This window comes from Pseudomonas sp. zbq_18, assembly GCF_043102245.1.
GTDB lineage: Bacteria > Pseudomonadota > Gammaproteobacteria > Pseudomonadales > Pseudomonadaceae > Aquipseudomonas.
The window spans coordinates 166,429-221,817 of record NZ_JBICIT010000013.1 but is presented as its reverse complement, the minus strand read 5'-3'; the positions used below and the strand labels follow the sequence as shown (position 1 = coordinate 221,817).

52 protein-coding genes, 3 tRNA genes and 3 pseudogenes (2 of these 58 cut by a window edge) are annotated in these 55,389 nt (G+C 63.6%); 32 read left to right on the top strand and 26 right to left on the bottom strand.

Features of this window, described 5'->3' with window-relative positions; genetic code table 11:
• The 4 genes from fdhD to ACF8C6_RS10625 form a co-directional block, all read left to right on the top strand.
• Nucleotides 1-395: the 3' portion of a formate dehydrogenase accessory sulfurtransferase FdhD gene (gene fdhD, locus ACF8C6_RS10640; protein ID WP_392499241.1), read on the top strand. It extends 412 nt beyond the left edge of the window; only the last 395 of its 807 coding nucleotides appear in the window; its start codon lies off the left edge, out of view; the stop codon is at nucleotides 393-395.
• Complete coding sequence (locus ACF8C6_RS10635) at nucleotides 392-2,683, top strand: FdhF/YdeP family oxidoreductase (protein WP_392499240.1); 2,292 nt, start codon at nucleotides 392-394, stop codon at nucleotides 2,681-2,683. The genes fdhD and ACF8C6_RS10635 overlap by 4 nt, the downstream gene beginning before the upstream one ends.
• Nucleotides 2,684-2,822: 139 nt before the next feature.
• Nucleotides 2,823-3,755 carry a YbhN family protein gene (locus ACF8C6_RS10630; RefSeq protein WP_392499417.1) on the top strand — a complete coding sequence of 311 codons (933 nt, stop codon included), beginning with the start codon at nucleotides 2,823-2,825 and terminating at the stop codon, nucleotides 3,753-3,755.
• Between the two features lie 156 nt (nucleotides 3,756-3,911).
• Nucleotides 3,912-4,280 (top strand): hypothetical protein, encoded by a 369-nt coding sequence (locus ACF8C6_RS10625; RefSeq protein ID WP_392499239.1) that lies wholly within the window; start codon nucleotides 3,912-3,914, stop codon nucleotides 4,278-4,280.
• A gap of 131 nt (nucleotides 4,281-4,411) precedes the next feature.
• Here the strand turns inward: ACF8C6_RS10625 and ACF8C6_RS10620 are convergent, their stop codons facing one another.
• Nucleotides 4,412-5,491, bottom strand: a complete 1,080-nt coding sequence (locus ACF8C6_RS10620; RefSeq protein WP_392499237.1) for a fatty acid desaturase family protein — start codon at nucleotides 5,489-5,491, stop codon at nucleotides 4,412-4,414.
• 9 nt (nucleotides 5,492-5,500) lie between these two features.
• Entirely contained in the window at nucleotides 5,501-6,571 is a 1,071-nt protein-coding gene (locus ACF8C6_RS10615; protein ID WP_392499236.1) for a flavin reductase family protein, read from the bottom strand.
• A gap of 141 nt (nucleotides 6,572-6,712) precedes the next feature.
• On the opposite strand from ACF8C6_RS10615, the gene fabR reads away from it, so the two are divergent.
• The 6 genes from fabR to ACF8C6_RS10585 all read left to right on the top strand — a co-directional run bounded on the left by fabR (nucleotide 6,713) and on the right by ACF8C6_RS10585 (nucleotide 10,735).
• Nucleotides 6,713-7,348 (top strand): HTH-type transcriptional repressor FabR, encoded by a 636-nt coding sequence (gene fabR / locus ACF8C6_RS10610; RefSeq protein WP_392499235.1) that lies wholly within the window; start codon nucleotides 6,713-6,715, stop codon nucleotides 7,346-7,348.
• A gap of 151 nt (nucleotides 7,349-7,499) precedes the next feature.
• The gene (gene ureE, locus ACF8C6_RS10605; RefSeq protein WP_392499234.1) at nucleotides 7,500-8,000 is read left to right on the top strand and encodes an urease accessory protein UreE; all 501 of its coding nucleotides are present in this window, start codon (nucleotides 7,500-7,502) and stop codon (nucleotides 7,998-8,000) included.
• Nucleotides 7,997-8,671: an urease accessory protein UreF gene (locus tag ACF8C6_RS10600; RefSeq protein ID WP_392499233.1), complete on the top strand. Its 675-nt coding sequence runs from the start codon at nucleotides 7,997-7,999 to the stop codon at nucleotides 8,669-8,671. Before ureE ends, ACF8C6_RS10600 begins: the two co-directional genes overlap by 4 nt.
• A 16-nt stretch (nucleotides 8,672-8,687) precedes the next feature.
• Nucleotides 8,688-9,302 (top strand): urease accessory protein UreG, encoded by a 615-nt coding sequence (gene ureG / locus ACF8C6_RS10595; RefSeq protein WP_392499232.1) that lies wholly within the window; start codon nucleotides 8,688-8,690, stop codon nucleotides 9,300-9,302.
• A gap of 29 nt (nucleotides 9,303-9,331) precedes the next feature.
• The gene (locus tag ACF8C6_RS10590) at nucleotides 9,332-9,904 is read left to right on the top strand and encodes a HupE/UreJ family protein (RefSeq protein ID WP_392499231.1); all 573 of its coding nucleotides are present in this window, start codon (nucleotides 9,332-9,334) and stop codon (nucleotides 9,902-9,904) included.
• 243 nt (nucleotides 9,905-10,147) lie between these two features.
• Complete coding sequence (locus tag ACF8C6_RS10585) at nucleotides 10,148-10,735, top strand: TIGR00730 family Rossman fold protein (RefSeq protein WP_392499230.1); 588 nt, start codon at nucleotides 10,148-10,150, stop codon at nucleotides 10,733-10,735.
• Nucleotides 10,736-10,742: 7 nt separating this feature from the next.
• Here ACF8C6_RS10585 and ACF8C6_RS10580 read toward each other — a convergent pair whose 3' ends face one another.
• The gene (locus tag ACF8C6_RS10580; RefSeq protein WP_277690068.1) at nucleotides 10,743-11,600 is read right to left on the bottom strand and encodes a mechanosensitive ion channel family protein; all 858 of its coding nucleotides are present in this window, start codon (nucleotides 11,598-11,600) and stop codon (nucleotides 10,743-10,745) included.
• Between the two features lie 134 nt (nucleotides 11,601-11,734).
• Here ACF8C6_RS10580 and ACF8C6_RS10575 point away from each other — a divergent pair, with 134 nt between their 5' ends.
• The 4 genes from ACF8C6_RS10575 to ACF8C6_RS10560 are packed head-to-tail and all read left to right on the top strand — an operon-like array spanning nucleotide 11,735 to nucleotide 16,001.
• A complete protein-coding gene (locus ACF8C6_RS10575; RefSeq protein WP_392499229.1) occupies nucleotides 11,735-12,781 on the top strand; it encodes an extracellular solute-binding protein in 1,047 nt (348 codons plus the stop codon).
• Nucleotides 12,778-14,499, top strand: coding sequence for a diguanylate cyclase domain-containing protein (locus tag ACF8C6_RS10570; protein WP_392499228.1), 1,722 nt, complete (start codon nucleotides 12,778-12,780; stop codon nucleotides 14,497-14,499). The genes ACF8C6_RS10575 and ACF8C6_RS10570 overlap by 4 nt, the downstream gene beginning before the upstream one ends.
• Nucleotides 14,500-14,552: 53 nt before the next feature.
• Complete coding sequence (locus ACF8C6_RS10565) at nucleotides 14,553-15,554, top strand: response regulator (RefSeq protein ID WP_392499227.1); 1,002 nt, start codon at nucleotides 14,553-14,555, stop codon at nucleotides 15,552-15,554.
• Nucleotides 15,555-15,557: 3 nt separating this feature from the next.
• Nucleotides 15,558-16,001, top strand: a complete 444-nt coding sequence (locus tag ACF8C6_RS10560) for a PAS domain-containing protein (protein ID WP_392499226.1) — start codon at nucleotides 15,558-15,560, stop codon at nucleotides 15,999-16,001.
• Nucleotides 16,002-16,025: 24 nt separating this feature from the next.
• Here the strand turns inward: ACF8C6_RS10560 and ACF8C6_RS10555 are convergent, their stop codons facing one another.
• The 7 genes from ACF8C6_RS10555 to ACF8C6_RS10525 all read right to left on the bottom strand — a co-directional run bounded on the left by ACF8C6_RS10555 (nucleotide 16,026) and on the right by ACF8C6_RS10525 (nucleotide 24,202).
• Nucleotides 16,026-17,495, bottom strand: a complete 1,470-nt coding sequence (locus tag ACF8C6_RS10555) for an aldehyde dehydrogenase family protein (RefSeq protein ID WP_392499225.1) — start codon at nucleotides 17,493-17,495, stop codon at nucleotides 16,026-16,028.
• Between the two features lie 19 nt (nucleotides 17,496-17,514).
• Nucleotides 17,515-18,327, bottom strand: a complete 813-nt coding sequence (locus ACF8C6_RS10550) for an ABC transporter permease (protein WP_392499224.1) — start codon at nucleotides 18,325-18,327, stop codon at nucleotides 17,515-17,517.
• Complete coding sequence (locus tag ACF8C6_RS10545) at nucleotides 18,327-19,238, bottom strand: ABC transporter permease (RefSeq protein ID WP_392499223.1); 912 nt, start codon at nucleotides 19,236-19,238, stop codon at nucleotides 18,327-18,329. Before ACF8C6_RS10545 ends, ACF8C6_RS10550 begins: the two co-directional genes overlap by 1 nt.
• A gap of 72 nt (nucleotides 19,239-19,310) precedes the next feature.
• The gene (locus ACF8C6_RS10540) at nucleotides 19,311-20,456 is read right to left on the bottom strand and encodes a PotD/PotF family extracellular solute-binding protein (RefSeq protein WP_392499222.1); all 1,146 of its coding nucleotides are present in this window, start codon (nucleotides 20,454-20,456) and stop codon (nucleotides 19,311-19,313) included.
• A 51-nt stretch (nucleotides 20,457-20,507) separates the two neighbouring features.
• On the bottom strand, nucleotides 20,508-21,626 hold the full coding sequence (locus tag ACF8C6_RS10535; RefSeq protein ID WP_392499221.1) for an ABC transporter ATP-binding protein: 1,119 nt from the start codon (nucleotides 21,624-21,626) through the stop codon (nucleotides 20,508-20,510).
• 200 nt (nucleotides 21,627-21,826) lie between these two features.
• Nucleotides 21,827-22,651 (bottom strand): response regulator transcription factor, encoded by an 825-nt coding sequence (locus ACF8C6_RS10530; protein ID WP_392499220.1) that lies wholly within the window; start codon nucleotides 22,649-22,651, stop codon nucleotides 21,827-21,829.
• A gap of 213 nt (nucleotides 22,652-22,864) precedes the next feature.
• Nucleotides 22,865-24,202, bottom strand: a complete 1,338-nt coding sequence (locus tag ACF8C6_RS10525) for a DEAD/DEAH box helicase (protein WP_392499218.1) — start codon at nucleotides 24,200-24,202, stop codon at nucleotides 22,865-22,867.
• A gap of 61 nt (nucleotides 24,203-24,263) precedes the next feature.
• Here ACF8C6_RS10525 and ACF8C6_RS10520 point away from each other — a divergent pair, with 61 nt between their 5' ends.
• Nucleotides 24,264-25,046, top strand: coding sequence for a TatD family hydrolase (locus ACF8C6_RS10520; protein WP_392499217.1), 783 nt, complete (start codon nucleotides 24,264-24,266; stop codon nucleotides 25,044-25,046).
• 59 nt (nucleotides 25,047-25,105) lie between these two features.
• Here ACF8C6_RS10520 and ACF8C6_RS10515 read toward each other — a convergent pair whose 3' ends face one another.
• Together ACF8C6_RS10515 and ACF8C6_RS10510 are read right to left on the bottom strand one after the other, a co-directional pair.
• Complete coding sequence (locus tag ACF8C6_RS10515; protein WP_392499416.1) at nucleotides 25,106-25,810, bottom strand: methyl-accepting chemotaxis protein; 705 nt, start codon at nucleotides 25,808-25,810, stop codon at nucleotides 25,106-25,108.
• Nucleotides 25,811-25,960: 150 nt separating this feature from the next.
• A pseudogene (locus tag ACF8C6_RS10510) lies at nucleotides 25,961-26,167 on the bottom strand (HAMP domain-containing protein); the annotation flags it as partial.
• Between the two features lie 1,144 nt (nucleotides 26,168-27,311).
• Between ACF8C6_RS10510 and ACF8C6_RS10505 the strand changes: the two are divergent.
• Nucleotides 27,312-28,217, top strand: a complete 906-nt coding sequence (locus ACF8C6_RS10505; RefSeq protein ID WP_392499216.1) for an ROK family protein — start codon at nucleotides 27,312-27,314, stop codon at nucleotides 28,215-28,217.
• Nucleotides 28,218-28,226: 9 nt separating this feature from the next.
• Here the strand turns inward: ACF8C6_RS10505 and ampE are convergent, their stop codons facing one another.
• The 3 genes from ampE to ACF8C6_RS10490 form a co-directional block, all read right to left on the bottom strand.
• Nucleotides 28,227-29,048, bottom strand: a complete 822-nt coding sequence (gene ampE, locus ACF8C6_RS10500; protein WP_392499215.1) for a regulatory signaling modulator protein AmpE — start codon at nucleotides 29,046-29,048, stop codon at nucleotides 28,227-28,229.
• A complete protein-coding gene (gene ampD / locus ACF8C6_RS10495) occupies nucleotides 29,045-29,608 on the bottom strand; it encodes a 1,6-anhydro-N-acetylmuramyl-L-alanine amidase AmpD (protein WP_392499214.1) in 564 nt (187 codons plus the stop codon). Before ampD ends, ampE begins: the two co-directional genes overlap by 4 nt.
• A 92-nt stretch (nucleotides 29,609-29,700) precedes the next feature.
• Entirely contained in the window at nucleotides 29,701-32,016 is a 2,316-nt protein-coding gene (locus ACF8C6_RS10490; protein ID WP_392499213.1) for a DUF1631 domain-containing protein, read from the bottom strand.
• Nucleotides 32,017-32,320: 304 nt separating this feature from the next.
• Between ACF8C6_RS10490 and nadC the strand changes: the two genes are divergently transcribed.
• Complete coding sequence (gene nadC / locus ACF8C6_RS10485; RefSeq protein ID WP_392499212.1) at nucleotides 32,321-33,169, top strand: carboxylating nicotinate-nucleotide diphosphorylase; 849 nt, start codon at nucleotides 32,321-32,323, stop codon at nucleotides 33,167-33,169.
• Between the two features lie 368 nt (nucleotides 33,170-33,537).
• Here nadC and ACF8C6_RS10480 read toward each other — a convergent pair.
• Both ACF8C6_RS10480 and ACF8C6_RS10475 read right to left on the bottom strand, forming a co-directional pair.
• Nucleotides 33,538-33,646, bottom strand: a pseudogene (locus ACF8C6_RS10480) (prepilin-type N-terminal cleavage/methylation domain-containing protein); the annotation flags it as partial.
• 331 nt (nucleotides 33,647-33,977) lie between these two features.
• Nucleotides 33,978-34,086: pseudogene (locus ACF8C6_RS10475) on the bottom strand (prepilin-type N-terminal cleavage/methylation domain-containing protein); the annotation flags it as partial.
• A gap of 227 nt (nucleotides 34,087-34,313) precedes the next feature.
• On the opposite strand from ACF8C6_RS10475, the gene pilB reads away from it, so the two are divergent.
• From pilB to yacG, 5 genes are read left to right on the top strand one after another with little or no spacing between them, the layout of a single operon-like run.
• On the top strand, nucleotides 34,314-36,017 hold the full coding sequence (pilB, locus tag ACF8C6_RS10470) for a type IV-A pilus assembly ATPase PilB (protein WP_392499211.1): 1,704 nt from the start codon (nucleotides 34,314-34,316) through the stop codon (nucleotides 36,015-36,017).
• Between the two features lie 3 nt (nucleotides 36,018-36,020).
• Entirely contained in the window at nucleotides 36,021-37,244 is a 1,224-nt protein-coding gene (locus tag ACF8C6_RS10465; protein ID WP_392499210.1) for a type II secretion system F family protein, read from the top strand.
• 3 nt (nucleotides 37,245-37,247) lie between these two features.
• Complete coding sequence (locus tag ACF8C6_RS10460; RefSeq protein ID WP_392499209.1) at nucleotides 37,248-38,117, top strand: prepilin peptidase; 870 nt, start codon at nucleotides 37,248-37,250, stop codon at nucleotides 38,115-38,117.
• On the top strand, nucleotides 38,114-38,725 hold the full coding sequence (gene coaE, locus ACF8C6_RS10455; protein WP_392499208.1) for a dephospho-CoA kinase: 612 nt from the start codon (nucleotides 38,114-38,116) through the stop codon (nucleotides 38,723-38,725). Before ACF8C6_RS10460 ends, coaE begins: the two co-directional genes overlap by 4 nt.
• Nucleotides 38,722-38,916: a DNA gyrase inhibitor YacG gene (gene yacG, locus ACF8C6_RS10450; RefSeq protein WP_392499207.1), complete on the top strand. Its 195-nt coding sequence runs from the start codon at nucleotides 38,722-38,724 to the stop codon at nucleotides 38,914-38,916. Before coaE ends, yacG begins: the two co-directional genes overlap by 4 nt.
• 196 nt (nucleotides 38,917-39,112) lie before the next feature.
• Here yacG and ACF8C6_RS10445 read toward each other — a convergent pair whose 3' ends face one another.
• The 3 genes from ACF8C6_RS10445 to ACF8C6_RS10435 form a co-directional block, all read right to left on the bottom strand.
• Nucleotides 39,113-39,328, bottom strand: a complete 216-nt coding sequence (locus ACF8C6_RS10445) for a hypothetical protein (protein ID WP_392499415.1) — start codon at nucleotides 39,326-39,328, stop codon at nucleotides 39,113-39,115.
• A 90-nt stretch (nucleotides 39,329-39,418) separates the two neighbouring features.
• Complete coding sequence (locus ACF8C6_RS10440; RefSeq protein ID WP_277690087.1) at nucleotides 39,419-40,114, bottom strand: energy-coupling factor ABC transporter permease; 696 nt, start codon at nucleotides 40,112-40,114, stop codon at nucleotides 39,419-39,421.
• Complete coding sequence (locus tag ACF8C6_RS10435) at nucleotides 40,111-40,536, bottom strand: GNAT family N-acetyltransferase (protein WP_392499206.1); 426 nt, start codon at nucleotides 40,534-40,536, stop codon at nucleotides 40,111-40,113. Before ACF8C6_RS10435 ends, ACF8C6_RS10440 begins: the two co-directional genes overlap by 4 nt.
• A gap of 70 nt (nucleotides 40,537-40,606) precedes the next feature.
• Between ACF8C6_RS10435 and ACF8C6_RS10430 the strand changes: the two genes are divergently transcribed.
• From ACF8C6_RS10430 to ACF8C6_RS10415, 4 genes are read left to right on the top strand one after another with little or no spacing between them, the layout of a single operon-like run.
• Nucleotides 40,607-41,233, top strand: coding sequence for a DUF1780 domain-containing protein (locus ACF8C6_RS10430; RefSeq protein WP_392499205.1), 627 nt, complete (start codon nucleotides 40,607-40,609; stop codon nucleotides 41,231-41,233).
• Complete coding sequence (locus ACF8C6_RS10425; RefSeq protein WP_392499204.1) at nucleotides 41,230-41,712, top strand: MOSC domain-containing protein; 483 nt, start codon at nucleotides 41,230-41,232, stop codon at nucleotides 41,710-41,712. Before ACF8C6_RS10430 ends, ACF8C6_RS10425 begins: the two co-directional genes overlap by 4 nt.
• Before the next feature lie 40 nt (nucleotides 41,713-41,752).
• The gene (locus tag ACF8C6_RS10420) at nucleotides 41,753-41,926 is read left to right on the top strand and encodes a DUF3094 domain-containing protein (RefSeq protein WP_392499203.1); all 174 of its coding nucleotides are present in this window, start codon (nucleotides 41,753-41,755) and stop codon (nucleotides 41,924-41,926) included.
• Between the two features lie 60 nt (nucleotides 41,927-41,986).
• Nucleotides 41,987-43,285 carry an NAD(P)/FAD-dependent oxidoreductase gene (locus tag ACF8C6_RS10415; protein ID WP_392499202.1) on the top strand — a complete coding sequence of 433 codons (1,299 nt, stop codon included), beginning with the start codon at nucleotides 41,987-41,989 and terminating at the stop codon, nucleotides 43,283-43,285.
• Between the two features lie 98 nt (nucleotides 43,286-43,383).
• Here ACF8C6_RS10415 and ACF8C6_RS10410 read toward each other — a convergent pair.
• The 3 genes from ACF8C6_RS10410 to ACF8C6_RS10400 form a co-directional block, all read right to left on the bottom strand.
• Nucleotides 43,384-43,459: transfer RNA gene (locus ACF8C6_RS10410), tRNA-Lys, on the bottom strand.
• 5 nt (nucleotides 43,460-43,464) lie between these two features.
• Nucleotides 43,465-43,541, bottom strand: a tRNA-Pro gene (locus ACF8C6_RS10405).
• Between the two features lie 9 nt (nucleotides 43,542-43,550).
• Nucleotides 43,551-43,626, bottom strand: a tRNA-Asn gene (locus ACF8C6_RS10400).
• A gap of 193 nt (nucleotides 43,627-43,819) precedes the next feature.
• Between ACF8C6_RS10400 and ACF8C6_RS10395 the strand changes: the two genes are divergently transcribed.
• The gene (locus tag ACF8C6_RS10395) at nucleotides 43,820-46,219 is read left to right on the top strand and encodes a DUF1631 domain-containing protein (protein WP_392499201.1); all 2,400 of its coding nucleotides are present in this window, start codon (nucleotides 43,820-43,822) and stop codon (nucleotides 46,217-46,219) included.
• On the top strand, nucleotides 46,220-46,555 hold the full coding sequence (locus ACF8C6_RS10390; RefSeq protein ID WP_392499200.1) for a PilZ domain-containing protein: 336 nt from the start codon (nucleotides 46,220-46,222) through the stop codon (nucleotides 46,553-46,555). It abuts the gene before it with no gap.
• Between the two features lie 46 nt (nucleotides 46,556-46,601).
• Here the strand turns inward: ACF8C6_RS10390 and clpB are convergent, their stop codons facing one another.
• The 3 genes from clpB to rluD form a co-directional block, all read right to left on the bottom strand.
• A complete protein-coding gene (gene clpB, locus ACF8C6_RS10385; protein WP_392499199.1) occupies nucleotides 46,602-49,166 on the bottom strand; it encodes an ATP-dependent chaperone ClpB in 2,565 nt (854 codons plus the stop codon).
• A gap of 121 nt (nucleotides 49,167-49,287) precedes the next feature.
• On the bottom strand, nucleotides 49,288-50,022 hold the full coding sequence (gene pgeF, locus ACF8C6_RS10380) for a peptidoglycan editing factor PgeF (RefSeq protein WP_392499198.1): 735 nt from the start codon (nucleotides 50,020-50,022) through the stop codon (nucleotides 49,288-49,290).
• On the bottom strand, nucleotides 50,006-50,977 hold the full coding sequence (gene rluD, locus ACF8C6_RS10375) for a 23S rRNA pseudouridine(1911/1915/1917) synthase RluD (RefSeq protein WP_392499197.1): 972 nt from the start codon (nucleotides 50,975-50,977) through the stop codon (nucleotides 50,006-50,008). Before rluD ends, pgeF begins: the two co-directional genes overlap by 17 nt.
• Before the next feature lie 146 nt (nucleotides 50,978-51,123).
• Here rluD and ACF8C6_RS10370 point away from each other — a divergent pair, with 146 nt between their 5' ends.
• From ACF8C6_RS10370 to ACF8C6_RS10355, 4 genes are all read left to right on the top strand, one after another.
• Nucleotides 51,124-52,146: an outer membrane protein assembly factor BamD gene (locus ACF8C6_RS10370; protein WP_392499196.1), complete on the top strand. Its 1,023-nt coding sequence runs from the start codon at nucleotides 51,124-51,126 to the stop codon at nucleotides 52,144-52,146.
• Between the two features lie 146 nt (nucleotides 52,147-52,292).
• Nucleotides 52,293-52,520 (top strand): PP0621 family protein, encoded by a 228-nt coding sequence (locus ACF8C6_RS10365; RefSeq protein WP_392499195.1) that lies wholly within the window; start codon nucleotides 52,293-52,295, stop codon nucleotides 52,518-52,520.
• Entirely contained in the window at nucleotides 52,510-54,102 is a 1,593-nt protein-coding gene (locus ACF8C6_RS10360) for a sensor histidine kinase (RefSeq protein ID WP_392499194.1), read from the top strand. The genes ACF8C6_RS10365 and ACF8C6_RS10360 overlap by 11 nt, the downstream gene beginning before the upstream one ends.
• Before the next feature lie 2 nt (nucleotides 54,103-54,104).
• Nucleotides 54,105-55,389: the 5' portion of a sigma-54-dependent transcriptional regulator gene (locus ACF8C6_RS10355; RefSeq protein WP_392499193.1), read on the top strand. It continues 56 nt past the right edge of the window; only the first 1,285 of its 1,341 coding nucleotides appear in the window; the start codon lies at nucleotides 54,105-54,107; its stop codon lies beyond the right edge, outside the window.

Below are 55,389 nucleotides of genomic sequence, written 5' to 3'. Positions count from 1 at the left end.
GCCATCTGCACGCGCTGCGCGAACGCATTGGCGCGGCCCAGCAAGGCGCCCGCAGCAGTGGCGCACTGCACGCCGCGCTGTTCGTCGACGCCAGCGGCGAGATCGCCCTGTGCCGTGAAGACATTGGCCGGCATAACGCCCTGGACAAGCTGATCGGCGCCCTCGCCCGCTCCGGCCAGGCAACCCATGCCGGCTTTGCCGTGGTCACCAGCCGCTGCAGCCTGGAACTGCTGCACAAGGCCGTGCGCTGCGGCATCGCCACCCTGGTCAGCCTGTCCGCGCCCACCGCGCTGACCGTGGACTGGGCGCGTCGCCACCATCTGAACCTGATCCACCTGCCCCATCACAGCGCGCCGCGGGTCTACAGCCCGGCGCCTGAGGAGTCCCGCCCATGAGCCAGCCCCGTTACCAGCCTTACACCGGCCCGGCCGCCGGCTGGGGCGCGCTGCGCGCCGTGACCCAGCACTGGCTGGACAGCAAGCAGCCGTTCAAGAACCTGCGCGCGCTGCTCAAGACCAACCAGAACGGCGGATTCGACTGCCCCGGCTGTGCCTGGGGTGACTCCCCCGAGCACCATCTGGTGAAGTTCTGCGAAAACGGCGCCAAGGCGGTCAACTGGGAAGCCACGCGGCGCGGCATCGGCCGCGAGTTCTTCGCCCGCTACAGCGTCGCCCAGCTGCGCGAACAGAGTGACTACTGGCTGGAGCACCAGGGCCGGCTGATCGAACCACTGCGTTACGACGCCGAAAGCGACCGCTATGTGCCGATCAGCTGGGACGCCGCCTTCGCCCTCATCGCTGCCGAACTGCATAAGCTGGACAGCCCCGACCAGGCCGAGTTCTACACTTCGGGCCGGGCCAGCAACGAGGCCGCCTTCCTCTACCAGCTGATGGTGCGCGCCTTTGGCAGCAACAACTTCCCCGACTGCTCGAACATGTGCCACGAGGCCAGCGGCGTGGCGCTCGGCGAGAGCATCGGCGTGGGCAAGGGTACGGTGACCTTCGATGACTTCGCCAAGGCCGACGCCATCTTCGTCTTCGGCCAGAACCCCGGCACCAACCACCCGCGCATGCTCGAACCGCTGCGCGAGGCGGTCGAGCGCGGCGCCAGCGTGGTCTGCTTCAACCCGCTGAAGGAGCGTGGCCTGGAGCGCTTCCAGCACCCGCAACACCCGCTGGAGATGCTCGCGGGCGGCTCGGCGCCGACCAGCAGCGCCTACTTCCGCCCGCGCCTGGGTGGCGACATGGCCGCCGTGCGCGGCATGGCCAAGTATCTGCTGCAGTGGGAGCGCGAGCGGCCCGGCACGCTGTTCGACCAGGCCTTCATCGACCAGCACTGCGCGGGCCTCGACGACTGGCTGGCCGCCGTGGATGCCAGCGACTGGGCACAGATCGAGGAGCAATCCGGCCTCAGCCGCAGCGAGATCGAGCAGGCCGCACGCCTCTACGCGCGCGCCGAGCGGGTCATCACCTGCTGGGCCATGGGCATCACCCAGCACCGCCATTCGGTGGCGACCATCCAGGAAATCACCAACCTGATGCTGCTGCGCGGCAACCTCGGCAAGCCCGGCGCCGGCCTGTGCCCGGTACGCGGCCACAGCAACGTGCAGGGCGACCGCACCATGGGCATCAACGAGCGCCCGCCGGCCTTCCTGCTCGACGCCCTGCAGCGTCGCTTCGGCTTCCCGGTACCGCGTCAGCCCGGGCACAACACGGTGGAAGCCATCGAGGCCATGCTCGCCGGGCGCAGCCGGGTGTTCATCGGCCTGGGCGGCAACTTCGCCCAGGCCACCCCGGACAGCCCGCGCACCCACGCCGCCCTGCAGCAATGCGAGCTGACCGTGCAGATCAGCACCAAGCTCAACCGCAGCCACCTGATGCACGGCCGCCATGCGCTGATCCTGCCGTGCCTGGGGCGCACCGATCTCGACCTGCAGGCGGGCCAGTCGCAGGCAGTGACGGTGGAAGATTCCTTCAGCATGATCCACGCCTCCTACGGCCAGCTGTCACCGCTGTCGCGGGAGATGCGCTCGGAGCCGGCGATCATCGCCGGCATGGCCCACGCCCTGCTCGGCAACCAGCCGGTGGACTGGCTGTGGTTGATCGAGGACTACGCGCGCATCCGCCAGCTGATCGCCGACTGCATTCCCGGCTTCGCCGACTTCAACGCCCGCCTCGCCCAGCCCGGCGGCTTCTATCTGGGCAACGCCGCCGCGCGCCGCCAGTGGCACACCGCCAGCGGCAAGGCACGCTTCGTCGCCCACGCCCTGCCCGACCAGCTGATGCCGCCCGAGGCACGCGCCGAGCAGGCCGACCTGGTGCTGCAGACCCTGCGCTCCCATGACCAGTACAACACCACCCTGTATGGCCTGGATGACCGTTATCGCGGGGTCAAGGGCCAGCGCGAGGTGCTGTTCGTCAACGCGCAGGACATCCGCCGCCTGGGCTACGCGCCGGGGCAGCAGGTGGATATCGTCTCGCTGTGGGACGACGGCATCGAGCGGCGCGTGCGCGGTTTCACCCTGCTCGCCTACGACACCCCGCCGGGCCAGGCTGCCGCCTACTATCCGGAGACCAACCCCCTGGTACCGCTGGCCAGTGTCGGCACCGGCAGCCACACGCCCACCTCGAAGTTCATCGCCATCCGCCTGCAGCCGGCCACCCTGAGCGCTCGAATTGCCTGAAATGGGCGCTTTGTAACAGACTAAGGCCCCGGCCGCGCCGGGGCAGCTTCTTCCTGACAGCGCCCCTGGCCGACCATCCGGCTTCGCGCAATCGCTCGCCTACCGCGTTTTAGCGGGCGCTAGGAGTGTCCTGTTGAAGATGAAGAAGAGCGACTGGATCTGGACGCTGATCGGCCTGCTCGCCGTCGCCCTGTCCGGTTACCTGCTGTACAAGGAAGTCCGCTCCATCTCCCTCGCCGAGCTTCGCGGCAGCCTTCTGGCGATTGATACCCACCACTGGCTACTGGCCGGCCTGTCGACCCTGGGCGCCTACTGTGCCCTGGCCTGGTATGACCGCATCGCCATTGCCCACCTGGGCAAGACAATCTCCTGGTGGTTCATCACCCTCTGCTCCTTCACCACCTACGCCCTGGCCCACAACATCGGTGCCTCGGTGTTCTCCGGCGCGGTGGTGCGCTACCGCGCCTACTCCAGCAAGGGCCTCACCCCCGGCGAGATCGGCCTGCTGATCTTCTTCTGCTCCTTCACCTTCGCCCTCGGCGTACTGCTCGCGGGGGGCTTGGTTCTGCTGCTCAACCCGACGTTGATCGAACGCTTGCTCGGCCTGCAACCCTGGCTGGCCAAGGTGCTGGGTGGCCTGCTGCTGGGCCTGGTGGCGCTCTATGTACTGGGCTCCTGGCGCCATTTCAAACCCTGGACATGGCGCAAGCTGCACATTGAATACCCACGCCTGCCCATCGTCGCCCGCCAGCTGCTGGCGGGGCCACTGGAGCTGTTCTGCGCGGCGGCGATCATCTACTTCGCCCTGCCCGAGGCCAGCAATCCGGGCTACCTGACCGTGCTCGGCGTGTTTCTCGTGTCGTTCTCCCTGGCCTTGCTGTCCCACGCGCCGGGCGGCCTCGGCGTGCTGGAGGTGACCTTTCTCAAGGCCCTGCCAGATGTGCCAACGGCCGACGTGCTGGCGGCCCTGATCGTGTTCCGCGTGTTCTACCTGTTACTGCCGTTCGCCTTGTCGCTGCTGGTGGTGATCGCCTTCGAGTGGCAGCAGTGGCGCGGCAAAAGACAGCACTGAACAGGCCGTGCCTGACCAGCAAACACCCGCACTAGAGGCCTGCGAGCCGTCCATTGACAGCGTCGATGGCTACTATCAGGAGGCTTAACTTTTGTCTTGGCGCCGCGCCAGTAGTATGGCCCCCGTACTCACTGACGCCCCCACAAGGAGCCCGAGATGAAAACGCATCTACTTGCCAGCCTGATCCTGGCTACCCTGACCAGCAGCGCCTTCGCCCTACCGGGTGACGAGCAGCCGCCGCTGATCGAACGACAGCCCGTCCACCACCAGAGCACAGTGGCCGAAGGAGGCGCTGATCGCCTGATCGACAGCCGTGACGTCGCCGAGAACGGCAGCGAACGCACCAAAGGCATCCGCGTCGCCGAAGGTGGCTCCGACCGCCTGATCGAAAGCCGTGACGTTGCCGAGAACGGCAGCGAACGCACCAAAGGCATCCGCGTCGCAGAAGGTGGCTCCGACCGCCTGATCGACAGCCGCGACGTCGCCGAGAACGGCAGCGAGCGAGTCGGCCGCCATACTGCCTGAATCAGGCTGCACGACCCCAAAGCCCGGCACATGCCGGGCTTTTTGTTGGCCGATAAACCGACCGTACAGGCACCCAAACCAGTGGCAGCGGCTTCAGCCGCGATTCAGAGCCCTCAGATACATGCCGCTGCCTATTGCCCCGAACTGGCCGGCGGCAGGCGGTAGATCCAGATCCGTCGCAGCACGCTGAAGAACTGGCTCGACAGTCGGCCAGTGTTATACACCTGGCCATAGCGCGCCGCGATCTCGCGTACCCGTGGCGCCAGCTCGGCATAGCGTCGCGCCGGCAGATCGGGAAACAGGTGATGCTCGATCTGGTGGCTGAGGTTGCCGGTAAGGATGTGCAGCAACTTGCCGCCCTGCAGGTTGCTGGAACCACGCAGCTGACGCAGGTACCAGCGACCACGGCTTTCGCCGACCACCGATTCCTTGCTGAAGACCGCCGCGCGCTCGGTGAAGTGGCCGCAGAAGATCACCAGGAAGGTCCACAGATTGCGCAGCAGGTTGGCCAGCGCATTGCCGGCCAGCACGGCCAGGGCATTGGCTCCTAACAGCAGCGCCAGCAGCGGAAACAGCAGGTAGTCCTTGCCCCACTGGCGCAGCAGCTTGGCACCGAACTGGCGGGCCAGCGGACGCACTTCGTCGCTGCCGATGCGGCCCTTGAACCACTGATCCAGGCGCAGGTGCTGGATGGCCACGGCGTACTGGAACAGCAGCGCCTGCAAGGTCACCCACAGCGGCTGCCAGCGGTAGAAGGGCTTCCAGCGCTGCTCGGGAAACAGCCGCACCACGCCATAGCCGACGTCGTCGTCCATGCCGATCACGTTGGTCCAGGTGTGGTGCATATGGTTGTGCGTGTGCCGCCAGAAATCGGCCGGGCCAACGATGTCCCATTCGTAGTCGCGACCACTCAACTGCGGGTCGTTCATCCAGTCGTACTGGCCGTGCATCACGTTGTGGCCCAGCTCCATGTTTTCCAGGATCTTGCCCAGCCCCAGCAGCAGCGTGCCGAGCAGCCAGGTCGGCGGAAACCAGCCCAGCATCAGCAGCGCCCGGCCGCTCCAGCAGCACAGGCGCACCACGCTGCGAACCCGGCGGATATAGCGGGCATCAGCCTCGCCCAGGTCAGCCACCACGGCCTGGCGCAAGCCGTCCAGTTCGGCGGCGAAAGCCTCCAGCTCGGCGCGGTTCAGTTCACGGTCGAGTCGCATCGCGATTCCTTACACATCGATTCGTACATCACCCAGCGGTGCGCTGACGCACAGGCGGATAGGTTGTCCCGGCTCGGAACTGACAATGCCGCTGCGCAGATCACGCACCGCACCACCGAGCAGCAGGCAGGTGCAGCTGGCACAGATGCCCTGACGGCAACCATGGGCCGGGCGCAGGCCGTGAGCTTCGGCCTGCTCCAACAGACTACGGGCGTTGTCACCAGCGCCCTGCAGGCGACTGCGCGCGAACTCCAGCCGCACCGCCTGACCCGCTTCACTGACCCGCCGCAGCGGGCTGAAGGCCTCGCTCTGCAGCGCAGCGCCGCAGCCCGCCCGCACGGCCTCGACGAAACCTGCCGGGCCACAGGCCAGCAGCGCGAAACCGCTCATCCCCTGCAGATGCTCAGCCTGAAAACGCCCCGCGCCCTGCCCGGTCAGCAGCCAGCGCACCTGCAGATTGGCATGCCGCCGCATCAGCGCCTGCAGCTCCGCCACATAGGCCCGCTGCCCGGCTTCACGCACGTAGTGCAGCAGGGTGATGGGCGCCGCATAGCCGCGGACCAGCGCCTCGCGCAGCAGGCCGAGCAGCGCAGTGATACCGCTGCCGGCCGCCAGCAGACCCACGCCCTCTGCCTGCTGCGGCCAATACAGCGCCCCCTGGGCCTGGCCCAGCTCCAGCACGCTGCCTACGGCCAGATGATCGAGCAAACGGTGAGAGATAACGCCGCCCGGCTGGCGACGGATACCCAGCTCGATCACCCCGCCGCGCTCAACGCGCGTCAGGCTGTAGCTGCGGCAATGGCGCACGCCGTCCAGCTCCAGGTACAGCTGCACATGCTGGCCCGCTCGCCAGTCGCGCTCATTGCCGTTGCAGCGCAGGCGCAACGCCAGCAGGTCATCACTGACCCAGTCGCGCCCGATCACCCGCGCCATCACCCGATTGAGCCGCCAGGCCGGGTGCAGCGCACCCAGCAGCGCATCCACTTCCGCCTCGCGCAGCCAGCGTCTGGCCACCAGCGCGCGCAGCGGACGCAACCCGGACGCCAGGGCGCGTACCAGAGAAAAAGGCAATACGGTCATCAAACCCATCCAGTGCACATTTGTTCACTAAACTGGCAGATGCCCGCAACTCAGTCAACACTTGTTCACTGACATCGGGTTCGACGCTGATCGAACGCTTTTGCTAGAGTGCGCCGCACCCTTACGAACAGCCTGAAGCCCATGTCGCCCCGCGCCGAACAGAAACTGCAGACCCGCCTGGCCCTGATGGATGCCGCCCGCAACCTGATGGACAGCGGCCGCGGCTTCGGCAGCCTGAGCCTGCGCGAGGTCAGCCGCACCGCCGGCATCGTGCCCACCGGCTTCTACCGGCACTTTCAGGACATGGACGAACTGGGCCTGGCCCTGGTCGAGGAAGTGGACGCCACCTTCCGCAGCACCCTGCGCGAGGTGCGCCGCAGCCAGATCGAGATGGGCAGCATCATCGAGGCCAGTACGCGCATCTTCCTCGACGCCGTGAGCGCCAACCGCAGCCAGTTCCTGTTCCTCGCCCGCGAGCAGTACGGCGGCTCGCAGCCGGTGCGCCAGGCCATCGCTCGCCTGCGCCAACGCATCACCGATGATCTGGTCGCCGACCTCAAGCTGCTCAACCGCACACCGCACCTCAACGATCCAGCGCTGGAAGTGGTGTCCGACCTGGTGGTAAAGACCGTGTTCGCCACCCTGCCCGAGCTGATCGATCCGCCGGCCGCCAATCTGCCTGCGCACCTGACCCCGGAAGCCAAGATGACCCAGCAGCTGCGCTTCATCTTCATCGGAGCCAAACACTGGCAGGGGCTCGGCCAGGGGCGCAGCTAGCGCACCACTTTTGCGCACGCGCGACCACCAAGCACCAATACAAGGCGCGACATAGCCCCAATATCAGGCATCAGGCCGCCAGAATGGGGCCGTGACGGCTTGGCAAGGGCCTTGCTCTAGCCCTGGGACATTTCCTGATCGGATGTCCACTATGTTGGTGATTCATCACCGCCTTGATCCTCAACCCCACTGGGACGAGGAGCTCCACCTGACCCACGAGGCCCGCAGCAAGAGCCGCCTGCGCTGCTTCAGTGCCGCCAACGAAGAAACCGGCCTGTTCCTCGAACGGGGCCAGCCGCCACTGCGCGATGGCGACTGCCTGCGCGCCGAAGACGGCCGCATCGTGCGCGTCTGCGCCCGCCCCGAAGCACTGTTGCACGTCACCTGCACCAGCAGCTTCGAGCTGATGCGCGCCGCCTATCACCTGGGCAACCGCCACGTCGCCCTGCAACTGGGCGATGGCTGGCTGCGCCTGCTCGACGATTACGTGCTCAGGGCCATGCTCGACCAGCTCGGCGCCACCACCTGCACGGTCGAAGCGCCCTTCCACCCGGAACACGGCGCCTACGGTGGCGGCCATCACCACTCGCACCAGGGCGATGCCGACTTCAACTACGCACCGCGCCTGCACCAGTTCGGCGTGCGCACATGAACAAGGCCTGGGCCCTGCTGCGTCTGGCCAGCCCGCAGCTACCCATCGGCGGCTACAGCTATTCGCAAGGGCTGGAAATGGCGGTGGACCAAGGTCTGGTCAACGACCAGAGCAGTGCCCGCCAATGGATCGCCGACCAGCTGCTGCTCAACCTGGCGCGCTTCGAGGCGCCACTGCTGCTGGCGCACTGCCAGGCGGCTGCCGACGCAGACTGGCCGGTACTGGCCGAACTGGCCGGGCAGCACCGCGCCAGCCGCGAGACCCGCGAGCTGGCGCTGGAAAGCCGGCAGATGGGCTACTCACTGCGGCAGCTGCTCGAAGGCCTGCCGGAGCTGGACGAAGCCGCCCGCGATTTTCTCGCCAGCCAGCCCGAACTGGGCCTGGCCCCGGCCTGGGCCCTGGCCGCCCGCGCCTGGCAGATCAGCCCGCAGGACGCCCTCGCCGCCTGGCTGTGGGGCTGGCTGGAAAACCAGCTGGCGGTGCTGATGAAGACCCTGCCGCTGGGCCAGCAGGCTGCCCAGCGCCTGACCAGCGAGCTGCTGCCGCTGCTGGAACAGGCCCAGCACCAGGCCAGCCACAAACACCCCGAACACTGGGGCAGCGCCGCTTTCGGCCTGGCCCTGGCCAGCATGGCGCACGAGCGCCAGTACAGCCGTTTATTCCGCTCATGAGAAAAGGAAACCCAAGATGAACAGCCAACCCCTGCGTGTCGGCATCGGTGGCCCGGTCGGCTCCGGCAAGACCGCCCTGACCCTGGCCCTGTGCCAGGCCCTGCGCGAGCGCTACAACATCGCCGTGGTCACCAACGACATCTACACCCAGGAAGACGCCCAGTTCCTGGTGCGCAACGAGGCCCTGGCGCCCGAGCGCATCATCGGCGTGGAAACCGGCGGCTGCCCGCACACCGCCATCCGCGAGGATGCCTCGATCAACCTTGAAGCCGTGGACCAGCTCAACCGCCGCTTCCCCGGCCTCGACCTGATCCTGGTCGAATCCGGCGGCGACAACCTGTCCGCCACCTTCAGCCCGGAGCTGTCCGACCTGACCCTGTACGTGATCGATGTATCGGCCGGCGACAAGCTGCCGCGCAAGGGCGGCCCGGGCATCTGCAAATCCGACCTGCTGGTGATCAACAAGGTCGACCTGGCGCCCATGGTCGGCGCCTCGCTGGAAGTGATGGACCGCGACGCACGCAAGATGCGCGGCGACAAGCCCTTCGTCTTCAGCAACCAGAAGGTCGGCCAGGGCCTGGACGAAATCATCGCCTTCATCGAACGCCACGGCATGCTGACCACCGCCTAAGCGCCGCGCCCTCACACAAGGAGAACCCCATGCAACTGCGCAAAGCCCTCTACGCCATCGCCCTGTTCCTCAGCCCGGCCGTGGCCTTCGCCCATGCCGGCCACGACCACGCCGGCCTGCTGTCCGGCGTCGCCCACCCCATCACCGGCCTCGATCACCTGCTGGCCATGCTCGCCGTCGGCCTGTGGGCGGCCCAGCAATCCGGCGCGGCGCGCTGGGCCCTGCCGCTGACCTTCGTCGCCACCATGCTGCTGGGCGGCGTTCTCGGCTTCGCCGGGGTGGAAATCCCGCTGATGGAAACCGGCATCGCCGGCTCGGTACTGGCCTTCGGCCTGCTGGTGGCCGTGGCGGCGCGCCTGCCGATGGCCGTGGCGATGGGCCTGACCGCGCTGTTTGCCCTGACTCACGGCGTGGCCCACGGCCTGGAACTGCCAGCGCTGGCCAGCCCCTGGGGTTATGCCGCTGGCTTCGTCGCCGCCACCGCCGTATTGCATGGTCTGGGCTACCTGGTCGCCCGCTACCTGCCGCGCGCTGCAGCGCCGCTGGTGCGCATTGCCGGTGGCGCCTCGGCCATCACCGGTGCCTGGCTGCTGGCCGGCTGAACCAGGTCGGCGTGCAAGGCGCCGGCTATCGGCATCATCGAAACAATCAACGGGCCGATTTCCGGCCCGTTGCCTAGGCTGAGGTTCATCGCCGTCGAGGAGCCCGCCATGCCCATCCATGATTTCCTTCGCAGCCTGCTTGCCGCCTACGCAGCCGGCGCCTGCGGCAATTGCCCGCAAGAACTCGCTTGACCGTTCGGCCAGGGTTACCCTGTGGCCCCTTTTGCCCACGGGAGATCCTGCATGAGCCTGAAATCCGTCTGCGTGTTCTGCGGCGCCAGCCCCGGCGCCCGCCCGATCTACCGTGAAGCGGCCGAAGCCCTGGGCCGCGGCCTGGCTGAGCGCGGCCTGACGCTGGTCTACGGAGGCGGCGCAGTCGGCCTCATGGGCATCGTGGCCGACGCCGCCCTGGCCGCCGGCGGCGAGGTGATCGGCATCATCCCGCAGAGTCTGAAACGCGCCGAGGTCGGGCACAACGGTCTGACTCGCCTGGAAGTGGTGGACGGCATGCACGCGCGCAAGGCGCGCATGGCCGAACTGGCCGATGCCTTCATCGCCCTGCCCGGCGGGCTGGGTACGCTGGAGGAACTGTTCGAGGTGTGGACCTGGGGCCAGCTCGGCTACCACGCCAAGCCGCTGGGCCTGCTGGAGGTCGATGGCTTCTACAGTCGCCTGGGCGACTTCCTCGACCACCTGGTGGCCGAACGCTTCGTGCGCGAACCGCACCGCGCCATGCTGCAGATCAGCGAATCGCCGGGCGACCTGCTCGAACGCCTGGCCGCCTGGCAGCCCACGGTCGCGCCCAAGTGGGTCGACCGCGAGCCGAAGTGAGGGCGACCTAGCTGGACGACTGCTGCACGATGACCGTCTGCGCCGGCATCGGCGCCGGGTAGCCGGCCTCGCCGAGGGCATCCTTGATCACCTTGTTGGTGTCGAAATACACCTGCCAGTAATGGTCGGTGTGGCAATAGGGCCGCACCGCCAGCACAGGGCCGACCAGGTTGAACTCGAGGATTTCCACATCCACCGCAGGCGCTTCCAGCACATTGTCGAGGGCCGCGACCCGCTCTTTGAGCAGCGCCGCCGCGCCCTTCCAGTCGGCACTGCCGGCCAGCTGGGCCTTGAGGTCGACCCGGCGGAAGGCATTGTGCGAGTAGTTCTGGATGTTATCGCTGAAGATCTTGTTGTTGCCCACCAGGGTCAGCACGTTATCCGGCGTGTTGATCGCGGTGACGAACAGGCCGATCTCGGTAACGGTACCGGTGACCCCGCCGGCGCTGATGAAGTCGCCGACCTTGAACGGCCGCAGGATGATGATGAAGCCACCCGCCGCCAGGTTGGCCAGCAGCCCCGACCAGGCCATGCCGATGGCCAGGCCGACCGCAGCGATCAGCGCGGCGAAGGTGGTGGTCTGCACACCGAAGTAACCGAGGATGCCGATGACCAGCAGGATGTTCAGCGTCACGGTAATGAAGCTGCCCACGTAGCGCAGCACGGTCGGGTCCACCGACTGTCGGCCCAGGGCCTTCTGCACCATGCTCACGGCGAAGCCGATCAGCCAGCGGCCGATGACCCAGAAAGCGATGGCGGCAAGGATTTTCACGGCGAAGGCGGCGCCGTACTGCGCCACCATGTCCATCAGCTGGTTGACCTTGGTGGTGCCCACCGTGATCAGTTCTTTCCCTTCTTCTTCCATGACGCGATACCTGCAAATGGTGAGTGACCCGAGAAACGCTAGCACGCCTGGCGCAGACTGCCCGGTGGCGGCGCAAAGCAAGGCAGATTGCCATCGTATACACTGCACAGGCGCTCCCGGTTTTGGCCTCGTCCATGACGTACCTTCGCCTGCCACTGCTCATCCTCGCCAGCCTGCTCGCCCTGCTTCCCGCGCTGGCGAGTGCGGAGAGCAAGGTATTGCGCCTGCTGGCCTGGCCAGGCTATGCCGATCCGGACCTGATCAAGCAGTTCGAGAGCCGCCACGGCGCAAGGGTAGAAGTCACCCTGGTCGGCAACGACGATGTCATGCGCAGCAAGCTGGCCAGGCACAATGGAGCTGACTACGACCTGATTGCCGCCAACACCGCCGAGATCGCCCACTACATTGCGCAAGGCCTGCTGCAACCGCTGGACCCCACCCGCATCGCCAACACCACCCGCCAGCTCTGGCGATTTCGCGATTACCGCAAGATTCCCGGCATTCACCACAACGGCCAGATCTATGCCATTCCCTATACCTATTCGGACATGGGGCTGATCTATGACCGCAGCCAGTTCAGCAGCCCGCCACAATCCATCACCAGCCTCTGGGACCCGGCCCTGCGCGGCCGCGTGCTGGCCTTCAACGGCAGCAGCCACAATTTCTCCCTGGCCAGCCAGGCCCGAGGTCGCGCGCCCTTCGCCATCAAACCGGACGAGTTCCCGGCCATCACCGATCAGCTGATTGCCCTGCGGCGCAACGTGCTGACCTTCTATAGCCTGCCGGAAGAAGCCGCCGCGCTGTTCCGCGAGCACCGCGTGGCGCTGCTGTGGGCCAACTATGGCCGCCAGCAGCTCAAACAGCTGCGCGATGCCGGCGCCGATGTCGGCTATGTGATCCCCCGTGAAGGGGCGCTGGCCTGGCTCGACTGCTGGGCCATCAGCCGTGGCGCGCGCGATGTCGCACTGGCCGAGGCCTGGATCGACTTCAGCCTGGACGAGGCCATGAGCCGAGCCCTGGTCGAGCGCCAGGGCCTGTCCAATACCACGGAGGAAGCGGCCGATGTCGAAGTACCGGGGCGCATGCTCTGGCTCCGCCCGGTAGAAGATGCCGAGCGCCGCTCGCGCCTGTGGCAGCGCATCCTCTCCGGTGAGCGCCCACCGCTGGTGGAGGCGCCATGAAAACCGGCATCGCCTTCAAGCTCGGCTGCCTGCTGGCGGTGTTCGGCGTGCTGGTCAGCGGCCTGACCGGCTATTACTCCTACAGCAGCAGCCACAGCACGCTGCTCAAGGCGGCCGAGCGCGACCTGCTGACCGCCACCCAGGTTCTGGGGCGCAACCTGCGCGGCAGCCTCGACAACATTTCCCGGGAAGTACGCCTGCTGGCGGAGGTCAGCAGCGAGCGCGACCTCCCCACACTGACCGACACCTGGCGCCTGCAGCACAACGAGCGCGACCTGGCTGAACTGTTTCGCGCCGCCATGCAGGTACACCCGGAGTACCTACAGATCCGCCTGATCAGCGCAGCGGGCCATGGCCTGGAACAGGTACGCATCGACCGCCATGGCGAGCAACTGATTCGCATCGAAGATGCACAGCTGCAGGAGAAAGGGCATTTCGCCTACGTGTTCGACACCCTGCGCCTGCAAGCCGGCCAGGTACGCCTTTCGCCCATCGTCATCAACCGCGAGCTGGGCGTGCACTCCGGTCAGGGCAAACCCACCCTGTACGTGTCCAGCCCAGTGCTCGGCAGCGATGGTCAGGTATTCGGCCTGATCGTCATCAGTGTCGACCTGGATCGCCTGTTCGCCCAGCTCAAGAGCGACCTGCCGGACTATTACCGGGTGTACCTGAGCAACAACTGGGGCGATTTGCTGATCCATCCGGATCATCGGCGCACCTTCGGCTTCGACCAGGGCAAGCGCCTGCTGCTCCAGGATGAGTTTCCCCAGGTCAATCAGCTACTCGATCAGAGTGGCCCGGAGAACCTGGTCAGTCGCGGCAGCGAAGATCAGCGAACCCTGCTGGCCGCCTTCGTGAGGCTGCAGGTTGGCGATTATGATCCCAAGCGCTTTGTGGTGCTCGGCATGGCCCAACCGGAAGACCATGTCCTGGCGGAAACCCACCGGCTTGGCCTGCGCATCACACAGGTGGTGCTGCTCTCCAGCCTGGTCGCGGTGCTGGTCGCCATCTTCGCCTCACGGGCTATGACCCGTTCGCTGACCAGCATCAACAACGCAGTACAGCAGTTCACTCGCAACCGTCTGCGCAGCCCGTTGCCGGTGGAACGCCAGGACGAACTGGGCCAGCTGGCCCGCAGCTTCGCCCAGATGCAAGAGGAAATCCTCGACCAGCTCGACGAGCTCAGCCAGAGCCGCAATGCGCTCGAACACCTGGCCCGCCACGACCCACTGACCGGTCTGCCCAACCGGCGCATGTTCTTCGAGCGTCTCGACCACGCCCTGGCCACGGCACGCCGCAGCGCCCGCCCCTTGGCCGTACTGTTCGTCGATCTGGATCATTTCAAGGAGCTCAATGACAGTTTTGGTCACGGCACCGGCGACAGTGTGCTGCAGGCGGTAGCCAACCTGCTGCGCTCGGCTACCCGCGAGAGCGATACGGTGGCACGCCTGGGCGGCGACGAGTTCGTCATTCTGATCGAGCAGCTGGACGAGCCGCAGCAGGTACAGGCCGTCCTGCAGAAGCTGCATGAGCGCTTCCAGCTGCCCATGCTGATCGGCGGCCGGGAAGTACAGGTGCAGGCCAGCATGGGCGTTAGCCTGTTCCCCCGCGACGGCGACGATATCGAATCCCTGCTGCAACAGGCCGACCGGGCCATGTACGCGGCCAAGAACGCCGGGCGCAACACCTACAACTACGATCCACTCGGGCCACGCTGAAGGCATAAGGCTATGCTTGCTATGAACTGGAACCCAACAGGCGAACGACCCACGTGACTCCACTTCTGGTCTGCGATGACTCGGGCATGGCCCGCAAACAGCTGATCCGCGCCCTGCCTGCGGACTGGCCGGTGCAGATCACCCAGGCCGCCAATGGCGAGGAGGCCCTGGCGGCCATTCGCCAGGGCCTCGGCCAGGTGATGCTGCTGGACCTGACCATGCCGGTGATGGACGGTTACCAGGTGCTCGCGCAGGTTCAGGAGGAAGGCCTGCCGTGCAACATCCTGGTGGTCTCCGGCGACGTACAGGCCGAAGCCCTGCGCCGCGTACAGGAGCTGGGCGCCCTGGCCTTTCTGCGCAAACCGGCCGACCCGCAGGAGCTGCGCGACACACTGCTCCGTCTGGGGCTGATGAAGGAAGGCGAAAGCGTCGAAGCCGCGTCGACCTCTGCGGTGGACACCGGCAAAGTCGGTTTCCGCGACGCCCTGCGCGAGGTCAGCAACGTCGCCATGGGACGCGCCGCCGCCCTGCTCGCCGAGGAACTCGGCGTGTTCGTGCAGCTGCCGATTCCGGCGGTCAACCTGTTCGAAGCCAGCGAGCTGCACATGGCCCTGGCCGATGCCAACCGTGGCGACTGTCTCAGTGCGGTATGCCAGGGCTTTATCGGCGAGGCCATCGCCGGCGAGGCGCTGCTGCTGTTCCACGACTCGGAGATCGACGATATCCGCCGCCTGCTCGGCCTGCGCCCAGGCGATGAAACCGGCACCTCGGAAATGCTCCTCGACCTGGCCAGCATCCTCATCGGCGCCTGCCTTTCCGGCATCGCCGAACAGATTGACGTGCGCTTCTCCCTGGGCCACCCCCAGCTGCTGGGCCAGCACGCGCAAACCATTGATGAACTGATCCAGTTCAACCGTACCCGCTGGCGCCAGACGCTGGCCGTGGAAATCAGCTATGGCCTGGAGGGCCACGCCGTGCACTTCAACCTGCTGCTGCTGTTCACCGAAGACTCGGTGCCGCTGCTCAGCAGCAAGATCCAGTACCTGATGGAGTAACCAATGGCCGGCCAAGCCCAGATCGACATGCGTGAACTGCACTGGCTGCTGGACATCGTCCAGTGCCTGGACGTGGGCGTGCTGGTGATGAACCGCAACTTCCATATCGAAGTGTGGAACAGCTTCATGGAGAACCACTCGGGCCTGGGCGCCGACCAGGTGCAGGGCCGCGAGCTGTTTCAGGTTTTCCCGGAAATAGACCGGCCCTGGCTGGAACGCAAGGTCGGCACCGTGCTGCGCCTGGGCACGCGCGCCTTCAGCCTGTGGCAGCAGCGTCCCTACCTGCTGCACTTCAAGAGCTACCGGCCGATCACCGGCCAGGCCGATTTCATGTACCAGAACCTGACCATCCTGCCGCTGGCCGCCACCGGCGGCCAGGTCGAGCACGTGTGCCTGGTGATCTACGACATGACCGATGCGGCCGTGGCGCAGCAGCGCCAGGGCTGACCGGGCCGCACAGCCTTAAAAACTCTACTTGAGGTACCAGGCCCAGGGATCGGAGCTGCGGTACTCGGTGACCTGCTTCACCTCCAGGTAGTTTTCCAGCCCCCAACGCCCGAGTTCGCGCCCGATGCCGCTGTGCTTCATGCCCCCCCAGGGGGCCTGGGTGAAGGTCGGCTGCGAGCAATTGACCCAGACGATGCCGGCCCGCAGACCATTGGCCACCCGTGCGGCACGTTCCAGGTCGGCGCTCATCACCGCGGCGGCCAGACCAAAGCGACTGTCATTGGCCAGGCGCAACGCCTCGGCCTCGGACTTGAATCGCTTGACGCACAGCACCGGGCCGAAGACTTCCTCCGTCCAGATACGCGCCTGTTCGGCAGGTTCGGCGAAGATGGTTGGCTCGACGAAAAAGCCCTGCTCCAGATGCGCCGGGCGCTTGCCACCGGTCAGCAGCCGCGCCTCCTGGCAGCCCTGCTCGATCATGCCCATGACCTTCTGGTACTGCCCGGCACTGACCAACGGCCCCAGCAATACACCCGGTTCCAGCCCCGAACCGATGCGGATGCGCCGGGTCTCCTCCACCAGACGCTCGAGCAAGCGTGGGGCAATACCCTCCTGCACCAGCAGGCGCGAAGTGGCGCTGCACACCTGGCCCTGGTTCCAGAAGATGCCGAACATGATCCATTCCACCGCCGCATCGACATCGGCATCGTCGAAGACGATAAAGGCCGACTTGCCGCCCAGCTCCAGGCTGATGTTCTTGATGTCGGCGGCGGCGGCCGACATGATTTTCGCCCCTGTCGGCACGCTGCCTGTGAAGGCCAGCTTGTCCACCCCCGGATGCTGGCTAAGCGGCCCGCCGGCCTCGCTGCCCAGGCCGGTGACCACATTGAGCACACCAGCGGGCAGACCGATACGCTCGGCAGCCCCGCCCAGTTCCAGGGCGCTCAGCGGCGTCAGTTCCGAAGGCTTGAGCACGCAGGTAGCGCCCGCTGCCAGCGCCGGAGCGACCTTCCAGGCAGCCATCAGCAGGGGGTAGTTCCAGGGAATAATCTGCCCCGCCACTCCAACAGGCTCATGGCGAATACGGCAGCTGAAGCGCTCGTCGGGCAGCTCCAGCGGCTCGTCCTGGCGCTTGTCCAGTTCGCGCGCCAGTTCGGCGTAGTAGCGGAAACAGCCAATGGCATCGGCGATATCCCACTGTGCCTCGGGCAATGGCTTGCCGTTGTCGCGCACCTCCAGCACAGCCAGATCGCCCTGGCCGCTTTCCAGTTCGTCCGCCAGGGCGTCCAGCCAGACGGCCCGCTGCGCTCCGCTGCTTTGCCCCCAGCCACGATTGAAGGCCTGGCGGGCCGCATGTACGGCGTGATCGACATCTTCCTCGGTGGCGGCCGGTACGCGCTGGATCGACTCGCCAGTGGCGGGATCGACAACCTCGAAATAGCCGCCCAGATCGGGACTGACCCACTGCCCGTTGATATACAACTGGTCACGCATGACTCTGCTCCCTAGGCGCTCAGGCGCCGCTGCGGCGGTTCTGCAAGTGGCGGGAGGTGAACAGCAGCGCCAGCGAGACGCAAATGATCACCGTGGAGATAGCGTTGATCTCCGGGGTGATACCCCGGCGAATGGACGAGAAGATGTAGATCGGCAGTGTGGTTTCCGAACCCGCGACGAAGAAGGCGATGATGAAATCGTCGAAACTGAAGGTGAACGCCAGCAGGAAGCCGGCCATGATCGCGGGAGCGATCTGCGGCAGGGTCACCCTCAGGAAGGTGTCCAGCGGCGGCGCGTAAAGATCGGCAGACGCTTCCAGCAGGGACTTGTCGAGGGCCTCGACGCGGGTGCGCACGATCACCATCACCAGCGCCATGGTGAACATCGAGTGTGCAGCGATCACCGTGAACAGGCCCATGCGCAGGCGCGGCAGACCCGCCCCCAGCAGCATGTCCAGCAACGGATTGACCAGCTCGAACAGGCTGATGAAGGCGATCAGGGTGGCGATGCCGATGACGATGCCGGGAATGATGATGGCGCAATAGATCAGCGCATCGAAAACCATACGCAGCCGCGGCCCTACCCGCTGCAGGCCGAACACCGCGAGGGTGCCGAAGACCGTGGCCAGCAGCGCCGAGCAGAAGGCGATCAACGCGCTGGTACCCAGTGCCTCCATGATGAAGGGATTGCCGAATGCACGGCCGAACCACTGCACCGAGCAGCATTCGAACGACAGCCCGCTGCGCCCGGCGTTGAAGGAAAACAGCACGATCAGGGCGATCGGCGCGTAGAGGAACAGGTACAGCGAAGTGGAGTAACTGCGCAGCCACATCAGAGCATGCCCTCCGTGCCACGCTTGCCGAAGCGCGCCACCAGTTTCAGGTAAACGGCGATGATCAGCAGCATCATCGCCACCAGGGTCATGGCCACCGCACTACCGAACGGCCAGTTGCGCGATTGCAGGAACAGGTCGACCAGCGCGTTGCCGACAAAGAACACCTTGCCGCCGCCGAGGATGGCCGGGATCAGGAACTCGCCCATCAGCAGGATGAAGACCAGCATCGCCCCGGTGATCACGCCTGGCGCCGACAGCGGCAGGGTCACCCGGCGGAAGGTTTCGAAGGCGCTCGCGCCGAGGTCGGAAGAGGCTTCCAGCAGACGCTTGTCGAGTCTTTCCAGGCTGACATAGATGGGGAACACCATCAGCGGCAGGTAGCCGTAGACGATGCCGACCAGCACGGCGGTGGGCGTGTTGATCAGCCGCACGTTCTCCAGCCCGACCATGGCCAACAGCGCCGGCAGGCCCTTGCCGCCGAGAATGAAGATCCAGGCGTAGGTGCGGATCAGGAAGCTGGTCCAGAACGGTACGATCACCAGGGTCAGCAACAGCGAGCGGTTGCGCTGAACCTTCACCGCCAGGAAGTAGGCCAGCGGGTAGGCCGCGACCAGGCACACCAGGGTGCCCAGCGGCGCCAGCAGCAGGGTGTTGTAGAACGCCTTGGCCCGCGAGCCGAGGTTCAGGTAGTTGTCCAGGGTCAGGGCGGCGCTATAGCCGCCGACCGGGCTGCGTTCGCCCAGGCTGAAGACCAGGATGATCGCCAGCGGCAACAGCAGCAGCAACAGAAACCACAGGGTCGAGGGCAGCAGCAGAAGCAGCGTGATGCGGCGACCGAGGCTTTGCCCCGTGCTCGGCGCGGCCTGGCCCACAGCGGCCGGCACAGGGGCACTGAGTGCAACGTTCATGCGAGAGTCCTTACGAGTCATGGATGCGGCCACTGCAGGAGCGAGCCCGGCCCGCCCCTGCAACGCCCCGCGTCAGGCGGCCTTGAAGCGCGCCATCAGCTCGGCCCGCGCCGGGCTGGTGAGGGTGGCTGCGGCGCCGAACTCCAGCGCGCTGAGCAGCTCGGCGGCCGGGTACATGATCGGGTCTTCGAGCATCTCCTTCGGCAGCAGCGCGTCGACACGCTTGTCACCGCTCGGGTAACCGTGAGCCTCGACTTCCAGCTTGTTGACCTGCGGATCGAGCAGGAAGTTGATAAAGGCATAGGCGGCATCGCGGCGCTCGACGCTCTTCGGAATCGCGAAGAAGTCGCTCCACAGCTCGCCACCCTCGCGCCCGAGGACGAACTGCATCTGCGCCATATCGCGGTGCAGCTGGGAGCCGTCGCCGGTCCAGCACATCGACATCCAGGCATCGCCGCTGCGCATGGACGGCTGGTAGTCGGAGTTGATGGCGAACAGGTGCGGTTTTACTTCCAGCAGCAGCTTCTCGGCATCCGCCAGCTCCTTCGGGTCCAGCGAGTTGAAGCTGTAGCCAAAGGCCTTGAGGGCGTTGCCGATCGCGGTGAGCTGGTAGTCGTGGACCATGACCCGGCCGGTGGCCTCACCCTTGGCCAACTCCCAGAATTCCTTCCAGGTGGTCGGGCGCGACTTGATCTGCTCGCTGTCATAGACGAAGCCAGTGGTGCCCCAGTTCTTCGGCACGGCGTAGAGCTTGCCGTCGACCACGCCCTGCTCCATGAAGCGTTTCTCGAAGGCCGCCGGGTCGAAGTTGGGCAGGCGGGAGAGATCCAGCGGCTCGATCAGCCCCAGCTCGACATAGGTGCTGATGGTGTAGTTGGTCGGCACGAACACGTCCCAGCCGCTGCCGCCGGCCTGCAGCTTGGCGAGCATCTCCTCGTTGGAACCGAAGACGTTCATCTGCACGCGGGCGCCGGTCTGCTCGGCGAAGGCGGCCAGGTTGTCGGCGTTGTGGTAGTTGGGCCAGGTGGCCAGGGCGACCCGGTCGCCGATGCTGCCTTTCTCGCCGGCGAAGGCACTATTACTAAACAAAAGACCCGGCATATTCGCGGCGGTCACCGCCATGGCCATGCCTAGGCCGGTCTTGCCGAGAAAATCGCGACGGCTGATAGAGCCGTTCTGCCAGCTGCGCAGTTGCTTGATGAAGTCTTTCCGATCCATTGCTGCCACCTGCCTTTCAAGGGTTGATAGTTGTTATTGCCGGCCAACGGCCTACAGCGTCATGGCCAAACCGCTGGCCTGATCCCAACCGATGCGCACCGGTGCGCCATGCTCGAAGGCCGAGCGCTCGGCCAAGCCATGACGCGGCACCCGCACGCACACGATGCCAAAGGTGTCGGTTCGCACCCGGTACTCAGTGAGGTTGCCCAGGTAGATGCGGTCCACGACTTCGCCGGGCAGGCTGACCTCGTGAGGCAACGTCTCGCTACCCGCGCCGATGGCGATCAGCTCCGGGCGCACCGCGATGCAGCCCGCCTCGGCCGCCTTGAGGGCCGGGCCGGAGGGTGTCTGCGGGCTCGCCAGTTGCAGGCCCTGGGCGGTTTCCAGCAGCACGCGACCGTCTTCGATACGGCGTACCGTGCCGTCGAACAGGTTGGATTCGCCGATGAAGTCAGCCACGTAGCGGCTTGCCGGAGTCTCGTAGAGTTGTTCGGGACTGGCGTTCTGCAGGATGCGTCCGTCCTGCATGACGCTGATGCTGTCGCTCATCGACAGCGCCTCTTCCTGGTCATGGGTCACCAGCACGAAGGTGATGCCCACTTCCCGCTGCAGACGCAGCAACTCGGACTGCATCTCCTTGCGCAACTTGCGATCCAGCGCCGCCAGCGGCTCGTCGAGCAGCAGCACCGTGGGCTTGTTGACCAGCGCACGGGCCAGGGCCACACGCTGCTGCTGGCCACCGGACAACTCATGGGGCTTGCGCTGGCCGAAGCCGGACAGCCGCACCATCTCCAGCGCCTCCTCGGCCATACGGCGCTGCATGGCCTTGTCCGGGCGCGGCTGCAGGTAGCGCAGGCCGTAGGCAATGTTGTCCAGCACCGAGAGATGGGGGAACAGCGCGTAGCTCTGGAACACCATGTTGACCGGGCGCTGGTGAGCGGGCACCCCGGCAACCGAACGCCCGGCCAGCAGCACCTCGCCCTCGCTGGGCTGCTCGAACCCGGCGATCATGCGCAGGGTGGTGGTCTTGCCGCAGCCGGAGCTGCCGAGGAAGGAGTGAAAGGCGCCGCGGCGCACCTTGAAGTCCAGGCCATTGACCGCCGTCACCGCGCCATAGCGCTTGACCACATGGCGGAACTCGATATCGAAGGTGTCGCGGGTATCACTCACGGCCTGCCCCTTTTCCAGATGTGCTTGGCATGTGGTAACAGGCTAGCGAGGGGGCTTTTCGGCTGTATATATCCCTTGGGGGATAGACCGCCGGGGAAAGCAGTAGAGGACGGACGTGATGGACTTACCGGCGACCGACATGCGCCAGATAGCACGCCACAGGCCGCGTAAGGAGTTGTGCAGAGAGAGTTAAGGAGTGTTCAGACCGCTGCGCGCAGAGGCTCCGGTTCGTCGCTCAGCCCGGCAAGATCGCGCACGAAAAGCCCCAAAAGCTCCGACTGGCTGGAGATACCCAGCTTGGCGTAGATGTTCTTGCGGTGGATCTTCACCGTACCGGGACTGATGGCCAGTTGCTCGGCCACCGAGGCACTGGAGTGGCCGCGCAGCAGCATCTGCACCACCTCCTGCTCGCGCGCCGTCAGCACCTGGGCACCGAAGTGGTCGAAGGCCTCGCGGATCTTGAAATCCAGATCATGGGCAGGGCGCGGCGCCTGAACCCGTGCCTGCTCCCAGGCCTGGCCCACCACCTGTTCCACCACGCTCTGAGCGCAATCCAGCAACTGGATCTCGTCGCGGCTGTAGGCCGGGCTGCAGGCACTGCGCATCAGCGACAGTACCGCCTTGGCGCCGTCGGCCAGGTCGACGAAAAAAGCCACTTCCTCTGTCAGACCGGTCTGTTGGTAGTAGGTCAGGTAGTACTCACCCAGGTAGAAATGGTCCGGCGCGAACTGGCGCAGACGCCAGAGCCCCGCGGCCTGGTTACGGGTACAGGCCAAGTAGAACGGATCGAGCAGATAAGGCCCGACCTGGTAATCATCCACATACACATGCCGCTTGTCCGGCGGAAAAGTATCGAACAAGGCCAGCGGCCGGTGATTCCCCTCGTAGACGAACAGGACAAAATGATCGACGGGACAAATCTGTTGCAACCACTGACTGAGCCCGAGCAGACGCGGTCGTCCCGCGGGTTGGTCCAGCAGTTGGGCGACGCCGCTGGTCCAGTGTTTCAAATCCTTGTAACGCATGGTGATACTGCCTTAGGGCAGGCTTGGCCTGCACAGCAGGCGTTCAGTATTCCACACAGAAATGCAGGAAATGAGCCAATCCGCTGAACCCCCATGCCTCCCGCGCTGCCCGGGGCATGCGCCATCCAGCCCTGCCCCATTCTGGCCACCCAGCACACTTGGGCGTCACCATATGCCTCAAAAAGGTAACGCCGAGGCCACCTCAGAAGGCGATCACGGCTTCTTCTTCGGGCGCGGCTTCTCGCCCAGTTTGGGCACGGCGCGCACCGCCTTGACCTTGGGCTTGCTGGTGTCTTCCTCGAACCAGTTGCCCATGTGGATCTTGCCCTTGGCACCTGCACCCGGAATGACCTTGACCTTGGGCTTCTTCGGCTTCTTCAGGATCGCGCCGCCCGGCGCGGTCTGCGGCACCCTGTGATCCGGCTCGAAGCCCGGCTCGTCCTCGCGGCGGATGATCTGGCCGATCAGCGTCTCGATGGCTGCCAGCTGATCCACCTCATCGGCACAGACCAGCGACACCGCCTCGCCACTGGCGCCGGCACGGCCGGTACGGCCAATGCGGTGCACATAGTCCTCGGCAACGATGGGCAGATCGAGGTTGACCACCCGTGGCAGCTCGCTGATGTCCAGGCCGCGTGCGGCCACGTCGGTGGCCACCAGCACGCGCACCTCGCCGGCCTTGAAGCGCTGCAGCGCGCGCAGGCGCGACGGCTGCGGCTTGTCGCCGTGGATCGAGTCGGTGGCGATGCCTTCGGCCAGCAGCAACTGCTCCAGCTCGTCGACGCCTTTACGGGTCTTGCCGAACACCAGCAGCTGGTCCCAGCCGCGCTCGCGGTAGAGGTGCAGCAGCAGTTCGCTCTTGCGCTTCTTGTCCACCGTCACCAGCCACTGCTTGACGCTCTTGGCCGTGGTGTTGCGCGGGCTGACCTCGATGTTCAGCGGGTCGCGCAACAACTCCTTGGCCATCTGCCGGATGGCATCGGAGAACGTCGCGGAAAACAGCAGGGTCTGGCGCTTGCGCGGCAGCGCGCTGAACAGCTCGTCCAGCTCCCTGGCGAATCCGAGGTCGAGCATGCGGTCGGCCTCGTCCAGCGCCAGCGCCTGCAACTGGTCGAAGCGCACCGCGTTCTGCCGGTACAGGTCGAGCAAACGGCCCGGGGTGGCCACCAACAGGTCGATGCCCTTGCGCAGCTTCATCATCTGCGGGTTGATGCTGACCCCGCCGTACACGCAGTAGGTGCGCAGCGGCAGGTTCTGCGCGTACTGCTGCACCGCCTGCGCCACCTGCTCGGCCAGCTCGCGGGTCGGCACCAGCACCAGCGCGCGCACCGAGTTGGCCGCCACCTGCGAGCCTTCCATGGTCAGTTTCTGCAGCAGCGGCAGGGCGAAACCGGCGGTCTTGCCGGTGCCGGTCTGCGCCGCGGCAAGCACGTCGCGGCCCTTGAGTACGGCAGGGATGGCCTGCTTCTGCACCGGCGTCGGCTCGCGGTAGTCGAGTGCCTCAAGAGTGCGCAGGATGGAATCGATCAGGCCAAGGTTGGCGAAGGACATGGTGGGTAACCGGATAAAGGCAAAGTGCACAGTTTACCCGCCCCAGGCTTATGATGCGTGTATGCACCTGATCGACACCCACACCCACCTCGACTTCCCCGATTTCGACGCCGACCGCAGTGAGCTGCTGACCCGTAGCCGCCACCTGGGCGTGGCGCGACTGGTGGTGCTCGGCGTCTATCGCGACAACTGGCAGCGCCTGTGGGACTTGTGCCAGCAGGAGGTGGGGCTGTACGCCGCCTTCGGCCTGCACCCGGTCTATCTCGGCCAGCATAGTCCCGAGCATCTGGCCGAGCTGCGCGACTGGCTGCAGCGCCTGGCCGGCGAGGAAAAACTCTGCGCGGTGGGCGAGTTCGGCCTGGACTACTACGTGGAGACGCTGGATCGCGAGCAGCAGCAGGCGCTGTTCGAGGCACAACTGCAGCTGGCCATCGAGTCCGAGCTGCCCGCCCTGCTCCATGTGCGCCGCGCCCACGCGGCCACCATCGCCACGCTCAAGCGTTTCAGGCCGCCACGCGGAGGTATTGTTCACGCCTTTGCCGGGAGCTATGAAGAAGCCCGCGAATACATACGACTTGGCTTCAAGCTGGGCCTGGGCGGCGCAGCAACCTGGCCGCAGGCGCTGCGCCTGCGCAAGGTGATTCCACGCCTGCCGCTGGAAGCCATCGTGCTGGAGACCGATTCACCGGACATGGCCCCGGCCATGTACCCGGGCCAGCGCAACAGTCCTGAGCATCTACCGGCCATCTGCAACGCGCTGGCCGGGTTGCGCGGCATTTCGCCGGAAGAGCTGGCCAGCGCCAGCAGCCGCAACGCCGCCGAGCTGTTCGGCTGGCAGCTGTGAGCCTGCCGGAAACGACGAGGCCCGCCGATTGGCGGGCCTCGCAGCTTGCAGGCTGAAGATCAGACGCGGAAGGCGCTGATCAGCTCCTTCAGGCGCGACACCTGATCAGACAGCTGGCGGCTGGCCTGCTCGGTCTGCACCGCGCCCTCGGCAGTACGCTCGCCGGCCTGGTTGATCTCGACGATGTTCATGTCGATGTCATGGGCCACGGCCGTCTGCTGCTCGGCAGCAGCGGCGATCTGCTGGTTCTGGTCGACGATCATGCCAACTGCGCCGAGGATGTTCTCCAGTGCCTGTTGCACCTGAGCCGACTGGCTGACGGTGCTCTCGACCATCTGGTGACTGCCGTTCATGGCGGTCACCGTGGCGCTCACGCCATTCTGCAGGCGGCCGATCATCTGCTCGATTTCCTCAGTGGACTGATGCGTGCGCTTGGCCAGGTTGCGCACCTCGTCGGCCACCACAGCAAAACCACGGCCCTGCTCGCCGGCCCGCGCCGCCTCGATGGCCGCATTGAGTGCCAGCAGGTTGGTCTGCCCGGCAATGCCCTTGATCACTTCCAGCACCTGGCTGATCGAGGCGCTGTCGGCGGCCAGTTGGTTGATCACGCTCACCGACTGGTCGATTTCGCTGGCCAGGCGCTGGATGCTGCCCACCTGCGAGCCCACCAGTTCACGGCCACTGACGGTTTCCTGATTGACGCTCTGCGCACTGTCCACCGCAGCAGCGGCGCTACGGGCCACTTCCTGGGCGGTTGCGGACATTTCATTCATCGCCGTGGCCACTTGCTCGATCTGCCCGCGTTGGGCGCTGACCGCCTGGCTGCTCTGTCCGGACACCAGCTCCACGCTGTCGGCCTGGCGTTCCACTTCGATGACCGTCTTGCCGACCAGATCGATCAGGTCGCGAATCTTCGCCACCGTGCCGTTGAACACCTGCCCCAGCTCGCCCAGTTCGTCCCGGCTGCGCACATTGACGCTCACCGTCATGTCGCCAGCCGCCACCTGGTTCAGGGTCTTGCCGAAGCCCTTGAGGGTCGCGCGGGTAGAAACGTAAAAACCGCCGTACAGGTAGCCGATCAACAGGAACACCAGAAGCAGGGCAGCCACCAGAAGCACCATCTGCAGACGCTTCTGTTCCAGACGCTGACTCAGATCCTGCTCGAGAAAGCGCAGGATCCCGTCATTCAGTGCATAGGTTTTGTCGATAGCTTGGGTAAAGCCGTCATAGAAGCCGCGCCAAGGGGCATCCAGGCTGTCGGACATGAGCAGCTGCTCTTCCAGCACCACGCTGCTCTCGGTCAGGCTGCTGCGACTGGTCTCAGCCAGTTGTCCCAGGCTGCTCTGCGCCTTGGGGTTGGCCTGCAGCGCACTCTGCAACTTGAAACCGTACTCGGCATGCAGCTTCTCCATGTTCAGCATCATGTCGTCGAGCTTGGTGCTGTCGGCAGAGCCGAGAATGCCCTGTCCGAGCGTATATGAACCGAGCGCACGCCCTTCGCTGAGCACCTTGGTCACGGGCAGGGTGACATGGGTCATCAGCTCGGCCATCTGGCGCACGGTCAGCTCGCTGTCCTGGCTGAGGCCGGACTGGCTGGCGACAAACTTGATGAACACCTCAGCATTGTCCAGCGCCTTGACCACCAGACCAGCCTTGCTGCGCAGGGAGCTCTCCGCCTGTACGGCGGCCAGGGCCGTCTTGATCGAGTCGCGCTGGTTGTTGAATTCCTCGACCTGCTGGGCATCGTTGCTGGTTGCTTCCAGCCCTTCCAGGGTCGCGGCTACGCTCTTTTCCAGCTCGACAATCTGCGCGCCAAGCTGCTCGGCCTGGCCAGACTGCCCAAGGACGGCATTGATCTGATAGAGATCGTTGAGCTGCTCCAGCTGCTGACGCAGCTTCATGCTGGTGCCCAGCACGCCGAGGCTTTCCAGCTCGGTGCGGGTATCGACGAAGGCGTCATAGGACTCCTTCACCAGGTAATAATTGGTGACCAGCATAGGCAGGAAGAACAGCACACTGATCAGGCTGAACTTCATGCCGAAGCTCAGGCGGTTCATCAGCGCGATGGCAGGGTACAACACGCTATTCACTAGACGTCTCCTGTTGCCATTATTGTTTTATGCCAGCCGGGAGCAGGCTGATCTATTGAACGGCAAGGTAGCGGTATTCTGGAATCCAGCGGAAGTGGCCATTGGCCAGACAACATCCCCCGGACGGCCATGTATACCGGATATCGACCTCAACCTCTGTAACTTAAGGTAAAGAATGCGCGCGCCATTTCGCTTCGGCATTGACCTGGGTGGGACCAAGACTGAAATCATCGCACTGGAAGGCGCCGATGAGCGGTTACGCGAGCGTCTGCCCACGCCACAAGGCGACTATCAGGCCACGCTGGAAACCATAGCCTGCCTGGTACGCGACGCCGAGCAACAGCTGGGAGGTACCGGCAGCGTTGGCGTGGGCATCCCTGGCACCCGCTCGCCGGACCACGGGCGCATCAAGAACGCCAACTCCACCTGCCTGATTGGCGAGGATCTGCAGGGTGATCTGGAAAACCTGCTGCAGCGCCCGGTGCGCCTGGCCAATGACGCCGACTGCTTCACCCTGTCCGAGGCCAGCGACGGCGCCGCTGCCGGCGCCAGCAACGTGTTCGGTGTGATCCTAGGCACAGGCGTTGGTGGTGGCATCGTCATCAATGGGCAACTGCTCAGCGGCCCCAACGCCGTGGCCGGCGAATGGGGGCACAACCCCCTGCCCTGGCGCACCGCGGCAGACGGTCCGCCGCGCCGCTGTTACTGCGGTCTGGACGACTGCATAGAAACCTTCCTCAGCGGCCCCGGCTGGGCCGCACGCAGCAACCTGGGCGTGAATGCCACGCACCTGGCCGAGGCAGCCTCGCGCGATGAGCCCAGCGCCAGCCAGGCCATGCAGCGTTACTGCGAGCAGCTAGCCCGCAGCCTCGCGTCGGTGATCAACTTGCTCGATCCGCAGGTAATCGTGCTGGGCGGCGGCCTTTCCAACATGCCGCAGCTGTATCAGCAGGTGCCACCTCTGCTCGTGCGCCACGTGTTCTCGGATCGGGTCAACACGCGCCTGGTACAAGCCCGTCATGGCGACTCCAGCGGTGTGCGCGGCGCAGCCTGGCTGTGGCCGGAGCACACCCAGGGGTAAGCCCTGTCCTTACAGCAGAAGAATCCACACGGCGAACGCCGCATACCAAAGCACAGCCGCGCGAATCAGCAACTGCCAGAGCTCGTCCAGGGTACTCACCCCAGACTCGCCCGGTTGCGGCTCGGGCAACTCGCTGGCCGCCCGCCCCGCGTTGGCGACCAGCTGCGAGGCGGAAATATCCCACGCCAGCAAATCATGCAGCACCGTCCGGCTGACGGCGGCGAAGTTACCCACCAGAGCGAAACTGGCCGCCAGCACCCTTACCGGCAGCCAGTCCATGGCGTGGCGCAGCTGCGCAGCGCGTTCTGCCACACCGGGCTGGGCGGCATGCTCGGCGCACAGGGCAAACAGACGGTAGGCCAATGCCGGCAATGGCCCTAGCAGGGCATACCAGAAGATCACCGCGAAGAAGCCCTGATAGGCCTGCCACAGCTGGTAATCCTGTACCCGCAGCAACAGTTCGGCCTCGCCGTCGGCTTCAAGCCCCAAGTCGCGCTCGGCCACATGCAATGCAGCCTGATCGTCACCACGGCGCCAGGCATCGCGGAACGGCCCCAGGGCCACCAGCACATCCCCCCGCCCCAGGCTGTAGACCAGCACCAGCAGGTGCACCGGCAGCAGCAACAGGCCATAAGCCAGAGGCTTGAGCGCCAACAGCAGCAGACCAAGCAGCCCCACCGGCAACAGCACCGCCAGCAGCAACGCGGGCCAGGGAGCCTGCCGCTCACAACGGCTCAACCAGTGCAGCCAGGCGCCATCACGCTGAACACGCTGCCGACCGGCGGAGAATTTCTCCACCCACAGCACCAACAGCAGCACCAGAAAATTCATGTCCCACTCTCCTCACACTGCAGCCCCGCACGCAGACGCGGCCAATCGAAACAGGGGCCGGGGTCGGTCTTGCGCCCCGGTGCAATATCGCTATGGCCGCAGATGCGCTCGACACTCATCTGAGGATAGGCGCGCAACAGCTGCCGCGTCAGCTCGACCAAAGCCTGGTACTGCGCATCCGTGAAAGGCAGATCATCTGTGCCCTCCAACTCGATGCCGATGGAAAAATCGTTGCAGTTCTCCCGCCCGGCATAAGAGGACACCCCGGCATGCCAGGCCCTCTCAGCACACGAGACGAACTGAGTCACCCCGCCATCGCGCTCGATCAGAAAATGCGCCGACACCGTCAGCTGGGCGATACCGGCGAAATAGGGATGCTCGTCTACCGGCAGACAGTTCTGGAAAAACTGCTGCACCCTGCCCGTGCCGAACTGCCCCGGCGGCAGGCTGATGTTGTGGATGACCAGCAGGGAGATTTCGCCCAGAGGCCGGGCATTACAGTTGGGCGACGGGCAGTGCCGCACGCCGTCACACCAACCACTGTCGGGATCCAGCTGCATAGAGGCTCCTAAAAGACTGGCGCCACTCTAGCAGCACGCCAGGCCGAAACGAAAACGCCCGGCATAAACCGGGCGCTTCGCATCAAATAGGATCAGGTGCCTTTGAGCTTGCGTAGATTGCCGATCACCGACTCCAGCGCCCGGTCGAACAACAACGCATCGTCCAGCAGACGAATGGCACCGCGGCGGAACTCCACGGCCAGCCCCATGCGTGTCTTCTCCATGACCTTCATGCCGGTACGGTTGACGAAGATGAACTTGCCCGTGGGCTTGATGATGGCCGCCAGCTTGCCGCGCAGCTTGTGCTCCTCGTCCTCCTGGATCTCCACCCAGCTGCCAACACGCAGACTGTCGACATGCTGCAGCGCCTCGTCGTCATCGGGGAGGCTAACCTCGGGCTCCTGCACACGGGACTCGCCCGGCGCCAGCAGGACGATTTCCTCGACCACCTCGACCATGGCCGGCGCCTCAGCCGGCGCATCCAGCTCGACCGGAGGCAGCTCGAGCAATGGGCCAGCCCCCAGATCCACCAGATTGTCGTCGCTACCCTGTTCGACAGGCTCCGGCTCGGCCATCTCACGCTTGAAACGCTGAAAGGCCTGCACATGCACAGCTTCCAGCTTGCTGAAGAATTCGCTGGTGACAAAGGGGTCGATCGCCGCACTGGCCAGCCCCTCGCGAAGGGACTTGAGCAAGCTCGGCACCAGCTCCAGCAGACGCAGGCGATCCTCCGCCGCCTCGTGCACCTCGACGCTCCACACCAAATCATCCATCACCGTCAGCGCCGCCTGCCACTCGGCGGAGTCGGTGCCATGCTTCAGGCTCGTCAGCTGCAGAACCTTGCTCCAGCCGTCCTGCAGCAGACGCACCACCACTTCCGGCAAGGTCTTGCCCAACAGACGCTCATTCAGTGCCTGCTCGACCTGCTGGCGCGCCATTTCCGCCTTGGCACGGCCCTCCTCAGCATCGCGCGTACGCTGTTCCAACAGCTCACTGCGGCGCTTTTCATCACCAGTGAAGGCAATGAACTCGGCGAGCACATCGGAGAAAATAGCGGGGTCATCGGTGAAGTCATTGAGCAGCCGCTGCACCACCTGTTCGATGCGCTGATACAAGGCGTCACGCTGCTCGTCGCCCTGAGCACTCCAGCCGAGCGCCGCCGAGGCAATTTCGTTAAGCAGGCGCCGCGCCGGATGGCTGCCACGACTGAAGAAGGTCTTGTCCAGTACCGCGACCTTGAGCATGGGAATCTGCAGGCGGCCGATCAGCGCCTTGAGCGAGTCCGGCAAGGTCCGGTCATCGAGAATGAACTCGAACAACATGGCGACCAAGTTGATGACATCCTCATCAACTTCACCCACCACACGCGCCTTGCCACTCTTGGCGCTGGCTCGCGCCAGCAGATTTTCCAGCTGGTTGCGCAGGTCGAAATCATCGACTACCTGGCTGGCCGGCAACCGCTGCTGCATATGCGAGAGCAGGCGCATCAGATCATTGCTGGAGATCGGCAAGGCACCAGCCGGCACCTCCCGGCGCGGCAACACGGCAGTGCCGCGCACCTGCGACAACAGCTCCTGCAGCGCACCGAATACCTCCTGCACGCCTTCGTCGGCATAGCCACCGGCCTCGCCAGCGGCCGCGGCCGATACGGCAGCCTCATGCACCTCGCGGCTCGCCGCAGCAGAGCGCCCAGGCTGGCGCCGTACAGGTAGCGCGGACTTGAGCTCCGGCAGCACACCAGCCTCGACCAACTTCTGATTGGCCGCGGCGTAGAGTTCACCCAGGTCGGTGAGCACGTATTTTTCGAACAGCTTGAGGATGATCAGCTTGACGCGAATCTCCACGCCCAGCCCTTCGCACGCCTCGAGGAACTGCTCGCAGAGCATGCGCGGCCCGAGTGGATTGCTCTTGTCCTCAAGCTTTTTACTGATCACCGCATTCAGGCGCGTGGTCAGATGACCGAGCGACATGCCATCGCGACTGACCACCCTGGCGACCATGGCATCCAGAGCAACGCTCTCCTCCAGCGTATCGTTGTTGACCAGGCTGAGGGAGTCGGAAGATATCGTATCGAGCACCGGCGCCTTGCCGATCTCGTACTGATTCAGGGTGGAGAAACTTTCGAAGACTTTCTGCAGAAAGCCGCGCTCGATGCTCTTGCGCTTCAGACGCAGATCACGCATCGCTTCGAAGAAGGCATTCTGCTCGGCATTACTCGCCGCACGATCCGCCATCTCGAAGAGGGTATCGTCCGCATTGTCGAACAGGGCCTGCATGGCCTGCTTGAGCTGCTGGGCAGCCTTGTCGCGTACCTGGATGAGGGCCACGGGAAGCCTTCCTGCCGGCGAAGTTGGCGAATGCTCAGGGGCGACCTTGTTCAGGTGCACCACGTTCGCGTCGGTCTTCATTACGAGTCTCTCCCTCAGGCTTCCCGGGATGGGTACAGGCCTGCAAAACGATCAGCTGGGCGTTATCCGTAACGTCAAAGGCATGGCGTCAAAGTTTATGGCCAACCTTATTATAGGGGGAGGCGAATGATGACCAAGTACCCTCTATCACAGACATGATCCAGATCACAGAGCCAACAGACAGAGGCTACGAACGGTCATTTACAGCCGACCAGAACGCCTCAGACACCCCGCAGAAGGTACAGGGCACTCCACAGCCCCTCGCCAATCCCTATAATCGCGCCACTTGATTGCGGAGGCCACCATGCCCAACCTGACCCTCGCCGACCTCGGCGCCGAAATCGAAGCCAACGCACGCGCCGCCCTGCGCGAAGACATTGGCAGTGGCGACATCACAGCCCAGCTGATTCCCGCCGAGCGTCTGGCACATGCGACCGTGATCACCCGCGAAAGTGCCATCGTCTGCGGCACTGCCTGGGTCGACGCCGTATTCCGCCAGCTCGATCCACGCGTCGCCGTACACTGGCATGTACGCGACGGCGAACGAGTCAGCGGCAACCAGACACTCTTCGAACTCCAGGGCCCCGCCCGCGCCCTGCTCAGCGGCGAGCGCGCCGCGCTGAACTTCCTGCAGACACTCTCCGCCGTCGCCACCCGCTGCCGCCACTTCGCCGACTTGGTCGAAGGCACCGGCGTCAAACTACTCGACACCCGCAAGACCCTTCCTGGCCTACGCCTGGCGCAGAAGTACGCAGTCACCCAAGGCGGCTGCCACAACCACCGAATCGGCCTCTACGACGCTTTCCTGATCAAGGAAAACCACATCGCCGCCTGCGGCAGCATCGCCCAAGCCATCACTACCGCCCACAACATCGCCCCAGGCAAGCCGGTAGAGGTGGAAGTGGAAAGTCTGGATGAACTGAAAGAAGCACTGGAGGCTGGCGCCGATATCGTCATGCTTGACGAACTCAGCCTAGAAGACATGCGCAGCGCAGTTACCATCAACGCTGGCCGCGCCAAGTTGGAGGCCTCGGGCGGCATCAACGAAGGCACCTTGCGCACCATCGCTGAAACAGGGGTGGATTACATCTCTATCGGCGGCCTGACCAAAGATATCAAGGCGACTGACCTATCAATGCGACTGAGCCTGTAAGCAGGGCGCACTCAATACAAACAGAATGAATAAAGCCTGCGCGCTGCGCTACTAGTACGCCGGCCTACCAACAACGCCTGCAACGTAGTAGTTATGCCACTACCAGAGAAAGGGGGCACCAATAGAGGCCTGTCAGTTACTGCAGAAACCGCCGGTAGACATATTACAGGTAACCAAAGCCGTACCAGGCGAACGCGGAGTAGCCGTGAATGAGCCACTAACTGTCAAACTTGAATCAAGCCCTGCATATGCAGAACATGCACCAACAGCAGATGGCGCAACAGGGGTCTGAGAGTTATTCAGCCGTACCAAGGCTTCATTAGCATAGCTTTTAGCCTCAATTAGGCATGCTCTATCGGCAGAGCGTCGCGTGTAGTCTTGATAAGCTGGTAGCGCGATAGCAGCAAGAATGCCAATGATCGCAACAACAATCATCAACTCAATCAAGGTAAAGCCATTAGAACCATGAGCTTTCATTGTTCACTCCAGACTGAGCCTACCCATCGGTAAACTCATCACCGCACCATCTAAAAAAGCGCCCCGCATCAGCGGGGCGTTTTTAGCAAAACCTCAAGAAAGAGGCCTTACAGGGAGCAAGAAGCGCTAGCGGTGCAAGTAACAGTGCCAGTACCAGGAGCTTTCGCGGCAACGGAGAAGGCAACACTGGTGTTAGGAATTGTTGTGGCACAAGCCTGCGCAGTATGGGTAGGCTGGCCAGCAGCAGTACTGTCAGGATCAGATTCCCACACCAGCAGAGCACCGGAAAACGCTTTTGCCTCGGCCAAGCAAGCTTTATCTGCAGCCGACCGGGTGTAGTCTTGATACGCTGGCAGAGCGATAGCCGCCAGAATACCGATGATCGCAACTACGATCATCAGTTCGATAAGGGTAAAACCTTTTTGGACTTGAGCTTTCATGAGTATCTCCTTGGAGTGTTTAGGCGGGAGCCTGTACACCTACAAGCAGCTTGCATGCCAACTTAAGAACCCCTCGAATCCAAGCCACTGCGCATGCAGCGGATAACAACCCTAAACATAACCAAGCCACTTCCGACAATTTTTGTCACCCAACCTCGTAAGGTTTGGCAGCTTAGGGCAACTAGGCTATAAGGCATCGATATCTGCCTCCGGCACGGACCCTATAAATGAATGATGCAGTTTCCCTCTCAGGCCTTGCTCGTCAGGTAGCCCAAGCCGGGCTACTTGATGAGAAAGCAGCACAGCAGGCGCAAGTACAGGCTGCACGTAACAAGCTCCCTTTAATCACGTATCTGGTACAGAACAAACTAGCCAAAGCTCGCGATCTGGCAGAGCTGACCGCAGAGCAGTTTGGCGTGGCCTTCTTCGATTTGAGTGCATTGGATAAGGAAGGCCAACCACGTGACCTGGTCAGCGAAAAACTGGTTCGCCAACACCGTGCCCTTCCCCTCTGGCGTCGCGGCAACAAGCTCTATGTTGGCATCTCCGACCCCAGCAACCACCAGGCTATCACCGATATCCAGTTCAGCACCGGCCTCAATACCGAAGGCGTGCTGGTCGAAGATGACCGCCTGGGTGACGCCATCGAGAAGTTCTTCGATAGCGCTACCAGCGGACTGGATGACCTCGGAGACATGGACCTCGACAGCCTTGATGTCGAAGCCGTCGACGATGACAAACAAGACGCAGGCCAGAACAGCGACGCTGACGATGCCCCGGTAGTTCGCTTCGTCAACAAGATGCTGTTGGACGCGATAAAAGGCGGCTCTTCCGACTTGCACTTCGAGCCTTACGAAAAAGCCTACCGGGTGCGCTTTCGTACCGACGGCATACTGCATGAAGTGGCGCGCCCACCGATCCAGCTGTCACCGCGCATTTCCGCACGCCTCAAGGTGATGGCCAGCCTGGATATTTCCGAGCGACGCAAGCCGCAGGACGGCCGGATCAAGATGAAAATCTCCAAGAACAAGGCTATCGACTTTCGCGTCAATACCCTGCCCACCTTGTGGGGCGAAAAGATTGTGATGCGAATTCTCGACCCATCTAGCGCACAGATGGGCATCGACGCGCTCGGTTACGAGGAATTCCAGAAGGATCTTTACCTATCTGCGCTGAAACAGCCCCAAGGCATGATCCTAGTCACCGGCCCTACCGGCTCAGGCAAAACTGTATCCCTCTATACCGGCCTGAACATCCTCAACACCGTGGATGTGAACATTTCCACAGCCGAAGACCCGGTGGAGATCAACCTGGAAGGCATCAACCAGGTCAACGTCAACCCCAAGCAGGGCATGGACTTTACTCAGGCTCTGCGCGCCTTCCTGCGTCAGGACCCCGACGTGATCATGGTCGGCGAGATTCGCGACCTTGAAACCGCCGAAATCGCCATCAAGGCCGCACAGACCGGACACATGGTAATGTCCACCCTGCACACCAATAGCGCCGCCGAAACGCTCACACGCTTGCGCAATATGGGCGTCCCCAGCTTCAACATAGCCACCTCGGTCAACCTGATCATCGCCCAGCGCCTGGCCCGCAAGCTTTGCCCCAACTGCAAGAAGGAAGTCGCTCTGCCACGCGAAGCATTACTGGAAGAGGGTTTCCGCGAAGAAGAAATTGGTACCTTCAAAATCTATGGGCCGGTAGGCTGTGAAAACTGCAAGGGTGGTTACAAAGGACGCCAGGGGATTTATGAAGTAGTTAAAAGCACCCCTGCGCTACAGCGGATTATTATGGAAGACGGCAACTCCATCGACATTGCCGCGCAGATGCGCAAGGACGGCTTCAACGACTTGCGCCGCTCCGGCCTGCTCAAGGTGATCCAGGGCGTGACCAGCCTGGAAGAAGTCAACCGCGTGACCAAGGACTAAACCATGGCGGAAAAAGCCCTAAAAACCAGTATTTTCAGCTGGGAAGGCACAGACAGAAAAGGCGCCAAGATCAAAGGCGAAAGCTCCGGGGTCAATCCGGCCCTGGTCAAGGCCCAGCTACGCAAACAGGGCATTAACCCCCTCAAGGTACGCAAAAAAGCCCAGCCGCTATTTGGCGCAGGCAAAAAAATCAAACCTATGGATATCGCCATCTTCACTCGACAGATGGCGACCATGATGAAGGCAGGCGTACCGCTGCTGACCTCGTTCGACATCATCAACGAAGGCTTTGAAAACCCCAATATGCGCAAGCTGGTGGAAGAACTGAAGCTGGATGTTGCCGCCGGCAACAGCTTTGCCTCCGCACTGCGAAAACGCCCACTGTACTTCGACGACCTTTACTGCAACTTGGTGGACTCCGGCGAACAGTCCGGCGCCTTAGAAACGCTTCTAGATCGCGTCGCAACATACAAAGAAAAAACCGAGGCACTAAAATCAAAAATCAAGAAAGCAATGAACTACCCTATAGCGGTAATAGTAGTAGCTTTAATTGTTTCAGCGATCCTACTAATTAAGGTAGTACCGCAATTTGAACAAGTATTTTCCAGCTTTGGAGCCGAACTCCCTGCATTTACCCTTTTGGTAGTCGGCCTTTCAGAGTTCCTTCAAGAGTGGTGGCTGTTAGTGCTCCTGGGAGTTGGCGCTTCTATATTTTCCCTATCAGAATTTCATAAGCGATTTGAAAAATTCCGCAACTGGGTCGACCGGGTGATATTGAAAGCCCCTATTATAGGCAAGATCGTTTACATGTCCTCTGTCGCTCGCTTCTCACGAACACTAGCTACGACCTTTGCAGCAGGTGTGCCCCTGGTTGACGCTCTCGATTCCGTATCTGGCGCAACCGGAAACGTAGTATTCCGCACAGCCGTGAACAAGGTTAAGCAGGACGTATCCACCGGCATGCAGCTGAACTTCTCCATGCGTAGCACTGGAGTCTTCCCCAGCCTGGCCCTGCAGATGACCGCCATCGGCGAAGAGTCTGGTGCTCTGGACGAGATGCTGGACAAGGTCGCCACCTACTACGAAACCGAAGTAGACAACATGGTGGACGGCCTAACTGCCCTAATGGAGCCCATGATCATGGCGGTGCTCGGCGTACTGGTCGGCGGCCTAGTGATTGCCATGTATCTACCAATCTTCCAATTAGGCCAAGTTGTAGGCGCTTAAGTTATGCAGTTAAATTTTCTGGCCGGCAATTTGCCGGCCTTTGTTTTGCTTGTAACTCTGCTCGGTCTTTTGATCGGTAGCTTCCTCAATGTCGTGATCTACCGCCTGCCCGTAATGATGCAGCGCGACTGGCGCCAGCAAGCGCGGGAGATTCTTGAACTACCGGAGGAACCTAAACAGGGCACATTCAATATTATTCTGCCCAACTCCTGCTGCCCGCATTGCCAGCATCAAATCAAGCCCTGGGAAAACATCCCGGTCGTCAGTTATCTGTTTCTGCGTGGCAAATGCTCCAACTGCAAAGCGCCGATCAGCCTGCGCTATCCGCTGATCGAACTAGCCTGCGGCCTGCTCTCCGGCTATATCGCTTTCCACTATGGATTTGGCTGGCAAGCCGCGGGGATGCTGATCCTGACCTGGGGTCTGCTGGCGATGAGCATGATCGACTGTGATCATCAGCTGCTACCAGACTCTCTGGTACTGCCACTGTTGTGGCTGGGCCTGATCGCCAACCATTTTGGCCTGTTTACCAGCCTGGAAGATGCTCTGTGGGGTGCCATTGCTGGCTACCTGAGCCTATGGTCGGTGTACTGGCTGTTCAAGCTGGTGACCGGCAAGGAAGGCATGGGTTATGGCGACTTCAAGCTGCTGGCCATGCTCGGCGCCTGGGGTGGCTGGCAGGTATTGCCGCTGACCATCCTGCTGTCTTCGCTGGTTGGCGCCGTGCTTGGCGTGATCATGCTGCGCCTGCGCAACCAGGAAACCAGCACGCCCATCCCCTTCGGCCCTTACCTGGCTATTGCGGGCTGGATCGCATTGCTCTGGGGTGATCAAATAACCGGGACCTATCTGCAGTTCGCCGGTTTTAGATGAGCAAACCCTGGATTCTCGGCCTCACCGGAGGCATCGGCAGCGGCAAAAGTGCCGCTGCCCAGTACTTTATCGACCTTGGCGTGCATCTGGTGGACGCCGACCACGCTGCCCGCTGGGTGGTCGAGCCGGGGCGCCCGGCCTTGGCGCAGATTGCCGAACGCTTCGGCGAGCAGGTGCTACAGGCTGACGGCAGCCTGGATCGCGCAGCACTACGCCAACGGGTATTTCAGGACGCAGAGCAGCGACGCTGGCTGGAAAGCCTGCTGCATCCGCTGATCTTCCAGGAGATAAACCAGTATCTGGCCCGCGCCGAATCGCCCTACGCCATCCTGGTTTCCCCCCTGCTGGTCGAGTCTGGCCAGCACAGAATGACCCAGCGCGTGCTGGTGGTGGATGCCCCCGAACACCTGCAACTCTCACGCAGCATGAGCCGCGATGGCGCCAGCGAGGAGCAGATCCGCGCCATCCTCAAGGCCCAGAGCGATCGCGAGGAGCGCCTGAGCCACGCTCATGACGTCTTGGTCAATGATCGGGATATGGCCTGGCTACAGCAGGAAGTCGAACGCCTGCACCACTTCTACCTGACCCTGCGCGGAGGCCAAGCATGAGTACCACCGTGGAATGCCCAACCTGCGGCGCACCCGTCGAATGGGGCCCGCAAAGCCCCAACCGCCCCTTCTGCAGTGAACGCTGCAAGCTGATCGACCTGGGCGCCTGGGCCTCAGAAGCCCATGCCATTCCCGGCGACTCGCTGGAAGACTCGCCCTTCTCGGAAGACCTGCCGCCGCGCGGGCATTAACTACACAAGAATGGTGATCGACTGGGTCGAGCGACGCAGCCCCGAAGCCCAGAGCGATTCAGCCAATACGCAGGGTTGAAGCCCCCATATGAGCTTCTGTGGGAGCGGCTTTAGCCGCGATGCAAGCAGCACAAAAGCCTCGCGGCTAAAGCCGCTCCCACAGAAGCAGGGCACTGCGGGCTAAGCGCTACAGCCGCTACGGCCGCATAAAGGCGTAGTCACGCTCCGGATCCAGGTTATCCGCAAGAAACTGCAGCTCCTGGGCCAGATCAGCCACCTCTCGCTCCAGCCGGTTCAATTCCACTGCCTCGCTGAGCAGCGCTCGCAGACTGAGCAGGGGATCGAACCCACACTCCAGCGCCCGCTCCAGGCAGGCCTCCAGCTCCTGTCGCGCCCACTGATGCACACTCATCGCCTCGCCCTCCTGAGTTTTCGCCAGCATGAGCGCTGCAGGCAGCGGGTTATTGATTCAGATCAGCATCCATCACGGGATAAAGGATATTTATGGCCGCCGATCCGTATCGCTGTCCTTCCACGGCGCCGAGAGATAGCGCGTGCGATTGAAGGTTTCCAGCCAGTCCGGATAGAACACCACCAGGCCGGTCACCAGCATTCCATTGATAAAGGCTTCAGGAAACATCACCAGCCACAGGTAGCCAACAAAGTCTTCCAGCCAGGGCGGCATGACATACAGGCCGTCGTGCCAGAGCAACACCAGGCCACCCAGCAGACAGGCTAGCGCCGTCAGCGCCGCGGGAAAGAAGCCACAGCAGAAGATGTAGACGAACAGATTTCGTGGCTGACGGCGCTCCACCTGGATGGCGCAGAACTCGGCAATAGCCACCGGCAGCGCGACCAGCAGCAGGCCATTAATGCCCAGGGCGGCCAGATCAAGGCGCCCTAGCGCCAGCAATCCAAGCTGCGCAGCAAAACCACCCAGCAAGGCCAACGGCCAGTCCAGCAACAACGTCACGACGGTCATGCCGATAAAGTGAAAGGACAGCCCCGACGCGAAGTCGCGACGCACCAGCCACAGCAGAAACAGCGCCAACACGGTGCCAAACAGCAGATGCTGACGCCGCTGGTCACTGCACAGCTCAACCCAAGGTGTATGCCATACGGCCCACAGCAGCACCGAGACATAGGCTACCCAGCCGAGCCATAAAGTGGCGGGCTGCAACAACTCGGCGGCGATCATGCTTGCGCCTCCCGGGTAGAAAACACACGAATATCGCTGCGAAGCCCCCAGCGCGACTGCGCCTGCCAGAAGGCCAGGGCCTCAGGCGCATCATCCAGCACGAACACATGCGACTTCACCACCCCCTGCTCCGCCAGCCGGCGCAAGGCCTCATCCACAAGCGCCCGCGCCAGACCACGACCACGCCAAGGGACATCGACCACCAGGTGCTGGAGGTAGCCGCGCCGCCCGTCATGCCCAACCAATAAGCAGGCCACTGGAACACCCTCTGCCTCGACCAGCAGACTCAGCCCGGGATTACGCGCCAGATATCGACAGAACGGTGCGTACTCATCGTCACTGCGCAGCTGGATGCCTGGAGTACGCCGCCACAGGGCGCACAAGACCGCATGATCGTCAGGCGTAATGGCGCGAATCTGCATGATGGTTCCTCGGCTGGCTGGCGCAGTTTACACCGCCCGATCCATGACAGCTTTACGCTATGCTGCGGCCATGGATGACTCCGACTACCTGCGCCTGCTGACTCGCCAGGCAGAACAGGCCAACGACTTTCTCTCCAACGCGCGCAAGTGGGAACGCGAGCGCTGGGTATGCCAACGCCTGCTGAGCGCACTCAACCTGCGCCATCGACAGGAGGAGTTCAGCGCCGGCCAGGAGCCGCCCGACGTGCTGTTCCGCGACGCCAACTTTGAGGTGTTCTTCGTCCTCGACAAAGGCCGTCGACTCAACGACGAATGGAAGGAAGAGCTGCAGCGCCGACGCAGCGCCCTGTCTCTCAGTCAGCTACTGCGCCGCGAGGCGCGACCAAAACGCATCCCGGTAGCAGAGTTGCAGGCACGACTGGGCCCAACCCTGCGCAAGAAGGCACACAATTACAGCGAGCGCGGCCTAGACCCCAGCGAATTGGACCTGCTGGCCTACGTCAGCCTCAAGCGCGAAGTGCCTGACCTCAACAGCCCCTTCCCGCCGCCCGGCGAGTACCTGCGCCAAGGCTGGCGCTCGCTGTCACTGGTCGGCCCCAACTATGCGCGGGTTCTGTTCGCCCATCGCGATGCACCGGACTTCCTGCGCCACAACCTGGGCCGCACCGTACTCTTCGATGTCGGAATCAGCCTTTGAAAACCCTAGCGGAATTGCTTGCCGAAGTGCCGCAGACAGGACACGTGCGCTGGATAGGCGTGCGCCCGGAATCGCGCGGACACATGCTCGAACTGGACGCCGTCGAAGCCCGCCGCGAAGCAGGATTGACCGGCGACCATGCCCGCCCCGGCCCGCGCAACGCACGCCAGGTGACACTGATCCAGTGGGAGCACCTGGCCGTCGCCAGCGCCCTGCTCAGCCGCGAGCTATCCCCCGCTGACCTGCGCCGCAATATCGCGGTCGCCGGGATCAATTTGTTCAGCCTCAAGGGCCGGCGTTTTCGCATCGGCCAGGCATTGCTGGAAACCACCGGCTGGTGCCAACCCTGCGCCCGCCTGGAAGAACGGCTCGGCCCAGGCACCTTCCAGGCCATGCGTGGCCACGGCGGTATCACCGCCCGCGTGATCGAGGGCGGGATCATCCGCCTGCAAGATCTCGTGCGCGTTGAGCCGGCATGACCGCCCCGTCTAGAATGGCCGCATATTAGAGAGGATCGCCATGTCCAGTCGCCTCAGTCCCGAAGATCAGCAACGCGTCGAGCAATATCTGAGCGCTCCGCAGCACCAGGTGGAGCGCAAGCCGTTTCGCCCCTGGCGCCTGTTGTTGATGGTGATCGCGGTGACCATCTGCCTAGGCCTCCTCTCCCGCCTGCTCGCCGGACTGGTGCTATGAGCCGCCTCGCGCTCGCCCAGCCGGGCCTACCGATTTCTTTAAGCCTTATGAGATCCCTCAATGAGTCATCGCATCGTGATCGTCGGCGGCGGCGCCGGCGGCCTGGAGCTTGCCACCCGCCTGGGTAGAAGCCTGGGCAAGCGCAAACAGGCCAGCATCGTACTGGTCGACGCCAACCTCACCCACATCTGGAAACCGCTGCTACACGAAGTGGCGGCCGGCTCACTCAACTCATCTGAAGATGAGCTGAACTACGTGGCCCAGGGCAAGTGGAACCACTTCGAATTCCAGCTCGGCCGCATGAGCGGGCTGGATCGAGCGCGCAAAACCATCAAGCTGGCCGCCACCCTCGACGAAGACGGCCACGAGCTGCTGCCCGAGCGTGTGCTGAGCTACGACAGCCTGGTGATCGCCGTCGGCAGCACCACCAATGACTTCGGCACTCCCGGCGCGGCGGAGCACTGCATCTTCCTCGATACCCGCGAGCAGGCCGAGCGCTTCCACCGGCAGATGCTCAGCCACTATCTGCGCGCCCATGCCAGCAACAGTGACGATGGCCGTATCAGCGTCGCCATTGTCGGCGCAGGCGCCACCGGCGTGGAACTGGCCGCCGAACTGCACCACGCCGCCCACGAACTGGCGGCCTACGGCCTGGATCGCATCCAGCCGCAGAACATGCGCATCACTCTGATCGAGGCAGGCCCACGGGTACTGCCGGCCCTGCCAGAGCGCATCAGCGGCCCGGTGCACAAAACCCTGGAAAAACTCGGCGTCACCGTCCTTACCGGCACCGCGGTGAGCCAGGTCACCCACGAGGCCCTGCTCACCGCCCAGGGCATGGAAGTGCCCGCCAGCCTCAAGGTATGGGCTGCCGGCATTCGCGCACCAGCGTTCCTCAAGGACCTGGACGGCCTGGAGAGCAACCGCATCAACCAACTACTGGTGCGCCCGACCCTGCAGACCACGCTGGACGACAACATTTTCGCCTTCGGCGATTGCGCCGCCTGCCCCCTGGGTGACGGCAGCGAACGCAACGTACCGCCACGCGCCCAGGCCGCGCACCAGCAGGCCTCGCTGCTGGCCAAATCACTCAAGCGCCGCCTCGAAAACCAGCCACTGGACGCCTTCGCGTATCGCGACTACGGCTCGCTGATCTCGCTGTCACGCTTCTCGGCGGTCGGCAACCTGATGGGCAACCTGATGGGCAGCGTCAAGCTGGAGGGCTGGCTGGCGCGGATGTTCTACATCTCGCTCTACCGCATGCACCAGATGGCTTTGTACGGGGTACTGCGCACCAGCCTGCTGATGCTCGGAGACCGCATTGGTCGCAGCACCGAGCCACGCCTGAAACTGCACTAGGCAGATAGCCACCTGCGCATGGCCAACCATGCGCAGGACGCGCCAGAGATAAAAATCGTAGACAACAAAAAGCCCGCACAAGGCGGGCTCTTTGTTTGTGGTGGGTCGTGTAGGATTCGAACCTACGACCAATTGGTTAAAAGCCAACTGCTCTACCAACTGAGCTAACGACCCAAAAATGGTCGGGGTAGGGGGATTCGAACTCCCGACATCTTGCTCCCAAAGCAAGCGCGCTACCGGACTGCGCTATACCCCGATAGGAAGTTGGCTCCGCGACCTGGACTCGAACCAGGGACCCAATGATTAACAGTCATTTGCTCTACCGACTGAGCTATCGCGGAACTTCGGTCTTCCAGCCTCTGACACCGTTTCCCGTATCAGAGGCGCGCCATTTTACGTAGGGAAAGTTTTCTGTCAAGCCCGATAATCACTCTATTGCAGTATGCGAATACCGACGATTAACAGCTAATCTATGTTGAGCAGCTTGAAACAGATCACAGAGCCCGGATGCAGGGCTGCCGCGCAGGATAACGCATGAGTTCGCAGGATCTTCCCCCATCCCATCCCATCCCCGGAGTCGCCAGCCGCGCCATCCAGCCGCGCTTCGGCGAGCTGGTGCAAGATTGCCGCAAGCTGGTGATGAACAACCTGGCCGAGTACCTCACCGATCTGTTCGCTCAGGTAGATGACACGCTCTTCGAAGGTGCCGAGAAGGCCGAGAACAACAAGGTACAGACGCTATTCTTCGACGCCATGCGCGATGTACGGCGCATGCGTCCACAGATCGAACGCAGCTATCACCAGCGCATCGCACAGAACTTCGCCGATTTTCTCGAAGGCAAGCTCAAGGACAAGGCCCCGCAGGCTGAGACCAACAGCGATAGCCTTTCCTTGATCCAGAACGAGGAATACGAGGAAAGCCTGCAGGTCACCAATATGGTCAGCAAGGTCAAGGCCCGCAGCACGCGTACGCTATTTGCCCTCGAACAGCGCCTGGCCCTGCTCAACAACGGGCAAAAGCTCGGTGAAGACAGCAACCCCTTCGGCCCGCAGGCACTGGCCAATGCCTTTCGTGAGGCACTGGCGCCTCATCCTTTGCCGCTGCGGATCAAGGTCATTCTTTATATGCTGTTCGAGCGCAATGTGATGCAGGGCCTCGACACCCTGTACGAGATGCTCAACCAGCGCCTGATCAATGCCGGCATCCTGCCAAACCTGAAGTTCACCGCCCAGCGCGCGCCCTCCTCCGCGCCCAGCCCACAGAGCCCGCCACAGGAGGCTGAAACTGCCCCCCACGCCGCTCAAGCACCTGCTGCACAGGCAAATACGCAACAGCGCACATCCGCAGGCAGTAGCCCGACGGCTAACCGGCCATCGGTCAACCAGGGTGGCGCACCACAGATCCAAGTACCTGCCGATCTCAGTGCCCCGCCACCGCAGGACCCCGGCCAGCTGTTGGGCGGTCTGGCGGCGCTACTCAGCGAGCGCCGCGAACGCGACCTGGACGCTCCGTTGCCCGGCGGTGCCCGCAGCATCGCCAGCTTTGCGCCGCGCACAGCCAGCAGCACCTATAGCGCTGGCGAGTTACTGGAAGCGCTGACCCGCCTGCAGCAGCAGTCTGCCAGCACCCTGAGCCAGCGCCTGCAGGGCCCGCAGCCGGTCGAAGAGCTCAAGGTCAGCCTGCACCAACAGCTGGAAGCCCACAGCAACCTGCCCGGGCAACAGAAGCTGGCAGACCAGGAAGCTGATGTAATCGACCTGGTCGGCATGCTGTTCGACTTCATCCTTGACGATGACAACCTGCCCGATGCCTGCAAAACCGCCCTCTCCCACCTGCACACGCCGTATCTGAAGGTGGCCCTGCAGGACAAGGCGCTGTTCACCCAGCACCACCATCCGGCCCGCAAGCTACTCAATGCCATGGCCCAAGCCGGGGTCCTGTATGGCAGCGAAGGTGATGAGCGTGGCCTGCTGGCGAAGATCCAGTGGGTGGTGGAGCGCGTGATTCACGGCTTCTCGGGCGACCTGCTGCTGTTCAACAGCCTGCTCGAAGAATTCGACGAATTCGTTGCCACGCTCAAGCACAAGGTCGAACTGCGCGAGCGCCGCGCGGTGGAGGCCGCCAAGGGCCGTGACAAACTGCTTGGGGCGCGGCAAATGGCCGTCGACGTCATCAACAAGGTGCTCGCCGAACGCCAGCTACCCAGCGTGATTCACAACTTTCTCGAACTGACCTGGGCCGATGTGCTGGTGTTCGTCCTGCTGCGCCATGGCGAGCGCAGCAACGAGTGGCAACGGGCCAGCGAAGTGGCCGAGCAGCTGGCCTGGAGCGGCACACCGCTGGATGACGAAGGGCGCACTCGCCTGCAGGGCTTGCGCGTTGGCCTGCTCGACGAACTGCGCAAAGGGCTGGAGTTGCTCGGCGGCTATCACGAAGATGGCATCCGCCGCCTGCTGCAGGACATCGTGGCCTGCCAGCACGCCGTACAGGCCCAGCAGCCGCAGGTTGCCGCTCAGATCAAGAGCCAGCTGCGGGAAAGTCCGCTGGGCGCCATGCTCGGCGAAGATGCCGTACTGGCAGAGCCGGTGAAGAAGGACGAACAGCGCCTGTCGCCGCGCGCCCAGGCACTGATCAAGGAGCTGCAGCAACTGGAGTTCGGCACCTGGTTCGAATTCGTTCAGGGCGACAGCATTCAGGTGCTCAAGCTCTCCTGGTTCAGCCCCACGACCCACAACTACATGTTCGTCGACCACAGCGGCCAACGCGTGGCGGTCAAGCCCATCCGTCAGCTGGCCAGCGAGATGGAGCAAGGCCGGGTGCGCATCCTCGCGCCGGAGCGCAGCGCGCCCCTGGTGGACCGTGCGCTCAATGCAATCTACCGCGTCCTGCAACGCTTTACCGGGCGCGCCAACGAAGTCGGACAAGGAGCCTGAATGGACGACCGCCGGCAGCACAGCCGCCATACCACACAACTGAATATCGAAGTGCTCGATCTGCACAGCGGACGGCGCCTCGGCCGTGTCGTAGACCTGTCCGAAGATGGCTTCATGCTGGTCAGCGATTGCCCGCCGGAAGCCGACTCGGTGTGGGAATGTCGCCTGGTACTGGAGCCGCCACTGGACGGCATCCACGAGGTTCGCCTGGGCGCCGACTGTCTGTGGAGCCGCGTCGATCCGGGCCACAGCGGCTGGTGCGGCTTCCATATCATCGACCTGGCCGAAGACCAGATCCCAGCCCTGGCCCTGCTCCTGCGCTACCTGCAGGACTGAACAAAAAAGCCCCGGCATGCCGGGGCTTTCCCATTCGCCGCCTCACTCAGGTGAAGACAATTTCCTCACCTTGCACACCGGCCTTCACCTGGGCGCCAGGAGCGAAGTCGCCGGACAGGATCCGCTGCGCCAGCGGGTTCTCGATCCAGCGCTGGATCGCGCGCTTCAGCGGCCGCGCGCCATACACCGGGTCGTAACCGACTGCCACCAGCTTGTCCATCGCCTCACTGGATAGCTCCAGCGACAGCTCACGCTCAGCCAGGCGACGACGCAGACGCTGCAGCTGGATCTCGGCAATGCCGGCGATCTGCTCGCGGGCCAGCGGCTCGAACACCACCACCTCATCGATACGGTTGATGAACTCCGGACGGAAATGGCTGCTCACCGCATCCAGCACCGCCGCACGCTGCGCCTCGCGGTCACCAGCCAACTCCTGAATCTGCGCCGAGCCCAGGTTGGAGGTCATCACGATCACGGTGTTCTTGAAGTCCACGGTGCGCCCATGGCTGTCGGTCAGGCGGCCGTCTTCCAGCACCTGCAGCAGCACGTTGAATACATCCGGGTGGGCCTTCTCGACCTCGTCCATCAACACCACCGAGTAGGGCTTACGGCGCACCGCCTCGGTCAGGTAACCGCCCTCCTCATAGCCGACATAGCCCGGCGGCGCGCCGATCAGACGAGCCACGGAATGTTTCTCCATGAACTCGGACATATCGATGCGCACCAGCGCTTCTTCGGTATCGAAGAGGAATTCGGCCAGCGCCTTGCACAGCTCGGTCTTGCCCACTCCGGTCGGGCCGAGGAAGAGGAAGGAGCCACTGGGACGGTTGGGATCGGCCAGCCCGGCGCGCGAACGACGTACCGCGTTGGCCACCGCCACTACCGCCTCGTCCTGGCCAATGACCCGCTGGTGCAGCAGGCCCTCCATCTTCAACAGCTTCTCGCGCTCGCCTTCGAGCATCTTGCTTACCGGAATGCCGGTCCACTTGGACACGACTTCGGCGATTTCCTCATCGGTGACCTTGTTGCGCAGCAGCTGGTTTTCACTCTTACCGTGCTGGTCGACCATCTGCAGGCTGCGCTCCAGATCCGGGATGATGCCGTACTGCAGCTCGGCCATGCGTTGCAGGTCGGATTTGCGCCGCGCGGCTTCGAGGTCGGCCTTGGCCTGCTCGATCTTCTGCTGGATCTGCGCCGAGCCCTGCACCTCGGCCTTCTCCGACTTCCACACCTCTTCCAGATCGGCGTATTCCAGCTCCAGGCGGGCGATGTCCTCCTTGAGCTTTTCCAGGCGCTTGAGGGCGGCGTCGTCGTCTTCCTTTTTCAGCGCCTCGCGCTCGATCTTCAGCTGAATCAGACGACGCTCCAGACGATCCAGGGCTTCGGGCTTGGAGTCGATCTCCATGCGGATGCGGCTGGCCGCTTCGTCGATCAGGTCGATGGCCTTGTCCGGCAGCTGGCGGTCGGTGATGTAGCGGTGGCTGAGTTTGGCTGCGGCGATGATCGCGCCATCGGTGATAGTCACACCGTGGTGCACCTCGTAGCGCTCTTTCAGGCCACGCAGGATGGCAATGGTGTCTTCCTCGCTCGGCTCATCGACCAGCACTTTCTGGAAGCGACGCTCCAGTGCGGCGTCCTTCTCGATGTACTGGCGGTACTCGTCCAGGGTGGTGGCGCCGACGCAGTGCAGCTCGCCACGGGCCAGGGCCGGCTTGAGCATGTTGCCGGCGTCCATCGCGCCCTCGGCCTTGCCGGCACCGACCATGGTGTGCAGCTCGTCGATAAACAGAATGATGCGTCCTTCCTGCTTGCCCAGCTCATTGAGCACAGCCTTGAGACGCTCCTCGAACTCGCCACGGAACTTGGCACCGGCAATCAGCGCGCCCATGTCCAGCGCCAGCAGGCGCTTGTCCTTGAGGCCGTCGGGCACCTCGCCGTTGATGATGCGCTGGGCCAGGCCCTCGGCGATGGCAGTCTTGCCCACACCGGGCTCACCGATCAGTACCGGGTTGTTCTTGGTGCGCCGCTGCAGCACCTGGATGGTGCGGCGAATTTCGTCGTCGCGGCCGATCACCGGGTCGAGCCGGCCGTCTTCGGCACGCTTGGTCAGGTCGACGCAGTACTTGTCCAGCGCCTGGCGCGACTCTTCGACATTCGGGTCGTTCACCGCCTGGCCGCCACGCAGGTTGGCGATGGCATTCTCCAGGGCCTTCTTGCTCACCCCCTGAGCCAACAGGAGCTTGCCCAGGCGGGTGCCGTCATCCATCGCCGCAAGCAACACCAGCTCACTGGAAATGAACTGGTCACCCTTCTGCTGCGACAGGCGGTCAGCCTGGTTGAGCAGGCGCGCCAGATCCTGCGAGAGGTTCACATCCCCGGTGGGATTCTGCAGCTTGGCCAGGCCGTCGAGCTCCTTGGTCAGTGCCTGGCGCAGTGCATTGACATCGAAGCCGACCTGCATCAGCAGTGGCTTGATCGAGCCGCCCTGCTGCTCCAGCAGCGCCTGCATCAGGTGCAGCGGTTCGATGGCGGAATGGTCGAGGCCCACGGCAATGGATTGGGCATCGGACAGGGCAAGCTGCAGCTTGCTGGTCAAACGGTCGATTCGCATGAATAAGTCCTTCCTCTGAAAGCGGGCCGGAGCGCTGAACTGCTCCCGATAGTGAAGCCCGGTATTGCACTGTAGATAAGGACAGTTTTGCCCGATTCAAGCAGGGCAGGGTTGATGCGGATCAGTCGACCCGCCAGATCAGCGAAGCGAAACGCCCGGTCCGGGCAGCGCGTCGGTAGGAAAAGAAACGCGGATCGGTATAGGTATCCAGGCCACCACCATACACAGCGGTGACACGGGCAGCGGCTAGACGGATCCGTGCCAGGCTGTAGAGGTCGGCCAGAAACTTGCCGGGATTGGCACTGGCTCGAAAGGCCAACGCGGCCTGTGGATGGCTGGCCAGAAAGGCGTCGCGCACTTCCGCGCCCACCTCGAAGGATTGCGGACCGATGGCCGGCCCGAGCCAGACCAGCACCTCGCTTGCCGGCATGTCCAGGGCCGCCAGGGTGTTTTCCAGCACGCCGCCAGCCAAGCCACGCCAGCCGGCATGGGCCGCCGCGACACGGGTGCCGGCACGATCGCAGAACAGCGCCGGCAGGCAGTCAGCGGTCAACACCGCACAGGCACGCCCCGGCACATCCGTCCAGTTGGCGTCCGCGGTCAGCACCTGAGTGCAATCGGCCGGCACCGCATCAGGGCTGTGCACCTGACGCAGCCAGGCCGGCTCGCAGCCCAGCGCTGCACGCAGGCGCTGACGATTCGCCGTCACGGCCTGCGGGTCGTCCTCGACGTGGTCACCCAGATTGAAGCTGGCAAAGGGTTCGGCGCTTACACCGCCGGCACGCGTGGTGACACAGGCACGCACATTGGCCGGTGCGGGCCAGTCCGGCAACAACCACTCAGACGAAGGATTCATTGTCCTGACGCAGCAGCGACAGCAGCCAGACCAGATCTTCCGGCAGCGGCGACTCCCACTTCATGCGCTTGCCGGTTTCCGGGTGCTCCAACTCGAGGAAGCGTGCATGCAGCGCCTGGCGCGGGAACTCACGCAAGGTCTGCACCAGGGTCGGACTGGCCGCTGGCGGAATACGGAAACGCCCCGCGTAGAGGGGATCGCCCACCAGTGGGTAACCGACATGGGTCATGTGCACGCGAATCTGGTGGGTACGCCCGGTCTCCAGCTTGACCCGCACGTGGGTGTGCGAGCGGAAGCGCTCCAGCACGCGGTAGTGGGTGATCGCCGGCTTGCCGCCATCGATCACCGCCATACGCTGGCGGTTGGCCGAGCTGCGCCCGATCGGAGCGTTGATGGTGCTGCCGGCGGTAATCACGCCAATGCTGATGCACTCATAGATACGGCTGACGCTGCGTTTCTGCAGCTGATCGACCAGCTTGGTCTGCGCCTGCAGGGTCTTGGCCACCACCATCAGGCCGGTGGTGTCCTTGTCCAGGCGATGAACGATGCCGGCGCGCGGCACGTTGATGATGTCCGGCACATGGTGCAGCAGGGCGTTGAGCAGGGTGCCATCGGCGTGCCCGGCTGCCGGATGGACAACCAGCCCCGCCGGCTTGTCGATCACCAGCAGATGCTCGTCCTCGTAGACGATGTTCAGCGGGATGTCCTGAGCCAGCCACTCACCCTGGGCCTCCTGTTCGGCCTCCAGGGCCAGCACAGAGCCGCTGTGAACGATGTCCCGAGGCCGCAGCACGGCACCGTCGACGGTCAGGCGACCATCCTTGATCCAGCCGGACAGGCGCGAGCGCGAATACTCGTCGAACAGCTGAGCGGCGACCTGGTCGAGGCGCTGGCCACCGAGCTCGGAAGGGACTTCGGCGGAGAGTTGGATGAGCTGATCGGAGTCTTCGGACATGGGCTACTGAGGCGGGCTGTGCGGCTTTTGGTTTCGGCGACACGCTGTGGTTAAATACGGCGTCTTTGTCCCGGCGTTTCCGGGGCGCCCATCATAACAGGACGGTAGAGGCCTAGACAGCCGCCGTCACAGGGACGCAAGCCACCATGCAAGTGAAACACCTGCTGCTGATCGCCACCCTCGCCATCACTGCCGCCTGCTCTTCCAACAAACCGGAAGTGGACGAGAACCTCAGCGAGTCCGAACTCTACCAGCAGGCTCAGGAAGACCTCGATAACAATAGCTACAACAACGCCACTGCCAAGCTGAAAGCCTTGGAGTCGCGTTACCCGTTCGGTCGCTATGCCGAGCAGGCCCAGCTCGAACTGATCTACGCCTATTACAAGAACGTCGAGCCCGAAGCCGCCAAGTCCGCCGCCGAGCGCTTCATCCGCCTGCATCCGCAGCACCCCAACGTCGACTACGCCTACTACCTCAAGGGCCTGGCCTCCTTCGACCAGGACCGTGGCCTGATCGCCCGCTTCGTGCCGCTGGACCTGACCAAGCGTGATCCCGGTGCCGCCCGCGACTCCTACAACGAGTTCGCCCAGCTGACCAGCCGCTTCCCCAACAGCCGTTACGCCCCGGACGCCAAGGCGCGCATGGTTTACCTGCGCAACCTGCTGGCGGCCTATGACATCCACGTGGCCCACTACTACCTGACACGTCAGGCCTACGTCGCTGCGGCCAACCGTGGTCGCTACGTAGTGGAAAACTTCCAGGAAACCCCAGCCGTGGCCGACGGTCTGGCCGTGATGGTCGAAGCCTATCAGCGCCTGGAGCTCAACGACCTAGCCGCCACCAGCCTGGAAACCCTCAAGCTCAACTACCCGGACCACGCCAGCCTGGTCGACGGCCAGTTCGTGCCGCGCGAAGAAGAAGCCGACAACCGCTCCTGGCTGGCCAAGGCCACCCTCGGCCTGATCGAAACGGACGCTCCGTTGCCGCCAGGCGAGACCCGCGCCAGCCAGGATGTCATTCGCCAGTACGAAGATGCCCAGGAGGCCATCCCGGATGAACTGCTGCCGGAAAATCAGGACGAGGCTGCTGAAGATCTGCAGTCCGAAGCCGAAGGCAACAACGCTGACCGCTCCTGGTTCAGCTACATGACGTTCGGCCTGTTCGACTGAACTCAGCGAGCACAAACGAAGGGAGGCCTGGCCTCCCTTTTTCATGCCTGCAAGCCGCGTAGCCGCGCACGTGTGCGCGTTTTTCCTGCTGCACCGCACCTGCCTCCTTGGCTAAACTGACCACTTGCCCACAAGAAGAGTCCGCTATGGTCCGCCTGCTGTTCTGGATCGCCCTGATTGCCGCCGCCGTGTGGCTCTGGCGCCGCATCAACCGCCCCAAACCCGCCGCCACCGAAGCCGAACAGCCAGCGCCAATGGTGCGCTGCGCACACTGCGGCGTGCATGTCCCACGTGACAAAGCCCTGCCACAAGGCACGCGCTGGTATTGCAGCCAGGCCCACCTGAACCAGGACAGCAGCCACAGTGAGCGCTGAAGAGCTGACGCTCGGCGGCAACCCAGGCCGCCGCGTGCTGCGCCTGTATAACCTGTACCGGGTCACGGTCGGCCTGGCGCTGGTTCTGCTGATTTCCAGTCAACTGGACAGCGAGTTGCTGCAACTGGCCCATGAGCAGCTGTTCCGTTACGGCAGCTGGGCCTACCTGATCCTCAATGTGCTGGTGGCCGCATTACTGCAGCGTCCGCGCCACCCCGCCCAAGTCTTCACGCTGGCACTGACCGACGTGCTGATGCTGAGCGCCCTGTTCTTTGCCGCTGGCGGCACGCCCAGCGGTATCGGCAACCTGCTGGTGGTCGCCGTGGCCATCGCCAACATCATGCTGCGCGGGCGTATCGGCCTGTTTATCGCCGCCGTCGCCGCCCTGGGGCTGCTGGCACTGACCTTTTACTTAAGCCTGCTGCGCCCAGCCTCGGCCACCCAGTTCGTCCAGGCCGGCGCTCTCGGCGCCTTGTGCTTCGCCGCCGCCCTCTTCCTTCAAGGCCTGACCAAACGCCTGCAACAGAGCGAAACACTGGCCGAACAGCGCGCCGTTGATGTCGCCAGCCTGGAGGAGCTCAACGCGCTGATCCTGCAACGCATGCGCACCGGCATCCTGGTGCTCGATAAGCAGCACCGCGTGCTGCTCGCCAACCAGGGCGCTCTGAGCATGCTCGGCCGCCCCGCTCTGGAAGGCAAAGTGCTGGACCCACACAGCCCGGAGCTGGTCAAGCGCCTGCAGCAATGGCTGCACAACCCGACGCTGCGCCCACAGAGCCTGCACGCCGTGCCGGATGGCCCTGTATTGCAGCCAAGCTTCGTGCCCCTGCAGCGCGGTGAAGAACAGCACACCCTGGTGTTTCTCGACGATATCTCGCAAATAACCCAGCAGGCCCAGCAACTCAAACTGGCCTCTCTTGGCCGCCTGACCGCCGGCATCGCCCACGAAATCCGCAACCCGCTGGGCGCCATCAGCCACGCCGCCCAGCTGTTACAGGAGTCGGAAGATCTGGAGGAGCCGGACAGGCGCCTGGCCCAGATCATCCAGGATCACTCGCGGCGCATGAACATGGTCATCGAGAACGTTCTGCAACTCTCAAGACGGCGCCAGGCCGAACCCCAGTTGCTGGACCTGAAGTACTGGCTGCATCGCTTCGCCAGCGAATTTCGCAACTCGGCACGCCTGGATCAGTCCCTGCATCTGGAGGCCACCGGCGGCGGCCTGCAGACCCGTATGGACCCCCACCAGCTGACCCAGGTGCTGACCAACCTGGTGCAGAACGGCCTGCGCTACAGCGCGCAGACTCACCAGCTCGGCCAGGTCTGGCTCAAGCTGTATCGTGATGAGGACAGCGATCTACCCACGCTGGAAGTGCTGGATGACGGCCCCGGGGTACCGCCGGAGCAGGTGCAGCACATCTTCGAACCCTTCTACACCACCGACAACAAGGGAACTGGCCTGGGCCTGTATATCTCTCGCGAGCTGTGCGAGAGCAACCAGGCACGCCTGCACTACCAACCACGCGAAGGTGGCGGCAGCTGCTTCCGCATCACCTTCGCCCACCCACGAAAATTGAGCTGAACATGAGCATCCGGCAGAGAGCCCTGATCGTCGACGACGAACCCGACATCCGCGAACTCCTGGAAATCACCCTGGGGCGCATGAAGCTCGACACGCGCAGCGCGCGTAACGTCAAGGAAGCCCGCGAGTGGCTGGCCCGCGAGCCCTTCGACCTGTGCCTGACCGACATGCGCCTGCCCGACGGCACGGGCCTGGAACTGGTCCAGTACATCCAGCAGCGCCACGCCCAGGTACCGGTGGCGATGATCACCGCGTACGGCAGCCTGGATACCGCGATCAACGCACTCAAGGCCGGCGCCTTCGACTTCCTGACCAAGCCGGTCGACCTCGGTCGCCTGCGCGAGCTGGTCGCAACGGCTCTGCGCCTGCGCAGCGGCGAGGAAGCGGAAGGTCCGGTGGATACCCGCCTGCTCGGCGAGTCGCCGCCGATGAAAACCCTGCGCAACCAGATCCAGAAGCTGGCGCGCAGCCAGGCGCCGGTCTACATCAGCGGCGAATCCGGCAGTGGCAAGGAGCTGGTGGCCCGCTTGATCCACGAACAGGGCCCACGGGCGGAAAAACCCTTTGTGCCGGTCAACTGCGGCGCCATCCCTTCGGAGCTGATGGAGAGCGAGTTCTTCGGCCACAAGAAAGGCAGCTTTACCGGTGCCATCGAAGACAAGCAGGGCCTGTTTCAGGCCGCCAACGGCGGCACCCTGTTCCTCGACGAAGTCGCTGATCTACCCCTGTCGATGCAGGTCAAACTGCTACGTGCCATTCAGGAAAAAGCCGTGCGCGCCGTGGGCGGCCAGCAGGAAGTAGTGGTCGACGTGCGCATCCTCTGCGCCACCCACAAGGATCTGGCGGCAGAAGTCGCCGCCGAACGCTTCCGCCAGGACCTGTTCTATCGCCTCAACGTCATCGAACTGCGTGTTCCTGCCCTGCGCGAACGCCGCGAAGATATACCACTGCTGGCCGACACCATGCTCAAGCGCCTGAGCGAAGGCAGCGGCCTGGCGGCCGCCAAGCTCACCGATGAAGCACTGGACAAGCTCAAGTGCTATCGCTTTCCCGGCAACGTGCGCGAATTGGAGAACATGCTGGAACGCGCCTACACCCTGTGCGAAAACGACCAGATCCAGGCGCACGACCTGCGCCTGGCCGACGCCAGCCCTGCCACGGAAGCCGGCGAAGCCTCGCTGGCGCAGATCGACAACCTCGAAGACTACCTGGAAGAGATCGAACGCAAGCTGATCATGCAGGCCCTGGAGGAAACCCGCTGGAACCGCACCGCCGCGGCCCAACGCC

Bases quoted from the DNA above. Each gene is read 5' to 3' on its own strand.
- ACF8C6_RS10560 (WP_392499226.1), top strand. From the start codon at position 15,558: ATGGCCGGCCAAGCCCAGATCGACATGCGTGAACTGCACTGGCTGCTG.
- fabR (WP_392499235.1), top strand. From the start codon at position 6,713: ATGTCGCCCCGCGCCGAACAGAAACTGCAGACCCGCCTGGCCCTGATG.
- ACF8C6_RS10530 (WP_392499220.1), bottom strand. From the start codon at position 22,651: ATGCGTTACAAGGATTTGAAACACTGGACCAGCGGCGTCGCCCAACTG.
- ureG (WP_392499232.1), top strand. From the start codon at position 8,688: ATGAACAGCCAACCCCTGCGTGTCGGCATCGGTGGCCCGGTCGGCTCC.
- coaE (WP_392499208.1), top strand. From the start codon at position 38,114: ATGAGCAAACCCTGGATTCTCGGCCTCACCGGAGGCATCGGCAGCGGC.
- ACF8C6_RS10590 (WP_392499231.1), top strand. From the start codon at position 9,332: ATGCAACTGCGCAAAGCCCTCTACGCCATCGCCCTGTTCCTCAGCCCG.
- ampD (WP_392499214.1), bottom strand. From the start codon at position 29,608: ATGCAGCTGGATCCCGACAGTGGTTGGTGTGACGGCGTGCGGCACTGC.
- yacG (WP_392499207.1), top strand. From the start codon at position 38,722: ATGAGTACCACCGTGGAATGCCCAACCTGCGGCGCACCCGTCGAATGG.
- ACF8C6_RS10540 (WP_392499222.1), bottom strand. From the start codon at position 20,456: ATGGATCGGAAAGACTTCATCAAGCAACTGCGCAGCTGGCAGAACGGC.
- ACF8C6_RS10430 (WP_392499205.1), top strand. From the start codon at position 40,607: ATGGATGACTCCGACTACCTGCGCCTGCTGACTCGCCAGGCAGAACAG.
- ACF8C6_RS10635 (WP_392499240.1), top strand. From the start codon at position 392: ATGAGCCAGCCCCGTTACCAGCCTTACACCGGCCCGGCCGCCGGCTGG.
- ACF8C6_RS10435 (WP_392499206.1), bottom strand. From the start codon at position 40,536: ATGCAGATTCGCGCCATTACGCCTGACGATCATGCGGTCTTGTGCGCC.
- ACF8C6_RS10390 (WP_392499200.1), top strand. From the start codon at position 46,220: ATGGACGACCGCCGGCAGCACAGCCGCCATACCACACAACTGAATATC.
- ACF8C6_RS10490 (WP_392499213.1), bottom strand. From the start codon at position 32,016: ATGAAGACCGACGCGAACGTGGTGCACCTGAACAAGGTCGCCCCTGAG.
- ACF8C6_RS10600 (WP_392499233.1), top strand. From the start codon at position 7,997: ATGAACAAGGCCTGGGCCCTGCTGCGTCTGGCCAGCCCGCAGCTACCC.
- ACF8C6_RS10555 (WP_392499225.1), bottom strand. From the start codon at position 17,495: ATGCGTGACCAGTTGTATATCAACGGGCAGTGGGTCAGTCCCGATCTG.
- ampE (WP_392499215.1), bottom strand. From the start codon at position 29,048: ATGAATTTTCTGGTGCTGCTGTTGGTGCTGTGGGTGGAGAAATTCTCC.
- ACF8C6_RS10365 (WP_392499195.1), top strand. From the start codon at position 52,293: ATGGTCCGCCTGCTGTTCTGGATCGCCCTGATTGCCGCCGCCGTGTGG.
- ACF8C6_RS10520 (WP_392499217.1), top strand. From the start codon at position 24,264: ATGCACCTGATCGACACCCACACCCACCTCGACTTCCCCGATTTCGAC.
- ACF8C6_RS10550 (WP_392499224.1), bottom strand. From the start codon at position 18,327: ATGTGGCTGCGCAGTTACTCCACTTCGCTGTACCTGTTCCTCTACGCG.
- ACF8C6_RS10630 (WP_392499417.1), top strand. From the start codon at position 2,823: ATGAAGAAGAGCGACTGGATCTGGACGCTGATCGGCCTGCTCGCCGTC.
- ACF8C6_RS10370 (WP_392499196.1), top strand. From the start codon at position 51,124: ATGCAAGTGAAACACCTGCTGCTGATCGCCACCCTCGCCATCACTGCC.
- ACF8C6_RS10505 (WP_392499216.1), top strand. From the start codon at position 27,312: ATGCGCGCGCCATTTCGCTTCGGCATTGACCTGGGTGGGACCAAGACT.
- pgeF (WP_392499198.1), bottom strand. From the start codon at position 50,022: ATGAATCCTTCGTCTGAGTGGTTGTTGCCGGACTGGCCCGCACCGGCC.
- ACF8C6_RS10580 (WP_277690068.1), bottom strand. From the start codon at position 11,600: ATGGAAGAAGAAGGGAAAGAACTGATCACGGTGGGCACCACCAAGGTC.
- ACF8C6_RS10570 (WP_392499228.1), top strand. From the start codon at position 12,778: ATGAAAACCGGCATCGCCTTCAAGCTCGGCTGCCTGCTGGCGGTGTTC.
- ACF8C6_RS10620 (WP_392499237.1), bottom strand. From the start codon at position 5,491: ATGCGACTCGACCGTGAACTGAACCGCGCCGAGCTGGAGGCTTTCGCC.
- ACF8C6_RS10460 (WP_392499209.1), top strand. From the start codon at position 37,248: ATGCAGTTAAATTTTCTGGCCGGCAATTTGCCGGCCTTTGTTTTGCTT.
- ACF8C6_RS10525 (WP_392499218.1), bottom strand. From the start codon at position 24,202: ATGTCCTTCGCCAACCTTGGCCTGATCGATTCCATCCTGCGCACTCTT.
- ureE (WP_392499234.1), top strand. From the start codon at position 7,500: ATGTTGGTGATTCATCACCGCCTTGATCCTCAACCCCACTGGGACGAG.
- ACF8C6_RS10585 (WP_392499230.1), top strand. From the start codon at position 10,148: ATGAGCCTGAAATCCGTCTGCGTGTTCTGCGGCGCCAGCCCCGGCGCC.
- ACF8C6_RS10465 (WP_392499210.1), top strand. From the start codon at position 36,021: ATGGCGGAAAAAGCCCTAAAAACCAGTATTTTCAGCTGGGAAGGCACA.
- ACF8C6_RS10395 (WP_392499201.1), top strand. From the start codon at position 43,820: ATGAGTTCGCAGGATCTTCCCCCATCCCATCCCATCCCCGGAGTCGCC.
- ACF8C6_RS10420 (WP_392499203.1), top strand. From the start codon at position 41,753: ATGTCCAGTCGCCTCAGTCCCGAAGATCAGCAACGCGTCGAGCAATAT.
- clpB (WP_392499199.1), bottom strand. From the start codon at position 49,166: ATGCGAATCGACCGTTTGACCAGCAAGCTGCAGCTTGCCCTGTCCGAT.
- ACF8C6_RS10575 (WP_392499229.1), top strand. From the start codon at position 11,735: ATGACGTACCTTCGCCTGCCACTGCTCATCCTCGCCAGCCTGCTCGCC.
- ACF8C6_RS10440 (WP_277690087.1), bottom strand. From the start codon at position 40,114: ATGATCGCCGCCGAGTTGTTGCAGCCCGCCACTTTATGGCTCGGCTGG.
- nadC (WP_392499212.1), top strand. From the start codon at position 32,321: ATGCCCAACCTGACCCTCGCCGACCTCGGCGCCGAAATCGAAGCCAAC.
- ACF8C6_RS10415 (WP_392499202.1), top strand. From the start codon at position 41,987: ATGAGTCATCGCATCGTGATCGTCGGCGGCGGCGCCGGCGGCCTGGAG.
- ACF8C6_RS10515 (WP_392499416.1), bottom strand. From the start codon at position 25,810: ATGTCCGCAACCGCCCAGGAAGTGGCCCGTAGCGCCGCTGCTGCGGTG.
- rluD (WP_392499197.1), bottom strand. From the start codon at position 50,977: ATGTCCGAAGACTCCGATCAGCTCATCCAACTCTCCGCCGAAGTCCCT.
- ACF8C6_RS10445 (WP_392499415.1), bottom strand. From the start codon at position 39,328: ATGAGTGTGCATCAGTGGGCGCGACAGGAGCTGGAGGCCTGCCTGGAG.
- pilB (WP_392499211.1), top strand. From the start codon at position 34,314: ATGAATGATGCAGTTTCCCTCTCAGGCCTTGCTCGTCAGGTAGCCCAA.
- ACF8C6_RS10615 (WP_392499236.1), bottom strand. From the start codon at position 6,571: ATGACCGTATTGCCTTTTTCTCTGGTACGCGCCCTGGCGTCCGGGTTG.
- ACF8C6_RS10625 (WP_392499239.1), top strand. From the start codon at position 3,912: ATGAAAACGCATCTACTTGCCAGCCTGATCCTGGCTACCCTGACCAGC.
- ACF8C6_RS10545 (WP_392499223.1), bottom strand. From the start codon at position 19,238: ATGAACGTTGCACTCAGTGCCCCTGTGCCGGCCGCTGTGGGCCAGGCC.